We start from the raw sequence: 57,315 nt of genomic DNA, 5'->3' as shown, positions 1-57,315 counted from the left end.
TACTATATCAGTTTGGATAAGCCATTTTATTTTTAGACTGTTATAGTTACTTTCTTCCCACTTAATTTTATCTAATTCAACTAGAACTTCTTCTAAAGATTTAAAGTCTCCCAAACCCAGTAAGCAAGTAGCTTGCAAAAAAAGTTTTTTACATCTAAAAATGATATTATATTGATCAATAAACTTATTCAAATTGAGTTTGATTAGGGCAGTTTTATATTTTTCATCTTTAATTAAATCTTCAATTTCTTTAAAAAATAACTCTAAAATTTCTGGATCTTGCCCATAAAAAGCACTTAGTTCAGGATCTTTATTTATGTAATTACATAAATCATTCCAAAAAATAATTTGAATGCTGAACTTGCCTTCTTTTATCCTTTGGTCTGAAAGAACACTTACTGCATCAGTTAGAGTTTTATTTGCTTCTAAACTTGTAACGACAATAAGTGTTTTAATATCTTGTTGACCTTGATCAGCCTTTTGTACTTCTTTTACGATTGAATCACCGTGATTTTCATCAAAAGATAGTTTTTGAACATGCTTACATTGAATACCTATTCGATTATTTGGTTCTATTCTGTCATCTTCATATACTAAAATATCTAAACCATGCTGAGCTTGACCTCTTCTTCCATACATATGGGGCAAAGTACAGTTATATTGTTTACCTAATACATGAGCACACAATGACTCGAAATCTTGTTCGGTGTTAGGCTTCGCAATTTTTCTTGAGTAGCTCATTTTATGTCACTAATTATTTAATTTTTTGTAAAATACACTAATTGCAGAAAATGCAGAATAAAAAAATGCAAACCACTTTAAGACTAGAGGTTATATAAGAGGTTATAATTTTATTTTATATATATTAAAATTTATAAAACAATAATATATGTTAAAAATAAATCGCAATCATATGGCGATCTATTAAGTTAAAGAAATGTAAAAAAACCCGCTTTCGAGCGGGATTTTTTATGTCTGGAAATTTACTTCACCCAGCCCATCCGAATAAAAGGCTTAAACAGGAATTGATGAATACTGAAAATAAAGCTCATGATTTTATTCTCATATTTCCACCAGAGCGGTAAGCCAGCGAGATTTACAACAAGTGCAATTAGGAATGCACCTAGCATATCAATCGGAAAATGTACACCTACATAAATCCGTGACCATGCTACCAGCCATGCAGTCCAGAGTAGGATTCGACCCAAATCACGTTGTGCTGAGAAGTAATAGGCAAAGGCAATTCCACTAAAAATACTCATGTGATTGCTTGGGAATGAACCTGTAGGGGCATGCTCAATCAGGGTTCGACCAACCTCCATGACAAAAGGGCGGGGCGTGTTTAGAACTGCAGATAATACCTCGCTAATCGACAAGGTGATTGCGGTGAAAATCACAGCTTTAATAATCCCTGTTTTGATTTCACGACTGCCGCGCAGCCAGGCAACAGCAAAAATCAGCAGAAATAAATACACCAGATCATGCGCTATCAGACTGGCATAGTTAATCATCCAGATCGAGGCTTGGTCAGGTACATTGAGAAGATGAAACAGATACAGGTTTAGTTGATCGAGTAACATGAGGAGAGAGGGCTGACACAAATGTCCGTTACTCTAAACCGATCAAAGCTCAATTCATATCTGAGTTTGTATGAATTTGTAGCATCGATTTTTCACAGAATATTCAAGTGATAAAAAACCACCCAAAAGGGTGGTTTTTAAAAGCAGAGTGCTTTTATTAACACTTATTTAAACTGAATCGAACCATTGGCATTCACGGTCATTTTAGATTCACCCGCTGCCATTTCCTGATCTGGAATAGCTGCTTCTGCATAAGCCGCTTTGGCCATTGCCATACGTGGAACCGATGGGTAGCCTGAATTATTGGTGTTAATATTCATATTTACCAGTTGATATCCAGCCTTGTTCCAAGCCTGAGCCAGGCTTTGTGCACGTTGCTGGAAGTTTTTGGATGCTTCCAGCATCAGCTCATTTTCAATTTTCTTACGTTTTGCTTCAGATACTGTAAAGTTAATTGATTCAGTCTGGAAGTTTTGCTGCAATTCGGCAATTAGCTGTGAAGCCGCTTTGAAGTCAGTCGATTCAATACGCACCTGAGCACGAGCTCTCCACTCTCTGAGTTTGCGGTTATCATTGTCATAGACTGGATAAGTGTGTTGTGAGCCGGTTTCAATTTTCACACTCGGATATTTCTTTGCGGCATTGATGGCCTGGTTCATGAGTTGATTAATTTGCGCTGCAAGTTCAGCAGGCTGTTTATTGGATTTTTCTACATATAAATTGGCATGCATCAGGTCATTGGAAATATCGCGACTGGCCTCTGCTGAAATATTAATAATATTATAATTCAGTGGCTCATTTTGGTCTGCAAATGCAGTACTCGCCAAGGTGCCTGCAAGTATAAGGCTGGACAATGCTAGGAGGCGCATATTTTCTTCCTGTTTTTCTTAAAATTAGCCATCTTGGCTGATCCTCAGATATTAAATCTCAATTGTGCTCTTTTTGCGAAATATTTGTGGTAAGAGTGTTAAGTTTTTGATTATTTTTTCTGTAGTTTTAAAGTTTAATTATTTTAAAAATTATATATTTATTAATGCATTATTAAAATAATTGCAAACTTTTCTGAAAGGCTACAAAAAAGTATAAAAGAAGCTGCTTTTCTTTCCTTTGTCACACGTTAAGATGATAATTTAGAGCTTAGACAGGCATGATATTTTTTTTCGATAAATTTTCAGGTAAATTGAGTTGAAAGTTATTTATTTTCCTGAAAAATTCGGTATCATCCGCCTCCTAAGTTAGTTAACTAAGATTATAGCTAACTAAAATCTTATAAAGCACCGAGTCAAAGGACCAAACGTCACCAGACTTATTTCTTTCAACCCATATCAGAGATGGTAATTCGATATGAGCGTTACTTCTGTAAACCCTGCCACCAATTCCACAAACGAATACTACTTGACTCGCCAAAGTCAGATGGAATCGAATGTGCGTAGTTATCCACGTAAATTACCGTTAGCGATAGCGAAAGCACAAGGTTGCTGGGTTACCGATGTTGAAGGTACTGAGTACCTTGATTGTTTAGCTGGGGCAGGGACATTGGCTTTGGGCCATAATCATCCTGCGGTGATTCAAAGTATCCAGGATACGCTTGCAAGCGGTCTCCCACTGCATACCCTGGATCTAACCACTCCTTTAAAAGATGCTTTTACTGAAGCTCTTCTTTCCTACCTTCCAGGTGGTAAAGAAGAATATTGCTTACAGTTCTGTGGTCCATCTGGTGCAGATGCAACAGAAGCAGCGATTAAACTTGCCAAAACCTTTACAGGTCGTAGCTCAGTGATCAGCTTCTCTGGTGGCTATCACGGTATGACTCACGGTTCTCTTGCCATGACAGGTAACCTGTCGGCGAAGAATGCAGTAAATGGTTTAATGCCAGGCGTTCAGTTCATGCCTTACCCACACGAATACCGTTGCCCATTGGGTCTTGGCGGTGAAGCGGGTGTTGACGCTTTAACTTACTTCTTTGAAAACTTCATTGAAGATGTTGAAAGCGGTGTAACCAAGCCAGCAGCTGTGATTCTTGAAGCGATTCAAGGTGAAGGCGGTGTGGTAACAGCACCAGTAAAATGGTTACAGAAAATCCGTGAAGTGACTGAAAAACACAACATCGTATTGATTCTTGACGAAGTTCAAGCGGGCTTTGCACGTTCAGGCAAAATGTTTGCCTTTGAACACGCAGGTATTGAGCCTGATGTAGTGGTAATGTCTAAAGCGGTCGGTGGTAGCTTGCCACTTGCGGTACTGGGTATTAAACGTAAGTTCGACGCATGGCAACCTGCTGGCCATACCGGTACTTTCCGTGGTAACCAGCTAGCAATGGGTACAGGTCTTGCAACGATCAATACCATTAAAGAGCAAAATCTGGCGCAAAACGCACAAGAACGTGGTGATTTCCTGCAAGCTGAACTGAAAAAGCTAGCTGCTGAATTCCCATGTATCGGTAACGTGCGTGGTCGTGGCTTAATGATCGGTGTTGAAATCGTAGACGAACGTAAACCTGCTGATCATATGGGTTCGTTACCTGCCGATGGTCAATTGGCTGCAGCGATCCAGACTGCTTGTTTCAACAATAAATTATTGCTTGAGAAAGGTGGTCGTAACGGTACAGTGATCCGTTTACTTTGCCCGTTGATTATTACTCAGGCAGAGTGTGAAGAAGTTCTGGTTCGCTTCAAGAAAGCGGTTGCTGAAGCTTTAGTCGCAGTTCGAGGCGCGTAATTTATGGTAGATTTTGCAGAACATCGTAAAGCGTTACTCTGCAATGATGCTGCATCTATCGCTGACTATGAGTCAGCGATGGACCAAGCGACCGAAGCGGTTGCAGCATGGTTGCAAAATGACAAAATGTACACGGGTGGCAGCATCAAGGAATTGCGTAGCGCAATTTCTTTCAACCCTTCTAAAGATGGTTTGGGTCTTCAAAAATCTTTAGAGCGTATGGTTGAGCTATTCCTTAACAAAAGCTTGAAAGTACATCACCCGCATTCTCTAGCGCATTTGCACTGTCCAACCATGGTGGCAAGCCAGGTTGCGGAAGTGCTGATCAATGCGACTAACCAATCCATGGATTCATGGGATCAAAGCCCAGCGGGTTCTTTGATGGAAGTGCAGTTAATCGAATGGCTACGTCAAAAGGTTGGTTATGGTTTAGGTCAGGCGGGTGTATTCACTTCAGGTGGTACACAGTCGAACCTGATGGGTGTATTGCTGGCGCGTGATGCCTGCATCGCGAAAAACTGGAAAGACGAAAACGGTAATCCATGGTCGGTTCAGCGTGATGGTATTCCTGCGGACGCGATGCGTAACGTCAAAGTCATCTGTTCTGAAAATGCGCACTTCTCTGTGCAAAAGAACATGGCGATGATGGGTATGGGCTTCCAGTCAGTAGTCACTGTTCCTGTAAATGAAAATGCACAGATGGATGTTGATGCTCTGGAAAAAACCATGACGCATCTTCAGTCTGAAGGCAAAATCGTCGCATGTGTGGTAGCAACCGCAGGTACAACCGATGCGGGCGCGATTGATCCATTGAAAGCAATTCGTGAAATCACCAATAAATATGGCGCGTGGATGCATATCGATGCGGCATGGGGTGGCGCACTGATTCTATCCAATGACTATCGTTCTATGCTGGATGGGATTGAGTTATCTGATTCAATCACACTGGATTTCCACAAGCATTATTTTCAAACGATTTCATGTGGTGCATTCCTGCTAAAAGATGAAGCGAACTATCGTTTCATGCATTATGAAGCGGAGTATTTAAACTCTGCTTATGATGAAGAGCACGGCGTTCCGAACCTGGTATCGAAGTCACTGCAAACGACACGTCGTTTCGATGCGTTGAAGTTGTGGATGACGGTTGAAGCCTTGGGTGAAGAGCTTTACGGTTCAATGATTGATCATGGCGTGAAATTGACACGTGAAGTGGCAGACTACATCAAGGCAACGGATGGCCTGGAACTTCTGGTGGAGCCACAGTTTGCATCAGTATTGTTCCGTGTGGTACCAGCAAGTTATCCAGCTGAGTTTGTGGATGCCTTGAACCAGAACGTGGCAGATGAGCTGTTTGCGCGTGGTGAAGCGAACATTGGTGTAACTAAAGTCGGTCAGGTTCAATCTCTGAAAATGACGACTTTAAGTCCGGTGGCAACACTTGAAAACGTGAAGAACCTGCTGGCACTGGTGCTTGCAGAAGCGGATCGAATCAAGGATTCCATCGCTGACGGTACTTATACACCACCAATTGCATAAGTAATTGTGGTGTGAAAAAGGAGGCCTGTTGGTCTCCTTTTTTTATATTTCAACAAAGATTATTTGTTTCTAGATCAAATTTAAATAGTGGTTATTCATGCATCAAAATTGTGGTAAAAAAAGAAATTCTTTGTAAGAAACACAAAATTTTTTACATATTTGCTTGCTATAAAAATGTCAAAAAAATTCTTAAATAATTTATAATGCATTGAAAATAATAAATATTTTTAATTTATTTAGTGCTGTAACACTTATCATAAAATCTTCATAAATCTGTAACCCGTCTGTCATATTTAAAAATCAAAATACTTGTATCGAAACAAGTACAACACGACAAAAAAAGTGGCGTACTCCAAATTTAAATGATTGTGAGAGATACAGAATGCGCTTTACAAAAATTACACTTGCACTTGCAGTGATGGGGCTAGGCATGACTGCAGCGAATGCAGCACGCGACACAATTCAAATTGCAGGTTCTTCAACTGTACTTCCATATGCAAGTATTGTAGCTGAAGAATTTGGCAATACTTTCCCGCAGTTTAAAACTCCAGTTGTCGGCTCAGGCGGTTCGTCAGGTGGTTTAAAGCAGTTCTGTAATGGTGTTGGTGATAATACCATCGATATCGCAAACGCATCTCGCCAGATCAAAAGTTCCGAATTGGCAGAATGTAAAAAGAATGGCGTTAACCAAGTACTAGAAATCAAAATCGGTTATGACGGTATTGTCTTTGCATCGAATGCCAAAAAAGCAGCTTACAAACTTCGTCCACAACATGTTTTTGCAGCCTTGGCAGCACAGTTACCAGCCAATGGCAAAATGGTAGCTAACCCGTATACACGTTGGAACCAGATTGATAAGTCACTTCCTAATGAGCCGATCACACTGGTAATTCCTGCTTCGAATCATGGAACACGCGAAGTCTTCCAGGAGAAGATGGTGGATGCAGGTTGTGAAACATATGCTGCAATTAAGTCTTTAGATAAAGATGCCAAAAAGAAAGCCTGTACCACTTTCCGTAAAGATGGTCGTGTTATTGAAATTTCAGGTGACTACACCGAAACACTGGCACGTCTGAAAACCTCTCCAAGTGCAGTTGGTGTATTTGGTCTAGGTTTCTATGACCAGAACCGTGACAAGCTGCGTGTTGCAACAGTTAACAATGTTGCACCATCTGAGCAGACCATCCTGAATGGTTCTTATCCGGTATCTCGTCCATTGTTCTTCTATGTGAAAGGCGAACACCTGAAATCAATCAAAGGTTTGCCACAGTTCACTGAATACTTCCTGAGCAAGAAAGTATCTGGTAAAGGATCGAAACTGGAAAAAGCAGGTTTGATTTCAATGTCTGATAAGGAACGTGCAGCAGTACTTGCTAACTTTAAGGCAGCTAAAGTAGTTGTAGTGAAGTAAGCAAATATTGAAATAGCTGGTGGCTGGAAACGGTCACCGGCTTTTAGTCATAGATAGGTTTTTTAAAAATATGAAGATTGAAAAAACAGTGGAGCATACATGAATCTGCTACTCCTGGGTGTGTTACTGGCGATTATCGCCGTTGCCTATCAGATCGGATTAAGTCGAAGCCAGAAATTGGCAGGCCAAGGCAAAAACACAGCAATGCTGAATTCGCGTCCTGGCTATTATGGCGCCATGGTGGCTTTATGGTGTGGTATTCCTGCATTTTTAATCTTCATGATCTGGAATCTGGTTGAACCTGTGCTCCTGGAACAGCTGGTGCTGAAACACCTGCCACAACGGATGGTCGCAGGCATGGATTCTGCAGCTCTGAGTGTGATCGTGGATCGGGTGCAGGCACTGGCTTCCGGTTTTGGCGTTAGTGATACACCACAGGCTTATGAACTGGCTGCAGCAGAGCAGGTGGCACGTATCATGAGCATCAGCAGCTATGCCAAGCTGGTGGTAGTGATCTCTGTTGCTGTTGCCGGACTGGTTTGGGCCAAAAAACGTATCAGTAATCAGTTGCGTGCACGTCATCAGGTTGAAAAAGTTATCAATATCAGCTTGGCACTCTGTTCTGGTGTTGCCATCCTGACCACACTCGGCATTGTCATGTCGATGTTTGGCGAAGCAATGCGCTTCTTTAGCTTCGTCAGCCCAATTGATTTTTTCTTTGGCACACAATGGAACCCAGGTTTTAGCACTTCAGGCAATGCTGAAGGAAGTTATGGCCTGTTGCCTTTATTGTGGGGCACCTTGATGGTCAGTGGAATCGCCCTGTTGGTCGCAGTCCCATTGGGTCTGATGATTGCAATCTATCTGTCCGAATATGCCTCACCAAAATTCCGTTCATGGGCAAAACCGACTATTGAGGTTCTGGCTGGTATTCCAACCATCGTTTACGGTGTGTTTGCCTTGATGATTCTGGGCCCATTTATTAAAACGCTCGGTGCTATGGTCGGTGTTGATATTAATGCGACCAGTGCCTTAACTGCCGGCTTTGTTATGGGCATCATGATTATTCCATTTGTATCTTCTTTATCAGATGACATTATTACCCAGGTACCACGTGCCTTACGAGACGGTTCACTGGGTCTAGGCGCAACCAAATCTGAAACGATCCGCCAAGTGGTACTGCCAGCCGCTTTGCCGGGCATTATCGGTGCCTTCTTGCTGGCAGCATCCCGTGCGATTGGTGAGACCATGATTGTGGTACTGGCAGCAGGTAATAGCCCGCTGTTACATGCCAATCCACTGGAGGCGGTATCAACTGTAACCATTACCATTGTGAACCAGTTAACTGGCGATACTGACTTTGCCAGTCCACAAGCACTGGTTGCGTTTGCATTGGGTCTGACTCTTTTTGTTATTACCTTAGGTTTGAACATTGTCGCACTGTACATCGTGCGTAAATATCGTGAGCAATACGACTAATGAGTACTTCAAATACCACACCTTTAGATCAGCGTATTGATCCATCTGTTAATGCTGAGCTGCGTGAAGAGCGTAAAAAGACCATTCAAAGCTCTCTTGCACGGCGCCATCGCAAAGAAAAAACCTTTCGTATGCTTGGTTTTTCTGCGGTATTGGCGGGTCTGTTCTTTGTCGTATTGCTATTCGGTAGTATCTTGGCCAAAGGCTTGCCGGCATTCTGGCAAAGCAGTATGAGCCTGCCTATCCATTTCGATCCGGCAATTGTCAATATTGGTCCACAACCAAAACAGACTGCCGGAGAGTCTCCTGCACAGTTTGAACAGCGTATGATGGATTGGCAGATGCAAGCTGGCATGGTTGACTGGGATGCCCTGATCATTAATGGCATGATTGCCAAACACGGCAAGCTGGAAAACCAGCGTGATGAACTGGGTTATTTATATACCAGTTCAGAAGCCTATCGTCTGCGTGACATGGTGCTGAACAATCCAAGTCTGGTCGGAAAAACCCAGGAAGTTAAAATTTTGGCTGACGCCAATGTTGATGTATGGCTTGCAGGTAATATTGACCGTGACTTGCCAGATGAGCAGCAACAGCTAAGCCCGGAAGTCCGCCAGATTGCTGATGACATGAAAGCTTCAGGCGTGATCGAAAACAGCTTCAATACCAATATCTTTACTAATCCGGACTCCCGTAGTTCGCCTGCAACCTCTGGTTTGGCAGGTGCATTCATGGGCTCACTGTTCATGATGTTGATCGTGATCTTTATCTCGATTCCAATCGGTGTAGCTTCAGCAATCTATCTGGAAGAGTTTGCACCAAAAAACTGGATCACCGATGTCATTGAAGTCAACATCAATAACTTGGCAGCCGTTCCGTCTATTGTTTTCGGTCTACTTGGTGCAGCGATCTTCATCGGCTGGATGCATTTACCACTTTCAGCGCCATTAGTCGGTGGTCTGGTACTTAGTCTGATGACTTTGCCAACCGTGATTATTACTACACGAGCTTCTCTAAAAGCTGTGCCACCATCAATTCGTCAGGCAGCCTTAGGCTTAGGTGCATCACGTTTACAAACTGTATTCCATCATATTTTACCACTCGCACTACCAGGTATTTTGACCGGAGCGATTATTGGTGTCGCACAGGCACTTGGCGAAACCGCACCACTGTTATTGATCGGGATGAGCGCCTTTGTTGCTAGCGTACCGGCAACGCCACTAGATCAATCGACTGCTTTACCTGTACAGATTTTCCTGTGGCAGGGTAATGAATTGCGTAACTTCTTCGAAGGTCGTACTGCTGCCGCCATTATTGTTCTCCTTGTCATGATGATTGGCTTAAACAGCTTAGCCATCTGGTTACGCAAGAAGTTTGAAGTCCGTTGGTAAGGAGAAAATAATGAAAACAATGAATATTTCAAACTATTTAAAAAAGGATCTATCCATGAACCTCCAGCAAAATAAATTTATTGCAGATGCCGCTGCAACCAAGCCCCTGATTTCATATAATTCTCAGTTCGAGACCCAAGCTGAAAATAAGAAAAAAGACAAGACGGGTAATGTCAAGCTGAGTGCGCAGGATGTACATGTTTACTATGGTGAACTCGAAGCGATCAAAGGTATTGACCTGAACATTTATGAAAATGAAGTGATCGCCTTTATTGGTCCATCGGGTTGCGGTAAATCGACTTTCCTGCGCGCTCTTAACCGGATGAACGACACCATTGATGGTTGCCGTATGACAGGTAAAGTTTTGCTGGATCATCAGGATATTTATGATCCTAATCTGGATGTAGTATTGCTACGTGCGCAGGTTGGCATGGTATTCCAGAAACCAAACCCATTTCCAAAATCTATTTTTGACAATGTGGCCTATGGCCCGAAACTGCATGGTCTGGCTCGCGATAGATATGATCTGGAAGAAATTGTCGAGAATAGTCTGCGTAAGGCCGGATTGTGGAATGAAGTAAAGGACCGACTGAATCAGCCGGGAACAACTTTATCTGGTGGTCAGCAGCAACGTCTCTGCATCGCGCGAACCATTGCGGTAAGCCCGGATGTTATCCTGATGGATGAACCATGTTCAGCGCTGGATCCGATTGCGACAGCAAAAGTGGAAGAGCTGATTTCCGAACTTTCTACCCAATATACGATTGCTATTGTGACTCACTCAATGCAGCAGGCGGCACGAGTATCAGATCGAACTGCATACTTCCATTTAGGTGATTTAATTGAAGTGAATTCGACAGAAAAAGTCTTTAGCCAGCCGGATCATCAGTTGACAGAAGCATATATTACTGGTCGTTTTGGTTAATACACATTTAAAAAATAGTTTAAAACAGAATCTTAGGGTTCTGTTTTTTTTGTTATGCTGTATGTGATTTTTTAAAATTATAAAATTAAATTGAGATGCGTAATTATAATTTGACCAAAAAAGAAGGCAAGGTCGTTGCTGAAACACAGCAAGCGCTCTATCGAGCATTATTCGGCTCAGTGAATTTTCCAAGAAATCTAAGCATCTTTCTGGTTGGTATTAGTCTTTTTATGGCGACTTTGGTTCTGCATGAGGGGTGGTTTGCCACTTCACAAAGTCAAGGTATGAGCAATTATCATCGTTGGTTATATGATGTTTATGTGATGGTTTCCATATTCATTGTACCTCTAATCTATCTGCGTTTTAGGCAGCTCGAAGGCTCTGTCGCTTTCCGAAGAAAATGGAACGCATACATTCGAGCTTATGCGCAGTATCAGTTCAAATTAAAACAAGTGGTAGAAAGTGTAGATGATGACAGGTCTGGTCAGCAAAAGTTAAGTGACTCAATGACTCGGCATTTTTTGAAACATCCATGGTTTCAATATCTAATGATTGGTGTGGTGATTTATGGTTGTATTGCAATGTATATTTGGGTCACACCATTCACGAGTAGCCGAGGATCGAGCTTCTGGATTCTCGCATGGTGGCCGATTAATGCTGTTATTATCGGGATGCTTTACTATATACAGTTTCCGTTAATGCTACGGTGGTTATCAATTGCAAAAATACAAGAACAATATGGAATTTTGCAACTAAAAGCAGTGCGAGAGAATTCAGTCAATAATATGGTTGAAAAAATACCAAATTGACCTAATCTAAGGTTTATAGCCCGAATTAAACTGAGAATAGATTTTATATGTTATTTCATACTCCGAAACTACCGGCTGAAATCCGTATCAATCACCTGAATGCGCGTATTAATGAACAACGAAAAAAAATTGCGCAAACCACTGCCTCTAAACTGGAGCTGTTGCAGTTAAGTCAGCAACTGGCAAAAGAAGCACGTGCCCGTAAAAAAACTAATGAAAAAATCTACGTGCTCGATTTTAAAGGGGATACTGCTGCTTCTGCAGTTGAACAGCTACGTGAAGAAATTACGTTGATTCTGGCAACAGCAAAAGCTGGACGCGACCGTGTAATCGTACGCTTGGAAAGTCCAGGTGGTATGGTGCACGGCTATGGTCTGGCAGCTGCCCAACTGGTGCGATTACGTGAAGCAGGATTCCATTTGACGATTTGCGTCGATAAAGTCGCTGCTAGCGGTGGCTATATGATGGCATGTATTGCCAGCGAAATTATTTCTGCCCCGTTTGCGATTGTGGGTTCAATTGGTGTAGTTGCTCAAGTACCGAACTTTAACCGTCTGTTAAAAGACAACAAGATTGACTTTGAACTGTTTACGGCAGGTGAGTACAAACGTACCGTAACCATGTTCGGTGAAAATACTGAAGAAGGTAAAGCCAAGTTTGAAGAAGAAATTCAGCAAACGCATGCGCTGTTTAAGCATTTTGTGGAAAAGTATCGTCCGCAACTCAATGTTGAAAAAGTGGCAACAGGTGAGCACTGGTATGGTCAGGATGCGCTGGATCTGAATCTGGTAGATAAGCTGCAAACATCGGATGAGTACGTGCTGGGGTTATTGCCTCAGCATGATGTGTATACGATCAATACACGTAAGAAACTAACTTTAGGTGAAAAACTGGGGTTGCAGGCAGCACAAATTGCTGACTCTCTAATTCCTGCTGTAATGAACAAAGTAGTCGACACGCTGACGAAAGCCAATTCAAATCTGGTTCAGATGCGTGATCCGAAACTTTAATTTATTGCTCTGAAAATGATATGGAAAGCTCACTTCGGTGGGCTTTTTTATTTTTGAAATCAAATAATTATGATATAAGTGAAGTACTTTAATTGAGTCTAGGCTCATATGCTCACGTTCATTTTATTATTGGGATTCTTTAGCATCGTGTTTATTCCGATGTTATGTATGCTCTATGCTGAAGCCAAACTCATAAATAATGATGCGAAGAAGATTCTGTTTTGGCTGAGCTTTCTACCTGGTGCATGTATTTTTCTATTAAATGGTGTTTTAAAGCCAAATAATCCACCCGTTACTCCATCGAAAGAATGTGGGGTGGTGCAGTCTTATCAGGTATATAAAACTCGAGGTGGAACTCAGCATGAAAGCGTAATCATTCGCTTCAATGATGCCAAGTATAGTCGTTATTTATATTTCGATAAGGATTCTGAGAAAATGCCGAAAGGGCAAAGGGTCTGTTTTGAGTATTTAGATAAGTTTAAATACCCACACTTGTCAAAATCTAAGTTTGTTAAATGGATTGACCCTACTGAAATGCCGACCATCACTGAAGCTCATCAGATAAAATAAAGCATATTTTACTGTTGGAGCAGAAACATGGCTGTCGCTGAAGCATATCTTGTAACGCAAAACTGTTATTTTAATTACGAGTTTGAAGAATTGAATTTGGATGATTTTTCTGAGGAGTTATCTGTGTCACTGCGTGGCATGATGTTCCGCCATGAAATTCAATATCCTGATGCAATCTATTTCATTTATTACAGCGAGATATTGACGGGGAGTGAATTGCAAAAAATGAAAGATGATTGGAAGCGATATTGCCCACTTCCATAATTGAAAAACATGAAGGTAATTAAATCCATGATTCAAAACTTTAATTCATGATGATCTAAAAAGCTCATTTTAATGAGCTTTTTTTATTTTGTGAAATCAGCATCAGTGCACCCGTAAACATCGACCCAACTGTTGCTAAAAACATATCTTTATGTGCATCCCACATGTCGCCTTGCTGACCATTATAACTTTCTGCCTGGTCAGGGGATAAGCCAATCGCAATCAGCCATTCGATCCATTCATAAATCAGACTGGTTGCCATGACAAATTGAATGACTAACAAAAAAACTGTGAATGGTTTTTGCTGCGGCAGCCAGACCTGAAATAGCCGGTAAAATACTGGGTAAAGTAGAAGGCCAAAAGCTAGGTGCACAAAACGGTCAAACATGTTGCGTGACCAGCCCATGGCAGTATTCAGGTCAAAGCCAAAGAGTGTCTGAGTCCATTCATTATAAGGTACATAAGAATACAGATAATGTGCAGCAACCACATGAATCAGCAGAAAAGCCAGATAAAGGTTGAAACTGAAAAAGCTCAATCCGATTTTATACAGGCACAAGATCAACATAACGATCATAAAAACCGTACCTGTTTGATGGAGCAGATAAGATTCCATTTCTAAAGGATGAATACTGGCAAAGATAATCGCAATTGCCAAAATCCCTAAACTAACAAAATGTTTGCTGCTTAATCGATGATCCATCATCTATTTCTATATCATTTTTCTTAAAGTTAGACATGATTATAAATAAAAAAAGCGAAGCCGGAGCTTCGCTTTTGGTCTTAATTGTCTAAATTAGATTTTAGCGATTAAGTCTTTAATTTGTTTTGCTTGTTCAGATGCATTACCTGTATAGGTTGCAGGTGTCATTTCAGCCAAACGAGCACGATCTGCTGCAGGAACAGCTTCTAATTCGTTACCGTTTACGAAATCAACCATCATGTCACGAGTCATTGCCTGACCACGAGTCAATGCTTTTAATTTTTCGTATGGTTTTTCAACGTTATAACGACGCATAACCGTTTGAATTGGTTCAGCCAAGACTTCTTGAGCATTGTCTAAGTCTTCATCAATACGTGCAGCATTCAGTTCAAGTTTACCCACGCCTTTTAAGCAAGCTTCAAACGCGATCAAGCTTTGCGCAAAACCTACACCCATGTTACGAAGAACAGTTGAGTCAGTCAGGTCACGCTGCCAGCGAGAAATAGGCAGTTTTTCACCTAGATGCGCAAGAACTGCATTGGCAATACCTAAGTTACCTTCTGAGTTTTCAAAATCAATCGGGTTAACTTTATGTGGCATGGTTGAAGAACCAACTTCACCATCTTTCAGCTTTTGCTTGAAGAAACCAAGAGAGATGTAACCCCAAACGTCACGGTTAAAATCGATCAGGATAGTATTGAAACGACGAAGCGCATCAAACAGTTCCGCCATGTAGTCATGTGGCTCGATCTGAGTGGTGTACGGATTAAAAGTCAAACCTAAAGATTCAACAAATGCTTGTGAATGCGCAGGCCAGTTGATGTCTGGGTAAGCTGAAAGATGCGCATTGTAGTTACCCACTGCACCATTAATTTTGCCTAGTAGCTCAACTTGTTTGAACTGTTTGATTTGACGGGCAAGACGGTAAGCCACGTTCGCCATTTCTTTACCCAAAGTGGTTGGGCTCGCTGTTTGACCATGTGTACGAGACAACATTGGTTGGTCAGCATGTTTTTCAGCTAATGCAACAATTGAATCAATGATTTGTTGCATAGACTCAACCAGTACATCACGACCGCTTTTCAGCATTAATGCATGAGACAGGTTATTGATGTCTTCAGAAGTACATGCAAAGTGAATGAATTCGCCTGCATTTTTCAGTTCTTCAATGCCTGCAATTTTTTCTTTTAGGAAATACTCAACCGCTTTTACGTCATGGTTAGTCGTACGTTCAATCTCTTTAATACGGTTTGCATCTTCTTCAGAGAAATTTGCAACGATCGCATCAAGTGCTGCATTGGTTTCAGATGAGAAAGCTGGCACTTCAGTGATTTCAGGACGGTTGGCAAGCGCTTGTAACCAACGCACTTCAACAGTCACACGAGCATGGATTAAACCAAACTCAGAAAGAAAAGGGCGCAGCGCATCACATTTGCTAGCGTAGCGTCCATCTAATGGAGAAAGTGCAGTTAAAGCGTTCATATCGATTCCCTAAATTTTGGAATTAAACGAAAAACGAGATACGCGTACAGCATCAGTTAAACTGCCTGAAACTGTAAGCGCGCGAGATTTTGGATATCCTGTAGCAGCTTGCGCTTGCCAAAAACCATACCCCAGGAACTGCCGCCGAGTTGACGCCATAGATGCGCCATCTGCAGGCCAGTAAATAATGAAGCACGAATCCGGTTGGTGTGACCGGCATCTTTAAAGGCTTCAGCATTGCCACGCACCATAATGCGCGGATTAATCTGTCCGGCAGTATCCACATAGGTTTGTGCGAGATTGGCAATGATGCTGGGGTGCATATAGTTATTATCGAAAAAGGAAAGCTGTCTTAGAATTTTTTGCTGGGATTGTTCAATAATTTCAACAAATTTAGGATTGCTGTAGACCTTCTTTTCTAACTGAAGAAGTGCCATCGCATAGGACATTGGCAGCTTGGTAGAGGAGAGTTTTGGAAGTCTGGATTTTGGGCTGGTATCGAAGGGTTGAGTAATGGAACTTTCTAAGGTCTTTAATCCGAGAGAAATATCAGCCAGCTGATTAAACAAATCCAAGGTCTGGACATTGAGCGAGCCGCTTGGTCGGATATTTAAACTGGCTTTAATCAGCTGTTCAAAATAGAAATTACCACTTTCCCCAATGCTTTGCTGACTGGTTAAAGCAGTCATATGGGTCAGCTGGGTGGCCTGAAACACACCCGCTAACGCCAAAGCACGGTTTTGACGAACATTCAACGCTGTGGCCTGTTGAAAAGGTAATTTCGTCATGCCGACCTCATCCTTACATAAAATCAGGTTTAGGTGCATTGGTATGATGAATCACACCACCACCCAAACATACTTCACCTGAGTAGAACACCACGCTTTGACCTGAGGTCACAGCTCGTTGTGGCTGATCAAATTCTACCCGAACACCTTGGGGTGTTTCTGGATCCTTATAAATGGTACACGCTTGATCAGGCTGACGATAGCGGGTTTTTGCCGTACAGCGGAAACCTGATTCAGAGATCTCCTGCTCACCAGCTACCCAGTCAATCGCTTCACTCCAAAGCATGGTGCTTTGCATTAGTGGATGTTCATGGCCCTGACCAACCACGAGACGGTTACCCTCGATATCTTTGTGCAGTACAAACCAGGCACCTTCTTCAGCGCCTTTCATACCGCCAATGCCGATCCCGCCGCGTTGACCGAGCGTATAGTACATTAAGCCGTGATGTTCACCAACCTCTTTACCGTCTTCTAGCACGATTTTTCCGGGTTGTGCCGGCAAATATTGCTTTAAGAAGTCATTAAAGCGGCGTTCACCAATAAAACAGATGCCCGTCGAGTCTTTCTTCTTCGCTGTAGCAAGACCTAATTCTTCTGCAATTTTACGCACTTGCGGCTTTTCAATTTCACCCACTGGGAACAAAGTCTTGTTAATTTCACGACCATGAACGGCATGCAGGAAGTAAGTCTGGTCTTTATTGTTGTCTACGCCACGCAATAAAGGTGCATATTGATCACCTTTAGAATTGGTCATGGTTTCACCACGACGACAATAGTGACCCGTTGCAATAAAGTCGGCACCCAGGTTGATCGCATGATCCAGGAAGGCACGGAATTTAATTTCTTTATTACATAAGATATCCGGGTTTGGGGTACGGCCGGCCGCATATTCAGCCAGGAAATGCTCGAATACGCGATCCCAGTATTCCATTGCGAAGTTGGCAGTATGCAGTTTAATCCCGATCTTGTCACAAACGGCCTGAGCATCGGCAAGGTCATCCATTGCCGTGCAGTATTCTGTGCCGTCATCTTCTTCCCAGTTTTTCATGAAAAGACCTTCAACCTGATAACCTTGTTGAAGTAGGAGTGCTGCAGACACAGATGAATCTACACCACCAGACATTCCGACGATGACACGTTGTTGCATAGGATTAGGCATCCAAATTTGAAATTAAGGGAGAGTTTTGGTGCTCGTAAATGAGCGATAAAGGGTATTTTTGACCAGAAAGCGCATCCTGTACGGCTTTAATCACCAGCGGACTACGCGCACGAGCTGACTCTTGCAGTTCATCTAAAGTCATCCAGACTGCACCGACAATGTCCGTATCTAAAGTGACATGTGGGTCATAATCAACCGATTTGGCTAAAAAACAGAAGCGAAAATAAGTACGGTCTGGAAACATCGGCGGTGTATAGGTATACATGCCTAAAAGATGGGTCACTTCAACCGTATGTCCGGTTTCTTCCATGGTTTCACGAATTGCGGCCTCGACAATGGTTTCACCGCATTCTACATGACCTGCTGGCTGATTAAATACTGTGTGTGTCACACCTTCTGTATATTCTTCTACAAAAAGGAATTTTCCGTCTTTTTCGACAACGGTTGCGACAGTGACGTGAGCAGTCCAAGCAGTCATAGAAATAGCACCATGGAAAATGATGCACTATTGTATAAAATTTTGTGGTGTGTGGCTATGTTGAGAGGGGATTTCTTTAGCTACTAAAAAATTATTAGTTTTAAAGAAATAAGCAATTTTATGAAATATTGCCTCTATTTTAAGCGTAAAATACTGAAAATCACTAAAAAAAGCTCAATTCAACAGCATTAAGCTTTTATGTGTATAACAAAACTATGAATTATAAAAAATAATTTCTTATAACGTGCATCATGTTAATTGAGAAATATTAAGCATAAACTTTAAACAATATTCAGGTCTAAGCTTAAACCAAATACAATGCCTTGCTGGGTGTTATACGCATATGCTTCCCCCTCATGTAACATCATAATAGATTTCACGATTAATAGCCCCAAACCGCCCGTTTTTGCTTTGGAATGTCGACTACTATCAATTTGATAAAAACGTTCAAATAAATGCTTCAAATGATGCTCATTTATAAAAATATTTTTGGTTAATACTTCAATATGACAAACATTGTCTATTAACTTTGTTGAAATAACGATGTCTTGACCTTCAAGACCATAATCAATGGCATTGATGATCAGATTGGATAGCGCTCTTTTAAGTAAATCTGAATTCCCATATATTTGAATTTCTTGTTCTAATTCCAGACTAAAAACCATTTTTTTATCTTCAGCCAAGAATTCAAAGTAATTCACCAGTTCTAAAATCAGTGTAGATAAATTAATGATTTCTTTGGCGATAATATAATCACTGTGTTCAGAACGGGCGATGAACAGCATATTATCGCTCATTTTACTAAGGCGCTCATATTCTTCAAGATGAGAATATAAAAGCTGTTTCAGTTCTTGTTGCGAGCGAGATTGCATGAGCATGATCTGTGTATGACCCATTAAATTATTTAAGGGGGTTCTCAGTTCATGTGCAATATCTTCAGAAAATCGTGCCAATTGTTCATAGTTCAGTTGGATTTTTTCTAACATCGCATTCATTGCTGAACGGAGTTGCTCAACTTCAACTGTGGTACTTTGAGCTTCGATTCGTTGATGTGGCCGAGTACCCTGAATTTGACGGGTTTGCTCAATCAAATGATTTAAAGATTGCAATAAATATAAGCCGACCCAGCATCCAAGCAAGCTGGCGATAATAATGCCCAGCAGGCTATAGAGAATCAATTTCCATAAATATTGATCTAAAGTCGCTTGGGCTTCATCGAATTGTGTACCAGCAATGAGTTGATAATGTTGATGATTAAAAACAACCGTTTTATAGGCTAAACGAGTCGTAGCGAACTCATCTTGATTATCTAAAAAGGTAATTTCTTTTGATTCCGCCATAGTAGGAATATGGACGTTAAGCGGATTAATCTCAATTAAGGTCTGTTGTTGGTTTTTTAAGATTAAAAGATTATATTCTTTTCCTAGCATATTTTCATACAGACGAGGGTACTGAACTAGGATTTGAAAACTTTCTTTATCTTTAAGAAAAATTTCAATAAGCTCCACACGTGCCGTTAAATTCTGATCACGTTGCTTCGCTAACAACTGTTGCATGTTGTGATATGACAGTAAACCAATACCCAAAAATACAGCACAACAAATAATACTAAAGGAAATACTTAAGCGTGTGGTTAAACTCAAGTGTTGTAGCTGACTTTTCATGGATTGACACTTAAGCGATAACCCATACCTCGAACAGTATGAATTAATTTAGGCTGAAAATGGTCGTCAATTTTGGCGCGTAATCGACGAATAGCCACATCGACTACATTGGTGTCCGTATCAAAATTAATGTTCCATACTTCAGATGCAATTTGCGATCGGGTTAACAACTCCCCTTGATGCTGCATTAAGAATTGCAAGAGCGAAAACTCTTTAGCGCTTAACTCAATTTTTTGTTGGTTTCGATAAACTGTATGTGCCAGTCGATATAAAATCAAATCTGCCACTTGATAGTATTCAGATTCTGTTTTTACGCTACGTCTCAATAAGCTTTTGACTCGTGCTAACAGTTCAATATAGGAGAAGGGTTTTATTAAGTAATCATCTGCCCCTAACTCTAAGCCTTTAACTCGATCTAAAACATGATCTCTTGCAGTCAGCATGAGTACAGGGATCTGCGAGAAAGTTCTTAAGGTCTTTAATACTTGCCAACCGTCAATTTCAGGCAACATGACATCCAAAATGACTAAATCATAATTTTTTTCTTGTAAGGATGTAAGTGCTGTTAAGCCATCATGAGCAATACTGGGTAAATAACCAGATTCATTTAAGCCCTTTGCTAAAAATTCAGCAATTTTAGTTTCGTCTTCAACAATAATTTGTATTAGTTCAGACTTGATCGTACATTCTTCTTGAAAAAGAGAAAGTTACCCGTTTTGATAAAGGTGTCGAAATCTTAATCAAACAAAGGTAACTTTCTTATGTTGCATACTAACAATCAAATCATTAAACACAAAGTAGGTCTGCTCAATTTAGCTGAAGAGCTTCAGAATGTATCCAGAGCATGCAACGTGATGGGTGTTTCAAGAGATACATTTTACCGCTATCAAGAGTTAGTGAAGTCTGGTGATATTGACGCACTGATCAATAAATCCCGTCGAGTACCAAATTTAAAAAACCGTGTAGATGATGCTACTGAACAGGCTGTTATTGATTTCGCAATTCAATATCCCGCATATGGTCAGCACCGTACTAGTAATGAATTACGCAAGAAGGGTGTATTTGTTTCAGGGAGTGGGGTTCGCTCTATATGGCTTCGTCATGATTTAGAAAACTTTAAGAAGCGTTTAAAAGCACTTGAGGCTAAAGTGGCACAGGATGGTATTGAATTAAATGATCAGCAGATTGCGGCACTTGAACGTAAGCATGAGGATGACGTTGCTTGTGGTGAAATCGAAACAGCTCATCCAGGCTATTTAGGTGCGCAAGACACCTTTTATGTCGGGAATCTCAAAGGTGTTGGACGAATCTACCAACAAACATTCATCGACACTTATAGCAAGGTCGTTCATTGCAAGCTCTATACAACAAAAACACCGATTACAGCGGCTGATTTACTCAATGATCGTGTGTTGCCATTCTATCAATCTCAGGACTGACCAATGCTTCGCATCCTCACAGACAGAGGTACTGAGTATTGCGCTAAGGTAGAACAACATGACGATGAGTTGTATCTGGCAGTTAATGATATTGATCACACGAAGACAAAAGCAGCTTCCCCGCAAACAAATGGTATATGTGAGCGTTTCCATAAGACGATTTTGCAGGAGTTCTATCAAATTACGTTTAGGAAGAAGCTTTATAGCTCATTGGAAGAATTACAAGTTGATCTAGACGATTGGCTGAAATTCTATAATACTGAACGGACTCATCAAGGAAAAATGTGCTGTGGTCGTACACCACTTGAAACTTTACTTGATGGAAAACGGATTTGGGCTGAGAAAAATTTAGCTCAAATTTAACCTGACAGGCACAATAAAAAATGGGTAACTGTCAAATCAGGTTTGAGCTAGTACACTATGTTTGGATCTAAACTAATACTACAACATGTATAGTACTTATTTTCAAATCTAGGTAATTGTATAACATCAAAAGTGAATCCATTTAATATAATCGCTGTTATACGAAATAGAACTTTATTGATATCTCTTAAAAATATTTACCTAACCCTTCATAAAACAAGGGAAAATATTATTTATTCGTAAATCGAGGTAGAGAATACTTCTTAACTAATGAAATCGAATTAATTTAAACTATGGATCTTTACTTTATTATTCTACTATTTAAAGGAATCTCCTATGTCTGAACTGCACTTCTACATCACCTTACTGGGCGGTAAACATGAAAAAGCCAATGTAGAAGTACATGATGTAATTCCGGTCATCAGTTCAGATATTGAATCCGCGTATCCTTATTTAAAACAACAATGGTTTGGCTTGCAAAAAGGCCTGCATGTCGATGGCTGGATGAAAATCAATGGAGTGAGTTACCAAGGAGTGAATTATCAGGTCCAGATTAGTGATTTGCCTGTAAATAGCGGTTTAAAACTGTTTTTGATTAATCTGGGTGCTTATATTCCAGACCAGTTTGGGGAAGTCCATAAATATCTGGTTGTGGCTGCCAAAAACAAGACAGAAGCTAAAGCCCAAGGTAAAGTAGCAATTGAAAAAGGCTGGTATAAACCACATACCGATGCAGTGATTGATGTCGATGACTGTTTAGAGTTAAACCAGATTGATCAGAAATTTATACATTTGATCGAAGGGGGTTTTGAAGCAAACAGCTTTAAGAACGATTATCTGATTGTTCCGTAATTTAAAAAATGACTACTCGAAATGAAGTAGCCATTTTGATATTCATAAAATGATATTGCTATAAAACGTCTAGTATTTAATTTTTTTAAATGAAATATTAGGTGTTTAAAGAGAGTTAAATATCATCTTAAACTCACTACTTTAACCAGCGAGTTGATCATTATCCTCTAGTGCTGTAAACACCCATTCATCCCCGATAAATTTCCGGTCAGCTGCCTGTCCATATTGCAGGTCGAATACTTCATTTAAGGTTGGATCGCGTTGGAGGATGTGCTCTAATCCAACCAGTATATAATCCTCCTCAGCCAAGGGTTCTGCTGTCAAAAATTGCCAGTCACCATTGCGTTCATGCAATACGGTAACAATTGGCTGCTCCAATTCCAGCCATTGCCTAGTCGTATAAATGCCTAAATTTCGTGGTTCGCGGAATTTAAACTCGGCATTGCGATCCAGCAGGGGCTGATCAAATTCAAAAACTTCCTCGAAGCCATCTTCCCAAGGAAATTTATCATTCCGATCTGTCCAGACTAATTGTAAGGCTGGAAACGCTTCATCTTGGTAATAGCTTTGCGCAATCCCAAAATAGTCACCGATATTTCTGCGATCAACTTTTAGAAACTTACAGCGGCTTTCTTTAAAAAATACATTCGGATACGTGTTACTGAGCTGGATGCGTTGACCTTTTTGAACGGCCTCAGTCACATGATTCAGAATAGTCTGACTAAGTTTAGCAGTGAGTCCAAAACAGATAATTTCTGGATGCTGGAATCTTTCATACAAACCAATGCTATAGCTAAAAGGCGGGGAATAGTCAGTATGAGTGATCGAAATGATTTGTACGCCGTACTGTCGAATATTAATTCTGGTCTGATTTAATAGTCCATTGCGATCCGGGCAATGATGATCTTCTGTATGTTTCATGGTTTTTATTCTTTGAATTATTTTTTAAATGAACATACAGAAGATTTAAGCTTTCGACAAATGAAATTGTCTAAAGTTTATTTATAGTTGTCTGAAACCTTCATATAATTCTGTGCTGAATACGGCAAAAAAGCTTTTTCTTTGTCGGTAAGTGGACGCACTTTTTTCACAGGGCTTCCTACATACAAGTAACCACTTTCCAAAACTTTATTTGGCGGAACAAGTGAACCCGCACCAATCATCACATCATCTTCAACAATCACATCATCTAAAATAATCGTGCCAATACCGACCAAAACGCGATTGCCAATGGTGCAGCCATGTAATTTTACATGATGACCAATGGTGACATCTTCACCAATGATCAGTGGCGAACCTTCTGGTTTATCGGCTTTCTTATGACTGACATGCAACATGGCATGATCCTGCACATTGGAATTCTTGCCAATCCGGATATGATTAACATCACCACGAATTACGGCAAAAGGCCAAACCGAGACATTCTCAGCCAAAACCACATCGCCAACCACAATCCCCATAGGATCGATATAACAAGATTCATCAATCTGGGGGATCATATCTAAATAAGAACGTATGTTTTGACTCATAGTGATCTGTTCATTAAAAGTTTAAGCGTCATGTGCAAAGTATAAAATAAAAAGCACCCATCTGAATGAGTGCTTTGGTCTTAGTCTAAGGCTAAAACAGTCTGTTTAAACTTAGAATAAGTTACTGAAGAACTGTTTGATATGATCCAGCATACGCGCAAAGAAACCAGCTTCTTCTACAGCTTTTAGTGCAACAAGCGGTTTTTCAGCAATCACTTTACCATCAAGAGAAGCAACGTATTTACCCACCACTTGACCTTGTTTTAAAGGTGCAGTCAATTTAGGTTGAACTACGATTTGCGTTTTAATCTCATTCGCTTTGCCTTTTGGCATGGTCACATTGAAGTTTTCAGCAAGGCCGATTTGAACTTCATTTTCCTTACCAAACCACACCTTAGACTTGGCTAAGACTTGTCTGCCGGCCTGAACATTTTTAGTTTCGTAGTTTGCAAAACCCCATGCCAAAAGTTCACGTGTATGTGTTGCACGATCTTGCATAGATGGCGCACCGAAGATCACAGAGATCAAACGCATTGGACCACGTTTTGCAGAAGTCGTTAAGCAGTAACCCGCTTCATTGGTATGACCTGTTTTCAAACCATCCACACTTGGATCTGTATACAACAGGGCATTACGGTTACCTTGCTTGATTCCGTTAAAAGTAAATTCTTTTTCAGAATAAATCGGGTAGTACTTTGAACTGTCTTTAATAATGTGCTGTGCCAGCATGGCCATATCTTTGGCAGTCGAATAGTGACCTTCCGCAGGCATACCGGTTGAGTTCACAAAGCTGGTATTGGTCATGCCAATACGTTTTGCTTCCTGGTTCATCATATGTGCGAAGGTACCCTCATTACCTGCAATATGTTCAGCCATTGCCTTGGAAGCATCGTTACCCGACTGGATGATGATACCGCGCAACATTTCAAGTGCTGTCGCTGTGCCGTTTAGCGGAACATACATACATGATTCAGAGCTACTACCGCGACACCATGCCGATTCGTTCATACGAACCTGTTCATCTTCAGTCAGTTCGCCGCTTAATAACTTCTGTTCAATGATGTAGCTGGTCATCATTTTAGTCATTGAAGCAGGGGCTAGTTTTTCATTTTCATTTTTAGATGCGAGAATTTGCCCTGTTTCGTAGTCCATTAGCACATAAGATTTATTATTCAATTCTGGTGGTGCAGATAGGACAGTTGCTGCAAAGCTAAAACTAGGAATTAATAATAATGCAGCAAGAGCAGTTTTTTGGGTCATTTCTAGTAGGTTCCAATATCTTGATGTAAGCACGAAGAGCCTAGCATTTTAGGACAAAGCTAGGCGGACTTCTACGGTTTGCAGTGGCTTATTTCAAAAGTATTGTAAGCATGGCGGCAGAAAAAAATCAGGATTTGCTATAAGTGGTGAGTTCTGTACAAATCGCTTGATTTTTCTGCTGACCTGCTTTCTGCGCATCCTGTTGTGCTTCTTTCAGGATCGGCTGGAATTTTGTGTTTTTGCTAAGCTGATTCAAGGCTTCTACCGGGTTCTTTTGACCAGGCATATATTCACTGACCAGCTGACTATAACCCGCTTTAAATTTATTCTGGTCTTTCACCATACCTGGGCAAATTTCTGAAAGTACATAAATGGCCGCAAGCTCATGCTGAGTCACTTTTTGAATTGGAGTGACTTCAATATTGGTATCGGCTGCAAAACTTTGTGTAGTCAAAATGCTGAAAGTTGAAAGAGTAAAAATGCCAAAGGCTTTAATGAATAAATTTTTCATTGAAAATCAAAAGCTCAAATTAAAAATTAAGATGGGCTTAGATTAACTAATTTTGAAGGAATGAAAAGATTAAAAATGTAAGGAAGCCGTAAAATAATGGAGAAAATCGTTATATAAACAGGATGATGGCGCTGCATCATCCTGTCAGAAAGTCTGAGTTAGATTTGTTGGGTGATCAGGTCATTACACACTGCCTGATGTTCATCTTTAGCGGTTTGCTTTGCTTCCTGGCGTGCTTCTTGAAGTGCTGACTGATATTCCTTGTCCTGCTGGATCTTGTCATAAGTCATCGATTTATCAGAATAATCGGATAAGTATTGTTTAATCAGCTGTTGAGTGTTCTGCTCAAATTTGGCATTTTTACCCACAATCCCCGGACAAACTTCAGTGAGCACTTGAACTGAAGCCAGGTCTTCCTTAATAGTCAAATCAACCTCAGCAGATAAATTTTCAGCTGAAAAAGCAGGAGAGCTCAGGCCAGCAGTCAGAGCAAAAGCCAGTGCGGCTACAGCAACCGTATTTTTAATCATCATGAACCACATATATTAAAGATGGATGTTGAAAGATAAATATATATAATTCCGTGGCTAATACAAACAAATGTCCCAACCAGTCATTTTTTGGGACGAACGGGATTTTGCTGTGAATATATTGATATCAAATGATGATGGCGTATTTGCTCCGGGCATACAAGCACTAGCGCAGAGCTTAAAAGCCTTAGGCCGTGTAGTGGTTGTTGCACCTGAAAGCGAACGTAGCGGATTTTCCAGTGCATTGACCCTTGACCGTCCACTGCGACCGATTCAGATTGCTCCAGATGTTTGGGCAGTAAATGGTACTCCGGCAGACTGTGTTTATCTGGCCATGAATGGTTTGTTTGATGTCGAATTCGATCTTGTGGTGAGTGGCATTAATAGCGGTGCCAATCTGGGGGATGATGTATTGTATTCAGGCACAGTGGGGGCAGCATTTGAAGGTCGTCTAGCAAAACATCCTGCACTGGCTATTTCTTTGTGTGGGCAAAACGTGCGTGCTTATACCTCACCAGAAGATTATCGTGTTGCAGCGCAATGGGTTCATGACTTTATTGCAGCAGGTTTGCCAGCATTGCCTGAGCGTCAGATCTTTAATGTCAATATTCCGGATATCGCTGAGCTAAAAGGAACCAAAGTGACCTTCCAAGGTCGCCGTAGCCAGTCTAAACCCATTAGCAGTCATGTGGATCCGCGTGGCCGTCAGGTTTACTGGATTGGTCTATCTGGTGAAGCAGTTGCAATGCCAAAGCATCAAGGAACTGAAATTGAGTCAGACTTTTTTGCCATCGCCAATGGTTATGTCAGTGTGACGCCAATCCAGATGGATGCTACAAACTATGACGTACTTCACGAATTACAGGGTCAGATTTTAAATAAAATCTAACTAATGTTATAACTTTGTGAATAGATGGACATTGCAACCTTATTTGCTGTGTTTTTTTGCTAATCTAATCGAGTTTTTTAAACCGTATAGATGTTAGAGAGGAAGATAATGTTCCTGGTGTCACCGAAACGCTTTATTGCTTTGCCTACAGGCCTGATTAAAACGTTAGTACTCACAACAGCAGTGGTTTCAGCAGTTATCGTAACTGGGTGTGCAACCAAACCTTATATTAATAATTCCGCACGTTATGCTGCAGCACCTGATTTTTATACGGTTCGTTCAGGTGACACTTTAAGTGGCATTGCAGCACGCTATGGTCTAAGCTATATCAGTGTCGCGGAAATGAATGACATTCCTGAGCCATATCGTATTTATGTCGGTCAATCGATCCGTTTGAAAAATACCAAACGCAGTACGACTACTCAAGTCGTTGATACTTCAGTACCTATCCAGCGTAAAACTGTCGTGGCTCCAACGCCGGTAACTCCAGCGCAGACCAGTGTTAAAACGACACCATCATTAACACCAAAAGTCACTACACCTGCTCCTGTGACGACTGTACCATCATCCGGATTACGTTGGGTAAAACCATCGAATGGTGCAGTATTGCAGCAATACAATCTGGCTTCAAATATTAAGGGCATACGTTACGCAGGTAATGTTGGTGATCCGGTATTTGCCGCTGCTGATGGTCAAGTGGTGTATGCCGCTGACGGTCTAAAAGAATATGGCAATCTGGTACTGGTCAAACATATTAATGGCTACATCACTGCGTATGCACATAACAGTAAACTTAACGTGAAAAGTGGTCAAAATGTAACCGCAGGCCAGAAGATTGCAGAAATGGGTTCAAGTGGTACAACCCGTACCATGCTTGAATTCCAGGTACGTCTGGATGGAAAACCGGTGAATCCTGCATCCGTTTTACCGAATAGTTGAATAAAAAGGTGAAAATGCTAAATTTCACCGTATAATACAATGAGTTGCTTTTATCAAAGGATGAAGCACCTCATAAGTTTAGAGGGGAATTTATGTTAGATCAACTTCGAGCAATGGGCGTATTTGCTTGTGTTGTAGAGAAAAACTCGTTTAGCGGTGCTGCACGTGAACTGGGTATTACTACCAGTGCCGTAAGCCAGCAGATTCGATCGCTGGAGCAGGACATGGAAGTGATTCTCCTGAACCGTTCCACACGAAAATTGAGTTTGACTGAAGCAGGCCAGGCTTTTTTCTATAGCTGCCAGGAAATGTTATCCGCTGCTGAACGTGGCAAAGTCCGTATCAATGAGCTGCGTGATGATCTGGTTGGTGACCTGCGTATCGTCGCAACTGCAGAACTGTGTTCAATGCATGTGATTCCGGCATTGTCGCACTGGATGTCTGCGCACCGTGGTTTGACAGTGCAGTTTGAAACACAAGATCAACCGCTTGACCTGAAGGATAGTCGTGTTGATATTGAACTGCGCCTTGATCAAGTCATCGACGATAGCAATGTTGAAGTCGTTCCACTCATTCAGATTGAACAGATTTTGGTAACAGCTCCGAGTTACATCAATCAATCTGTTTTAATTACACAGCCGGATGATCTGAAGCAACATGACATTTTGTCACTCAGTCATTTGAACAATCATCAACAATTTTATTTCCAGCATGTCAATACAGCCCAAAAAGTTGAACTTGAACTGAGCTCACGACTAAACACCAATAACAGTATTGTGGCGAAGTCGATGTGTCTGCATGGCAATACCATTGCCCGCATGTCATATCTGGATGTACAAAAAGATTTAATAAACGGCTCTTTGATTGAAGTCCTGCCTGAGTGGAAATTACAACCATTTACGCTATATGCAGTCATGCCAAAACGTGAACAACAACCTATAAAAATTCTCCGTTGTCTTGATACCTTGAAACAATATTTTGGCCAGTTGTCTGGCGGACGTTTGTTGCAAATCGCATCATAAACCGCAAAGAATTAAAAAAGCCGCTTGATGCGGCTTTTTATGTTTCTGGCTTTTAAGAAATTAAGCCAGATATGCTTTAATCATTTTAACCAGACGTTCAATCAGTTGATCAGCCTGTTCCTGAGTAATGTTCAGGGTAGGCAGTAGACGTACCACATTGCCTGCAGTTACGTTGATAATGATTTTATATTCATCACGCGCGATATCTACCAGTTCGCCACATGCTTTTGGCAATTCAATACCGATCATCAGACCAAAACCACGAACAGTGATATGCTGATCACCAAGCTGGCTACGGATTTGCTCAACGATATAAGCACCTTTTTCAGCTGCATTCGCCACGATATTTTCTTTTTGTATAATATCAAGGATGGTATAAACAATGCGTGAACCTAATGCTGTACCGCTGTAAGTTGAACCATGGTTCCCGGCAGTTAAAACACCAACACCACGTCCTTGGGTCATCACCGCACCAATCGGAAAACCATTACCCAGACCTTTTGCAGTGGTCAGTACATCTGGAACGATATTGGTATGCTGATATGCAAAGTATTTACCGGTACGGCCATTACCTGTCTGAACTTCATCCAGCATCATCAGCCAGTTATGCTGGTTGCACAGTTGATGGATTTCTTCCAGGTAGCTGAAGCCTTGTGGTGCAGTATTGACACCGCCTTCACCTTGAATCGGTTCAACGAAAACAGCTACGATGTCAGGGTGATTAATTGCTGCCTCCTGAATCGTTTCGATATCACCAAATGGTACGCGGATAAAGCCTTCAACCAGCGGTCCAAAACCTTCCTGAACTTTTTTGTTACCTGTCGCCGAGAGGGTAGCCAAAGTACGACCGTGGAAAGAGTGGTCAGCCACAATGATTTTTGGTGTAGCGATGCCTTGCATATGGCCAAATTTACGTGCAATCTTGATTGCACCTTCATTGGATTCTGCACCGCTATTCGAGAAGAAAATTTCTTCCATGCCTGAAACTTCAGCCAGTTTTTGTGCAGCAGCAGTCTGCCATGGTACTTCAAACAGGTTGCTGGTGTGAATCAGGGTGGCGGCCTGTTCAGCAATTGCTTCAGCAAGTACCGGGTGGGCATGCCCCAGCCCACATACTGCAATACCGGTCAGAGCATCTAGATACTCAGTACCATCTTCAGTATAAAGATAAGCACCTTGTCCTCGGACAAAACTGATCGGCTGACGGCCAAATACCGGCATCAAGTGTGAAGGTTGACCAGTTTGCACAGGAGCAAGGGTAATGTTCTTCATGACTAACTCTTATCTGTTAGGTGGATTGAAAATTGAAGTCATAGATGCCATATATAGACATAACGACAGGACCTATATAAGCAAAATCTCAAACAGAATAAAAGCTGAATTGTAAATAAAACATGAAATATTGTTTTAGACATACTGTTTTAGTTCATTTTGAGTATAATGCGAAGCAGATTTATTGAGGATATATCAATGACTGAACAAGCACGCGATACAGAAGCGTTAATTCGTGACCAAATTGCCAAACACGCAGTACTTCTTTATATGAAAGGCACACCACAATTCCCACAATGTGGTTTCTCTGCTCGTGCGGTTGAAGCACTCAGTCAAATTGGTCGTCCATTTGCTTATGTGAATATTCTGGAAAACCCAGACATTCGCGCAACTCTTCCAGTTATTGCGAACTGGCCGACTTTCCCACAATTGTGGATCAATGGTGAATTGATCGGTGGTAGCGATATCATGCTCGATATGTTCCAGAAAGGTGAATTGAAGTCTTTAGTTGAACAATACAGCCCGGCACCTGAAGCTTAATAGTTTTATTAGACTTGCAGATGTTAAAAAGCGCTTCCAGAGAAGCGCTTTTTTATGACTGAAATTTAACACTTAAAGTGGAAAGGGGCAGGATTAGTTTTCTGCCTTATTCTCAGAGGTTTCAGATTTTTCCAGTTCTTTTGATTCAGCCGCAAGTGCTGCTGCAAGCGCATCTGGATCTGCCTGAATATCCTTTACTGGTGCTTTGTCTTTTTTCTTTTTCTTCTTTTTTTTCTTTTTCTTTGGCTCTTCTTCCTCAAGCTCGGCACCATCTTCAATAGCTTGCCAGTAATCCAGTTGCTCCATCACCGCAGCATAAATCGAATGCTTGCTATAGCGGCCTTTCTTGTCCAAGGTACCAACCGGACGTGCCATTAGAATTTCCAGTGCTTGATCAATAGTATCAATCGCATGGATATGGAACTGACCTGCTTCAACTGCTGTAATTACATCTTTACGCAGCATCAGATGCTGCATGTTTTGACGTGGAATAATCACACCTTGCTTGCCAGTCAAGCCTTGCAATTTGCAGGCATCGAAGAAACCTTCAATCTTGGCATTTACCCCACCAATTGGCTGTACCTGACCGAGCTGGTTCATGGAACCGGTAATCGCCCAAGACTGGTCAATTGGCAGCTGGCTAATGGCTGAGATCAATGCAGAAAGTTCAGCCACAGTAGCACTGTCACCATCCACCTGGCCGTAACTTTGTTCAAACGCCAGAGCTGCAGAGAAGTGCAGGGTTTGTTCACGACCGAAATGCGCTTTCAGGAAAGACGCCATTAGCAATACGCCTTTAGCATGTAGTGAACCACCGAGTTCCACGCTGCGTTCGATATCCAGAATGTCACCACCACCTTGATACACTGAGGCAGTCAGGCGTGATGGTAAACCAAATTCCACGTCCGCATAGTGAATAACGGACAGGGCATTGATCTGACCAAGACGATGGCCACGTGTTTCAATCAACTGGGTACCACGAGACAGATCTTGCCAATATAGCTCACGTAAATAGCCTAAGCGATATTTGCGATGATCCAGGGCAGTGTTGATGTGTTTTTCTGAAACCATTTTGTCATCAGCTTTAAAGGCATGATGATGCGCTTCACGAATCAAATCACCCAAAGTCAGCGCATGTAATGACAAGGAGCTTTGGTCTTCAGCCTGACGGCTTGAATCAGTCAATAAGGCAGCCAAGGCAGAACGGTCAAAAGGCAACAGTTTGTCTGCCTGAACGTAATCAGCAATGAGCTGCATATAGGCCTGCTCATTTTCGTCATTACGTTGTAATGTATCTGTAAAGTCAGCACGGATTTTAAAGATACTGCCCAGCTCAGGTTCGAGCTCCAGAATTTCATAATAGATTTCTGGTTCAGCTAGTAACACGATCTTGATATCAAGTGGAATCGCCGCTGGCTCAATCGAAATACTGCCCGTTAGCGTTAGCATATGTTCCAGAGAAGACAGTTTCAGCTGACCAGATTTCAATGCACGTTTTAGGCCTTGCCATGCATACGGTTGTTCTAAGAGTTGCTCGGCTTCAATCATCAGGAAGCCACCATTGGCACGATGCATTGAGCCCGGACGGATCAAGGTGAAGTCAGTGGTAATCGTACCGTTCTGGGTTAACTGTTCTACATGACCGAGCAGGTTGTAATGGGTTGGGAAATCTTCAAAGATTACCGGCGCACCGCTGTTTGGCTTATATGTCACAATGACATTGGCTTGATAACGGGACGGCACACGACTGAACAGGCCAGGAGTAAAGTCATCTTCTTCCTGTTCCAGCACAATCTCGACATTATTAATGATGTCTTCCGCATAGAATTTCAGATATTTATCCAGGCCTTCTACATCTTTAAATTTAGCCAGCATCTGTTCAACACGCGGTACAACCACCTGTTTGGCAATCTCACGGTTGAGTACCTGTACACGGTCACGAGCATCATCTTCCAGATCACCGAGGTGCAGGCCTAGGCGTTCCAGTTTTTTATCCATGTAACGCATGTTGGATGCAATTTCAGCACGATCTTTATTGCTCAGTGCATTCAGATCATCTTGTGTCATTTCCTGCAGCTTGTCATCTTTGAGATGAACCGGTACGAAGCAGTGCTCATCATTGCGAGAGATCAGCTTTAGATCGAATTCTTCACCTTCACGGGTCAGTTCAATCAGCGCTTGCTGCTGTTCATCACCAGTTTGCTGACGGATCATCTCAATACGGTTGTAATAGGTTTCCGCAGTAAAACGACGTTCCAGCTGTTTAAGAATGGTTTGCCAGCTTTGATGCAACATTGCCTGGAATTTAGGACCTTGACCTGCAAGAAACTGCAATGCAATCGGCTGGCGGGAATTCTGGAAATTATTAACATACACCCAGTCATTTGGTGTTGCTACTGTTTTGGCATGTTGCTGTAGCAGACGTTTGACCATGGTGCGCTTGCCAAGACCTGCGGTTCCGACAGCAAAAATATTATAGCCTGAATATGGCAGGGCAATCCCGGCTTCAACTGAGGCACGTGCACGATCCTGACCAAGAAAATTATTGAGTGGTTTAATACGCTTGGTCGACGCCGGAATTTTATCCAGTTTTGGAATATGTGTCAGTTGCGTGGGCTGCAAGCGGGTTTTTTCAAGAGTAGGTTGTATTTCGCTTTGTTCAAATGCTGTCTTTAATAGTTTAGCATGGTTTTGTTGTGCAGTTAGGGTAGTGTTAATCGTATTGGCGGTTATTGAAGAATGAATTTGATCGAGTCTCTGGGTCACTGTTGATGTCCAAAACGAAATAGTGCATTAATGATTTAAGGTATACAGAATTAGCCGGAAAATTCAAGCCAACATGTCGCTTTTGACGTAAAAAAATAAAATGATCTATGCAGAGAAAATGGTAAATCTTGTTGAAAGATCCTGTATTAAAGGATTGAATAGCAACTACTGGTTTTTTGCGGAAAATAATAAAGCAATGACAACACAAACGACGGGTTGGAAATCCGCCTTTACAGCCTTCTTGGACCGGCGTGCGCTGATCATGCTGTTTCTGGGTTTCTCAGCCGGTGTACCGATTCTCCTGATTTTTTCAAGTCTGTCTCTCTGGCTCGGTGAAGCGGGTATTAGTAAAAGTGCTGTAACTTTCTTTAGCTGGGCAGCCTTGGGTTATTCCTTTAAGTTTGTCTGGGCACCACTGATTGATGAACTACCAGTGCCATTCCTGACTAAGGCTTTAGGTCGACGTCGTGCCTGGTTGCTGATCGCCCAAATTCTGATTGTTTGCGCGATCTGTATTATGGCTTTTTCAGATCCGGCTTTAGGACAACTACATCTTCAGCAGATGGCGCTTGGTGCAGTCTTGCTTGGCTTTTCCGCAGCAACTCAGGATATTGTGATTGATGCCTACCGTATTGAACTGGCAGAAACTCAGATGCAGACCGTGCTGGCTGCAACTTATAACGCAGGCTACCGTATTGGTATGATTGTCGCTGGTGCGGGTGCATTGTTCCTTGCCGCTTACCTAGGTACCGCAAAAGGTAACTATATTTATGATGCCTGGAAGTGGACCTATCTGGCGATGGCAGCTGTGATGCTGGTGGGGATTATCACGACGCTGTCAATCCGTGAACCGCAGGTCGATCGTGTGCGTAAACACTATGTACGCAGTGATTATTTCCGCCTAGTCGGGGTGTTTTTTGTCGCGGTCATCAGCTTTGTAGTGAGCTATGTATATTCAGGTAACCTGGTGAGCATGTTGACTGAACAGTTTGCCATTCAGGATACCTTTGCATTATTTACTTTTGAATCTTTGCGTTTTATCGGATCTGGTGCAGTCGCATTTGGTGTGGGTGCCGCCTTGGTGAAACTGGGTGCGGTGAATCGGGAAATGGCCTATGAAACCTGGGTCAATCCGGTTGCGGATTTCTTCAAGCGCTATGGTCTAAAACTGGCTTTGGTCCTGTTATTGCTGATTGGTTTTTACCGTGTTTCAGACATTATTGCTGGTGTGATTTCCAATGTGTTCTATCAGGACATGAACTTTAGCAAGGAGCAGATTGCTGAAGCAGTGAAGGTCTATGGAGTGATGTTTTCCCTCTTAGGTGGTTTCCTGGGAGGATTATTGGCCCAGAAGATGAATATCATGAAGCTGATGTTTGTCGGTGCCATTCTGGCCTGTTCTACCAATCTGATCTTTATTGGTTTGGTTAAATCCGGGCAACAGCTAAATCCGGTAGATATTCAGGTTGGACAGCAACGCTATCAGGCAGACACGGATGAAGTTGGTTACTGGAAAGTGAAAGTACCAGTACAGGTACTGGCTGATGCCAAGCAGATTCAGGTTCAGGCGGCTTATGCCAATGCTAATACGACTGATAGTACAGTTAATCTGTCCATGCCATATTTGCTGCAGACATCAGGTAATGCACAGCTGCAGATTCTACCAATTACCAGCGACAATACCCTTCATGCTAATGAAGAAGGGAGTATTGTGGTTCGTGGTCAATATGTCGGTGAAGCTTTACAAGATAATCAAAAGATCATTTATGAACTGAATGATGAGCGTTTTGAAGCCAAGCTGGAAGAACAGGGGGTGTTTAGTACAGCTATTCCAGCAGAAAAACTGAAATCTGCGCCAGCGCATTTAATCAGTGTGGTATTGATGGGGGATGAGCGAGCTGTTCAGCAAGTGACACATGTCTATCAGACGAGCAATGATGCTAAAAATACCAAGATGCTTGATGTCGATATCCAGCCACTGGTTCCTGTGGATGTGAATCGTAATACTGATATTGAAGTGACAGGCAAGGTGATCAAGCCATATAGCGATGCCTGGCTGTATTTTGCGATTATCGTCGACAATCTAGCTGCCGGTCTAGCAGGTGCAGCATTTATTGCCTTCTTATCCAGCTTGACCAGCGTATCTTTCACTGCAGTCCAATATGCGATTTTTAGCTCACTTATGACACTAACCCCTAAGATTTTAGGGGGATATTCAGGTACTATAGTCACCAATATCGGTTATCCGAACTTCTTCCTGATGACCACATTGATTGGGATTCCGATTCTCATTCTAGTGGTCTGGGTTGGAAAATTACTCGGTGAACACCAACAACAATCTGGCAATAAGGATGAATAATATGCGCATGCTGCATACCATGTTACGTGTAGGCAATCTGGAACAGTCACTAAAGTTCTATACTGAAGTGCTTGGTATGACTTTACTTCGTAAGCGTGATTATGAAGAAGGTCGTTTCACTCTGGCATTTGTAGGTTATGGTGATGAAGAGAACCATACCGTGCTCGAGCTGACACATAACTGGGATACAGACAGTTATGAACTTGGCAATGCTTATGGCCATATTGCGATTGCAGTCGATGATGCCTATAAAGCCTGTGAAGAAATCAAGGCACGTGGTGGCAAGGTGGTTCGTGAAGCAGGTCCAATGAAAGGCGGTGTAACCGTTATTGCATTTGTTGAAGATCCAGATGGTTATAAAATTGAACTGATTCAGCAGGACCATAATGCACGTAATAACTAAGTGTGATATGTGAAATGTATTCATGTAGAGATGAAAAGATTACATCAATCTGAGTGCATAGCCTGGGCCCGGTATCTGTTAAGATAGCCGGGCATTTTTATATCAAACAATAAAATCTAAGGGATGAAGGGATATGCTTAAGTTATTGGCATTGGACCGTTTTACTATACTGCTTTTTATAATGGTGATACTTGCCAGTTTTGTTCCGGTATCAGGACAGGCGGCTGAAGTCTTTTCATCTATTACCACGGTTGCCATTGCTATCTTATTCTTTCTGCATGGTGCCAAGTTATCACGTGAGGCCGTAGTTGAAGGATTGATGCACTGGAAGCTGCATACCTTGGTGTTCGCATTTACTTTTGCACTGTTTCCTATAATTGGTCTGTTGGCCAAGCCGGTCCTGGTTCCGTTATTGGGTCAGGAACTGTACTGGGGCTTCCTGTTTATGTGCTTCCTGCCATCAACAGTACAGTCTTCGATTGCCTTTACTTCAGTGGCACAGGGTAATGTCGCCGGTGCAGTGTGTAGTGCCTCATTTTCCAATATTGTTGGTATGTTTATTACCCCGATATTAGTAGCCTTTTTTATTTTGGGTCAGTCACAACATGGTTTTGATCCAACCTCATCTATTATGCAGATCACTTTACTGCTACTGGTGCCATTTATCCTTGGGCAAATTCTGCGTCCTTGGGTATTTCCACAAATGAAGAAAATGCCAGAAATCGTTAAGATTTTTGATCAGGGTTCGATTCTCATGGTGGTTTACGGCGCATTCAGTAGTGCCGTTGTGGCAGGGCTGTGGCATCAGGTAAGCTTAACGACCTTATTACTGCTCATTATTGCCTGCTCAGTCTTACTGACTTTGGTGATGCTGCTGGCCCTGTTTGTGCCGCGCTGGATTGGTTTTGATAAAGCGGATCAGAAAACTATTTTTTTCTGTGGTTCCAAGAAAACTTTAGCCAGCGGCGTGCCGATGGCACAAATCCTGTTTATTGGTCAGCCAATTGGCATGATTGTATTGCCGATCATGATTTTCCATCAAATTCAGCTGATGGTTTGCGGCATTGTTGCCAATATGTGGTCCAAACAGGTTGAAGTTAAAACTGAAGAATAATTCGCTTATTAAATTTGTTTCACGTATAATATTGCCCAACTTGTTGTGCTTAGCTCTGACGGTATCCGTCTCGGTGGGCCAAAAGAATGGTCTGTTGTGGTGTTGATCTGCCTGAATTTGATTCTGGCCTTTCCTCAGTTTCTGAGAGTGATCAATTGCGATGACAGCAAAACCTTCTTGATCTTTATGGAGAATCGACCATGCGCGCCGATATTCACCCAAAATATGAAAAACTAGTTGCTACTTGTTCATGTGGTAACGTAATCGAAACTCGTTCAGCTGTTGGTAAAGAAACGCTTTACCTAGACGTATGTTCAGCTTGCCACCCATTCTACACAGGTAAGCAAAAGAACGTTGACACTGGCGGTCGTATCGACAAGTTCAAACAACGTTTTGCTGGTATGTCACGTTCTGTTAAACGTTAATACCCAAAATGAAAAAAAACGGGCAATTTGCCCGTTTTTTTGTGCCTGAAATTTATGAATTCACAATATTCAGACTTGGTACAGGCGCTTAGCGCTCCTGTACATCGATCAGATGATCCAGTTTTTTCTGGAAGTAATCTCCTTGAATGAAGCGTGCATCGACATTCCAGGCATTGGCAAAGGAAGTCATGTCATTCAATTCACGTAACAGGAGATAAACTGGTTTGATTTCCAGATAGCCAGTAATTTTTTCTTGCAATTCCTCGGTATTGGAATTCAATTGCGCAGTGAGCTGTGGATGGATCGTTAAGGCATTTACATCCATTTCACGGAGCAAGGTCTCACTATACATCGAATTGCCGAATTCACGAATCGCAATCTCTGCGCCATGGTCACGCAGAATACGGATATATTTCTGCGCATCCTCGCGGTTCAGAATCAGATCCTCTTCAGCAAATTGTAAAGTGAGAGGATGCTTTAATTTACTGCGAATAATCGTAATCAGCTTGGAGATAAACTCAGGAAAACTACGGTCTTTGAAGAGCACGGCACGATTCAGGTTTACGATCAAGCGGGCTTCAGGATATTGGGTGATAAAGTTATGCAGTTGCTTGCAAGACTCGACCAGAATCCAGCGATCTAGCTTGATTGAAAGTTCATCATCTTCACGCAGTTCCAGCAGCTTGGAAATATCCTGCCATTTATTTTCAAAAATAAAACCGCTGGTAACCTCATAGGTATACAGGTTGCTATCTTCCTTGTCATACAGCTGCTGATATTTCAGATGGATTTCGCCACGCTCCAGGCATTGACGCAGTGCATGCAGGATTGAACCTGGCATCGCTACAGGTGCTGCCGCCGTGGCTGGTGTTACAGGCGTTGGAACTGGTGCAGATACTGGACTAGAGGCTGACTGGGCTGCAGCTGGTTCGGCAATACTGAATTCCAGACTTGGAACAGTTTCTGCAGGTGCAAGCATATCCGATGGAATATCCAGCACAAATTCGGAAGACTGTTGTGCTTGAGGTAATGGTGTAGAGAAGGCACGAGCAATATACTGATCCAGCTGTGCCTCATCATGTAGTTCACCGTCAAGCTTGGTATAACCGATGCGTAAGTTCAGAGAGCAGGTCTGCTGATTGACTGTAATCAACTGCGGTTTGGTTAATGCAGCTAACCCAATCAGTTTAGATTCCAGAATTTCCTGAGAATCGGCCTGAATGATACCGACCAGGACATCATGTTCCAGTTTAAACAGCGATACACGAACCTGTTCTTTCAGGAAGTTCTTAACTTCATGGAAATAGCCTGTGTAGATCGCCCAATCTGCATTGAGAATTTGAGGCTCATAAGCAGAAAAAGAGAAGGTGATCAATGCATTGGCATTGGCAGGCTCGCGGTTCAGCTCGCGTTTTAGTAATTGTAACGTACTTGGCTTGACTGCTGCTTTTTCAGTTGTTGTAGCAGATTGAGTTTTCGCAGTATCAATCGTTAGCTGTAAAGCATCTTCTTCACTGGTAGAAGCCAGGAACTCAAGCTTGAGGGGGTTGACTGCAGCAATCTTTGGATTGGTTGAATGAATTTCAAAACCACCCAGCTCGAACTGACCTTGGGAAATTTTCTTAAAACGGGTCTTAAATTCGTTTAGATCTTGTGGCTGTAACAGATCGAGTAAAGGCAAACCGATAATGTCATCTTCAGAATTCAGGCCAAACAGTTTCAGGTAATCTTCATTGGCCTGAATGTGAATGCCTTCCTGAATGGTGGCTACCGCTTTGTTACTGTCTTCAACCAGTAATTGTGCCTGAGTTTGTGCTGTTTCTAATTCTTCTATTAAATGTTGCTGAGACTGGGTCAGGCGGCTGAAAGACAGGGCACGTACCAAACCGAGGTAAAAACGTTCTGGATATTCCAGATTCAAAATGTCATACACACCTTTCTGGATATAACCGGTATATTGATTAGCCTGATAGTCATCAGGTTTAAGCAGCAGAATCGGCAAGTTTGGCTGTTTCGACAGGCGTACCAGACTGAGTGCCTGTTCATATTTCAGGTCATACGCACGGCCAAAGATGATCAGGTCCCAGTTGAAATTCAACTGCTTTTCAAAGTTCTGCAGGTCATCCAGTAGAACTGCATCCACCTGATATTCATTGGCGGTCAACAGATCACGAATCTGGTTAAATCTAATTTGATTATCATCAATAATCAGTAAACGTGTTTCCGTACGTTTTAACTTTTTAGACAATAATGGATTTCTCACTTCAATGCTTCCCATAAGTCGTGATTATTGATTTCATTTATTTGCTTGTGAATAAAGCCTTTAATGATCTGTTCTTCCTGATCATTCAATAATTCATAGTCAAATCGAATAAAGCTTTGTGTGATCAGCTGTGCTTTGGTCAGATAGATTTTTAGTTCACGACCATCAACACGCAGGTGAATCGTCTGTTTTTCCCTAAACATCTGTACACCTGACACAATAATACTATTCGAAATCTGATCCAGTTGGGTTGTCTGTACCAGTAAAGCTGGCTGATAATTTTTCAGATGACGGTCGGTCCGTGCATAAACTGCACATGGGAACAGGTCTTGCGCCAGAATTTCCAAGCCTAGTTCCAGACTTTTTTCTGTTGACTGTTTGATCCAGCGGATCACACCACCACGCCATTGGCTTTGGGCATTTTCCTGAACCAGAATAAATTCGCCGGTTTTTAGATTCGATGGGGTAAAGCCGGTCCACTTAATCCGGTAACCATTGACGCTGATGTCCAGCACTTCGGCATGGTGAATCTGCTTGGCTTCACGATCTAAGGCTTTGATATGACTAAACGAACCTGGTACAGCATTTTCTGATGCGCTGACAAAGCTACTTTCACTCTGGAAATTGTAGCCGCCTTCAACATCTAGGGTTTCATGGAAGTTTTTGCCCTGAGACAGGTAGAAATGTGCAGCCGACAAACCAAAACAAATATTGATATGCGCTGAGTATTCATAACGCTCATGACGACGTTCCATGGTCGTGGTTAACAGGTTATAGATATGGAAATGTAGTGCTGGCGTGAGGAACAATTTTTCATTACGCGACAGATACTGGGCATTTTTGGTTTGTGTACCCGCCAAATGTTCCATCAGGTTCTGAGTGGCAATAAATATGCTCGGCTTGAAATGATCATTCAGACGCGAGTTATATACTGGTGGCAAGTCTTTGCTGCTGTCGACTGCATAGCGGGACAGGGTAGTTTCTTTAGGTAAAACCTGAACCAGTTTGGTCCAGTCAAAACTGCAAAGATACAGTCCTTGAATTTCTGCAGGTCGGATTTGATGAGTATTAAAGATTTCCAGCAGGATCAGCTGTGCATACGCATTCGAAATATTCTGTAGCTCATGCTGAGTACCCAGGACCTGATTGATATTGCTCTGATGGAAATTATTTTGCATTGCAATTTCAAGTAGCTGATGAGCTGCAAGCCATTGGCCCATCACTGGCTTGCCATACAGCATATGCTGTTGATACAGCAGCAGGCTGAGCTGTTGTAAGGCATAGTAAATCGAAACCATACGTGCTGTGGTCAGACTTTTCTTTTTTCCCAGTTTAAATAAGGAAAAACTGCTGTGATTCAGCTCATGATTACAGCGCTTGGCAATATCAATATAGGCCTTGGCAAAATGACTACGCAGCAGCATTGCCAGTTCAATAATCTGGTCATTACGGTCAGTAGTAATTAGGCCTTGATTGACGAAGTGTTTTTCCAGGCTGGTCAGTACATTTTCAAGAGTCGGATGCAGTACCTGAATCAGGTCAAAACGCAGGGTTTCAGAGCACTTCAGCTCAGAGATTTCCAGTAGGGCACTGAACAGTGACTTGGAGGATGTCCCCAGTTGCAGGATCGAAATTCCTGCAACCCATTCCTGCAAGGCTTTTACATTGGCTGGACAAAAGCTCAGTTGATCCAGTTTAAGTTCCGTCGGCGTTTGAAAAATATCTGAATTATGTTTACTCATTTATTATTTAACTCAAAATGTTGAAACCCCAAAAAGCGGTGTCTTATTTTTTTCGCCCGCAATTTCCCGAACAAGTTTAGGTACCAAATACCCGGGTAAGTTCGCTAAAACTTCTGTATAAATCTCGTTTATATGCTTAGGTGACAAATCAAAATGATGCGCCCCTTTTACTTTATCAAGTACATGTAAATAATACGGCATCACTCCAGCTTCAAACAAGCGATAACTTAAATCGACCAAAACTGGTGCAGTATCATTTACTCCTTTGAGTAACACTGCCTGATTAAGTACGGTAATCTGTTGCTGAACCAACTGATTCAGTTTGCTACAGGTGTAATCATCCAGCTCAGATGCATGATTTGAGTGTACCACCAGAATAATACGTAGCCTACTGTTTTTTAACATGCTTGTCAGCTCGTCATCGATTCGGCTTGGGATTACAATCGGAACTCGTGAATGTATTCTTAAGAATTTAAGTTGAGTTAAAGTTTCCAGACGTTCAATCCAGAGTTTTAATTTCCGGTTAGAAAGAGTGAGTGGATCACCACCACTCAGGATCACTTCATTAATATCCGGCTGGCTTTGCAGATAGCTTTTAATATTTTCCCAATCTTCATTCTTAGGTAAATTTTCTTGATAAGGAAAGTGACGTCTAAAGCAATATCGGCAATGTACGGCACAGGCTCCGGTCAGGGTCAGCAGAAAACGCGACTTATATTTATGCAGGACACCTGGCTGCTGGTTAGCCTGTTCTTCACCCAAAGGATCAGTAACAAAACCCGGATGCTCTTCCAGTTCCAGGTGATGTGGCAGGACTTGCAGTAACAGGGGGTCAAGTGGATTGCCAGCCTGCATTTTGCCAACAAAAGCACGTGGTACCCGTAACTTGAATTGTTCTGATGCCAGAATTGCGCCAGAAAGTAGCTGCTCAGGTGAGAGTTTCAGTTGTTGTAATAATTCCTGCGGATTTGTGATCAAGTCACTCAGTTGTGACTGCCAGTTTTGTTCCTGATAGAAAAAGTCTGTCATGTGGGAAGAATAAAGTAAAAGTGGAAGCGATGAAGCTGAAGCGATTAGTTTAACAGTTTATATATAGTATGAATGTGCCTGTATTGGATAAAGTTTGACGTATTAGTTGAGCAGATTATATAAAGCTTTGTCTTAATGATCAGCAGATGGTAGGGGCTGAATAATTTGTTCATTGATATGTCTGACTGTAACTTAGTCAGTGAAGGTCTGTTAAATAGGAATTTTTCGTTGCGGCATAGTGTATTGGTCATTTAGAATACGCAACATTAAATGAATGTGCATGTGGCAACTACATGTTCGTGTCAGACTTGCTAAATGACATTGCAACAGCCCATAGCATCAATAGATTAAAGTTAGTAAGTTTGGAGTGCGCCAGTCATGGCCTATTATTCTACGAATGATTTCAAGTCAGGCCTTAAGGTTATGCTTGATGGTAACCCATGTTCAATCATGGAAAACGAATACGTAAAACCAGGTAAAGGCCAAGCCTTCAACCGCGTAAAATTACGTAACCTTAAATCAGGTAAAGTGTTAGAGAAAACATTTAAGTCTGGTGACTCACTAGAAGCTGCTGACATCGTAGAAGTAGAAATGGAATACTTGTACAACGATGGCGAAATGTGGAACTTCATGGATCCAGTATCTTTTGAACAGATTGCAGCAGATAAAATCGCGATGGGCGATGCAGCAAAATGGTTAAAAGATGACTCTAATGAAAAATGTACCATCATGCTTTGGAATGGCGTTCCTTTAACAGTGAATGCACCAAACTTTGTGGTATTGCAAATCGTTGAGACTGATCCAGGTGTACGTGGTGATACTTCGGGCGGTGGCGGTAAGCCAGCGAAACTGGAAACAGGTGCGGTAGTACGTGTTCCATTATTTGTTCAGCAAGAAGATAAAGTTCGTGTTGATACACGTACAGGTGAATACCTAGAACGTGCATAATGGTCTGAAAATAGACTATTATCAAAGGGGATGATGAAAATCATCCCCTTTTTTATGCCAAAGTCTTAGAGGAATTCGAAAGGAACAAGCGTAAAGTCGCAAGGGAAAACAGCAGTACCTCGAATAAAAAAATCACGCTGATTTATATGCTTCACAATATGAGGGATGGAATGGAAACTTTACAACAGAAGTCAACCATGACTTCGAAAATCATCTGGCTCCTGGTAGCCATAGTCGGGGCAGTCTCCTTCGGGATACTTGCACTCAGTCGTGGTGAGCATGTGAATGCAGTCTGGCTGGTACTGGCCGCAGCCTGTGTGTACAGCATCGCTTACCGTTTCTACAGTTTATTTATTGCCAATAAAGTTTTTGAACTGAATGCACGCCGTTTAACACCTGCCCATCGTCTGAGTGATGGTCTGGATTATGTGCCGACCAATAAAAGCGTGTTATTCGGTCACCATTTTGCTGCGATTGCCGGTGCGGGCCCTTTAGTCGGTCCAATCCTTGCAGCACAGATGGGTTATTTGCCCGGGACTATTTGGTTATTAGTCGGTGTGGTACTTGCCGGTGCAGTTCAGGATTTTCTGGTACTGTTTATTTCAACTCGTCGTGACGGTCGTTCACTGGGTGAAATGGCAAAACAGGAACTAGGTACTTTTGCCGGTATTATTGTCATGCTCGGTGCCTTAGGCGTGATGATTATCATCTTGGCGGTATTGGCGCTCGTCGTTGTCAAAGCTTTAACCAACAGCCCATGGGGTGTATTCAGTATTGCTGCGACGATTCCGATTGCAATATTTATGGGTATTTACATGCGCTTTATCCGACCAGGACGAATCGCAGAAGTCTCCATTATTGGCTTCGTATTGATGATGCTCGGCATTATCTACGGTGAAACTATTGCTCAACATCCATACTGGGGTCCATTCTTTACCTTGTCAGGTACTGAACTGACTTGGGCATTGATTATCTACGGTTTTATTGCTTCTGTATTGCCGGTATGGCTGCTACTTGCACCGCGTGATTACTTATCTACCTTCCTGAAAATTGGCGTGATTGCGGGTCTGGCGATTGGTATTCTATTCGCGATGCCAGAAATGAAACTGCCAGCAATTACCAAATTTATTGATGGTACTGGTCCTGTATTTGCAGGTTCAATGTTCCCATTTCTGTTTATTACCATTGCCTGTGGTGCGATTTCCGGTTTCCATGCACTGGTTTCATCAGGAACCACACCGAAACTGGTTAACAATGAACGCGATATCCGCATGATCGGTTATGGTGGCATGTTAATGGAATCTTTTGTAGCGATCATGGCCCTGATCTGTGCTGCGATTCTGGATCCAGGCATTTACTTCGCGATTAACTCGCCAGTCGCATTACTTGGTACTACGGCAGAAAGTGCAGCAGAAGCAGTACGAACCCTTGGTTTCGTAGTAACCCCTGAAGCCTTGAATTTGCTGGCGCAGGAAGTCGGTGAAAACTCGATTCTGTCGCGTACTGGTGGTGCACCGACTTTCGCGATTGGTATGGCGCATATCATTACCGAAATCTTCAATAGCCGTGAAATGATGGCATTCTGGTATCACTTTGCGATTCTGTTTGAAGCATTATTCATCCTGACTGCTGTTGATGCCGGTACTCGTGCCTGTCGCTTTATGGTGCAGGATACCGTGGGTATCGTGATTCCTGCAGTAAAACAATCTCATAACTTCTTCGGAAACCTGTTGGGTACTGCGGTTGCAGTTGCAGGCTGGGGCTTCTTCGTTTATCAAGGCGTTGTCGATCCACTCGGTGGGATTAACAGCTTATGGCCACTGTTTGGTATCGGTAACCAGATTCTGGCTGCAATGGCACTCATTCTGGGTACTGTGATTCTGTTCAAAATGAAAAAACAGAAATACGTTTGGGTGACGATTATTCCAACTGTATTCCTGTTCATTACCTCAATGACTGCAGGCTGGCAAAAGATTTTCCATGAAAATCCGAAGATCGGTTTCCTTGCGCAAGCTGACCGTTTTAACACGGCAATTGCCAATAATGAAATTCTGGCACCAGCAAAAACCGTGGCTGAGATGCACACAGTAGCATTGTCGAATCAGATCAATGCGGGTCTATGTGCTTTCTTTATGATTGTTGCTTTCGTCATGCTGTTTGCTGCAATTGGTGTGATTCGCCGTGCTTTGGCAAATCCGGAACCAACTGTACATGAAGCTGAAGCGATTTATCGTGATCCTGCTGAGATCAAACCTACAGCACATCACTAAGGAGACTGGTATGAATCTGAAATTTGCCAAAGGCGGAAAAGCGGTGATCTACAAGATCATTAAAATGACCGTCATGTCGCAAAAGGATTTAATCCTGAATCCGAAAAACTGGTCACGTATCGCGACGCTGTGGCAACGTTTGCAGCAGAGTTTCCGTTTGATGGTTGGAGTACCGGATTATCAGACCTATCTGGAACATATGAAAAAACATCATCCAGATTTGGAAGCGATGGATGCCAAAACTTTCTATCGTCATTGTGTGGATGCACGTTATCCCTCTGCTGGCGGTGGCATGAAAAAATGTCCATGTTAATGAATCAATAAAAAGAGCGCCTTTCGGGGCGCTTTTTTTTACATTTTACAAAATCTAGAAAGATAAGATATTAGATGGTTATACAAGTCTATGCGCTGATTTATATTTATCATCAAGTTTAAACTTTATACAAATAGCTTAAAAATATACTTTTAAGATATGGCTTTTATACCTGTAAAAATGAGAATGATAAATTCGTTTCGTGACTTTGGAAATGTAGAGAAACCCAATTAGATAGTTTGAGGTAATTTATCTTTACTGAAGGATTGGAATATATTTTAAGCAGCTTCTAACTTTAAAGAAGTTAATAGGCAAGATTAAAATATTTAAATAAACCGTTTTTATTGGATATTTCTGATGATTAGGTAAGTGACTCAGTGTAAAGATATATTATTGGTCTTTAGTGTGGTTTAAATTCAGTGTATGTTAATCACAAGTATCTATTTTAATGAGAAAATTTGTGATGTGGGGCATAAAGCAAAAAGCAAATCATGATATAGCGCACATAAATACTCAGCTTGAACAGCAGATTGCCAGCTATGCTCCCAGTATTGAAAAATTCCTTAAAGAAATTAATGCAATTGTGCTGGATAAACAGGCACAAACCCGACTGGCATTGTGTTGCCTGATTGCTGGTGGACACGTTCTGTTTGAGGATTTACCGGGTTTAGGTAAAACCACATTGGCAAGCAGTCTGTCTCATCTTGCCGGCTTAAAGTTTCAACGGATTCAGTTTACCAATGACATGCTTGCCAGCGATGTAATTGGCATCAACATGTTTAATCAGAAAGAACATCAATTTGAGTTTAAGCAGGGTCCAATCTTTACCCAGATTCTTTTGGCGGATGAAATTAACCGTTGCAGCCCCAAAACCCAAAGTGCTTTGCTGGAAGCGATGGAAGAAGGTTATGCGACAGTCGATGGAGTACGTTATGCCTTGCCTAAACCATTTTGGGTGATTGCAACACAGAATCCATTATTCCAGAGCGGAACGTATGCTTTGCCAGAATCCCAGCTAGATCGGTTCTTGATGCGTTTATCTTTAGGTTATCCATCCCGACATGCAGAAAAACTGTTATTGCAGCAAGAATCCCGCTTTGCCCTAATTGCAACCTTGGCCTATGTGTTCCGTGAAGAGCAGATTTTAGAGCTGCAGCGACTGGTCAATCAGATCTATATCAGCGAACCTATACAGGAATATTTGCTGGATCTGGCTGAAGAAACCCGAAAAAACCGTTATGGATTATCAACACGTGGCTTATTGGCATTAAAACGGGCAGCTCAGGCACATGCTTTGATTGAGAATCGTGCTTTCGTTACACCAGATGATGTACAGGCTGTGTTTGTGGCAGTGGCTTCGCATCGTTTAGGGTTGAGTGAGGCAGAAACCTTAAATCTCATGCAGCAAGTGGCGATAAGCTAGGAGCCAGATCTTGGGAAAGTTTTGGCAGAACTGGTTAAGTAAACGTTTTCAGTTTGCACAGCAAAAACAGCTCTCACAACGTGATGTGCTAGTCTTTATCTATCAGCAGGGCTATCTGTATCTGGTACTTATTTTCATCACCTTTATTGCAGGTGTAAATTATGCCAATAACCTGATTCTAGGTTTTTGCTTTCTGATCAGTGCCGTACTGTGTATCAGTTTTTATCTGACTTTTAAGCAGCTGCATGGGTTAAGTATCGAACTGCTTACAGATGAAATCGGGCAGGTGGGACACGACCTGAATCTGCATTTCCATTTTCAGCAACCATTCGCACAATCACGATATCTGTATATTCAGGCAGGTGAACAGCTTTATAAGGTATTGGTCAATCAGACCAGGCAAAAATTTAGCCTTTCCTTTTATGCTGAACAGCGTGGAAAATTTGTCTATCCGGCCATTCAGATATATTCGGTCTATCCTTTTGGACTGGTAAGAGCTTGGACCTATCTTTATCACCAGCGCTTTGCATGGGTAGCACCGAAAGCCCAGTATTCGACTGCTGAAAATAAGCAGCATTTGCCAAGTTTTGAGCCAGAAATGGATGAGTTTCGAGAACTACGAAGTTATCAGACAGGGGAATCATTGCAGGCTGTTTCCTGGAAACAGGTAGCGCGTGGGCAGGGTTTATATATTAAGGTCTTTGAACAATATCAGAACCAGCACAGTATAGAGATTCATTATGCACATATGCCAAGCCCATCGCATGAAGAAAAGCTGGAATGGATGATGGGGCTGGTCGAACAATGTGAACAACAGCAATTGGCCTATAGCCTGCATTTGCCCCATGCAGAACTGGCTTCAGGTTATGGCGCTGAACAGATGCATCAGGCCAAACTCTTATTGGCACAGGCTTAAGAAGATAGACATGATGAATGCAAATATCCGCACAGCCATTTTGCTCAGTCTCAGTTTAATTCTGGCTGTACAGGTGAGTTATCTGCCTGCAGGACTCAGCATCATCTTTGCCCTGATGCTGGTATTGCTCTGGTTGAATCTGAGAAAGCAAAAGACTTTTCCTAAAAAATGGACCCTGTTGCTGACAGTCGTAGCACTTGCAGTTATTTATTTTACGCATCAAAGTTTTTTGGGTGTAGATGCAGGTGTTGCCGTGCTCTCCACTTTCTTATTTGCCAAGGCTTTTGAAACCCGTACTAAACGTGACCTGATTATTTTATTTAACTTTGCCCTGTTTGTGGCGGCGAGTACTTTCCTGTATAGCCAGTCTTTTATCATGGCTTTTGGGATTCTGCTGTGCTTACTAAGCTGTTTCATTGGCTTATATCGTATTCAGATAGGTGAATTTGAGCAGGATTTACAGGCTCAGGAGAACGCATTAAAACAAGATGCTAAACATGTCGGCAAATTTGTACTCTATGCACTGCCATTTTTTATTTTACTCTTTATCTTTTTTCCACGTTTGCCACCGATGTGGCATATCCCCATTCCTGAAAATAAAGGGGTCACCGGAATTAGTGACAGGATGTCTCCGGGGGATATTGCACAGTTATCTCAGTCGAGTGCATTAGCGTTCCGAATTATAGGCGATGTAAGCAAGCTACCTCCGCGTGCAGAATTATACTGGCGTGCCTTGGTATTAGATGAATATGATGGTCAAACCTGGACCAGTAGTGCAATCAATCAGCAGCCACAAATCCGCCAACAGAATGATTCTGCCTCATTGGCATCGGGCTGGGATTATCAGTATCTGGCTTCAGATCCATCCGTACTGTGGGTGATGGGATTGGAGAAATCAGTCCCTTTAGAGCCTCGTTATTATAACCGTTATGATTGGGGAATTGTGCCGCGCCGTTTAACTCAGCGCGTGGAACCTGTTCGGCTACGCTGGGTAGGAACAGAAGTAGAGCAGCCTAATTTAAATGCTAACTATCTGCAATATATGAATACCCGAACGCCTGCTCAATATGATTCTCAAACTCAGGCACTGGCAGCAAATTTAGTTAAACAGAGCGAGGGTAGTCAACAGCGCTATATCCAAAATGTATTGAACTGGTATCGAGAGAATAATTTTGTATATACCTTAACCCCAGGAACATTAGGCCAAAACCGGGTGGATGAATTTCTGTTTAATGCGCGCCGTGGTTTCTGTGAACATTATGCCTCCAGTTTTGTCATGCTAATGCGTTATGCAGGAATACCAGCACGTGTGGTCACGGGGTATCAAGGTGGTTCACTCGCACCTGATGGCAAGAGTTGGGAAGTGCGCCAGATGGATGCCCATGCCTGGACTGAAGTCTGGGTGAACCAGCAATGGCAGCGAATTGATCCTACTGCCATTATTGCTCCACAACGTATTGATAATGGTATGCAAAACTTGATGTCTGAAAATTCAGCAGTTTTAGGTGAGGGTAGAACATGGACAACACAGCAATATCAGTTTATGACCAAGTTGAGGGTCTGGAGTGACTATGCCAGTTATCAGTGGCAAAGTAAGGTGGTAGGTTATAATGCAGATTCACAACGCAGCTGGATGTCTAAACTTGGCTTGAACTCTGCTTATGCAGCTGTGTGGATACTTATAATAGGTATTTCATCTTTGATCGCATCTTATTTCTTATGGATTTACATTCAAAAGCGAAGACAGAATTCACCATTCGAGCTAGCCATAGAGCAGCTTAATCGTTCCCTGCTTATTCAGATGCGTAAGCAACCGGCTGAAACATTTAGACAGTGGATGCTTCGAATATCAGCTTCCTTAAGCTCAGATCAGGTTACGTCTTTTTATGAAGCTATACAAATCTATGAGAGAAATCAATTTTCAGCTTATAAGCCTGACCAAAAGGATATTAATAAATTCAGATACTTGCTTAAAAATTGTGCATCTACACTGAAAAATAAAGGAAAAAACTTGTCTTAGGATTCAAAAATTTATAATATGCGTAGCATTCTAGGTGTATAGCTCAGTTGGTTAGAGCGCTACGTTGACATCGTAGAGGTCTCCAGTTCGAGTCTGGATATACCTACCAAATTCTTAACCGCTCATGAGATCCCATATACTTTCATGAGCGGTTTTTTTATGAATTACAATAATTTACATTAATTTCTCATACCCTCATAACCACTCATATCCTGTCATATAACTAGCAATCTTGTATCCAGTTCTGTATCCCAATAATATTTCAAACATCAGGATACAAGGTGTAGAAATGAAAAGATGTAATATTAAAAGACGACCTTTAGCAGATACAGTTTTAGATGCTTTAGAACCAGAGTCGAAAGAATATAGGGAGAGAGATAGTAATAATTTATATTTTCGTGTTCAAACTAGTGGTAAAAAATCTTGGCAGTTAAGATACAAAAATAATGAAAATAAATGGACATGGTTAGGTCTTGGTTCTTACCCAGAAATATCTGCGGTTCGAGCTAGAGAAAAAGCCATGGAAATTAGTTTAAGAAAATCCAATGGGGGAGAGGTAAAAACAAAAAAAACTCTTCTTAAAGAAAAGATAGAGATTGAGGAGTTAAAATTTAAGTATTTAATGCAGGATTGGATCGAAACCAGAAAAAAAAGATGGAATGAAGTAACTTTTAAAAAAGCGGTTAAATCTATAGAAAAGCATATTATCCCAAATTTTGGTGAAAGAAATTTTAAAGAGATTACCCCAAAAGACTGGCTTGATTTTTTTAAGGGGCTTCAGCAGAAGTTCGAAATTTACAATCAAGTTGAGAAATTAACTTCATATTGCCGTGGTGCATATGATTTGGCTAAATTCCAGAATAAAGTAACCTCAAATCCTTTAGAAGGAATAAATGAGTATTTAGATCCATATGAGAAAGGGAACATGAATTTTGTTGAATATGATGAACTCCCTGAATTAATTACTAAAATAAGACAGTACCCCGTTAGAGAATTAGCAATAGGTTTAGAGTTACTAATACTAATGTTTCCTAGACCATCTGAACTTAGATTTGCAACTTGGGATCAATTTGATTTTGATAAGTCAGTATGGATTAGACCAGCATCTATAATGAAAAAAAATATCCCTCATGCAATTCCTCTGTCAAAACAAAGTATTTGCTTATTAAAAGAACTTAAAGAAAATTCAGGTGTAGCTAACTTGTTATTTCCAAGCCGTAAATCACTTTCCATACCGATTTCTGATAATACATTCAACATGGCACTTAAAAGAATAGGATATGAAGGAAAGCAAGATCCACATGGCTTCCGTCATATAGCTAGCACAAGATTAAACAAAAAATTTAGTGATAGAGAACAAGTTATAGAATCTGCTCTTTCCCATTTAAAAAAAGGAGTTAAAGGAATATATGATAAAGGCGCTCACTATGAAGAACGTATTGAAATAATGCAATGGTGGGCTGATGAACTAGATATGATTTGTAATGTAAAAGGCTAACAAAATTTGACTAACTAATTTTATAAATAGAAGATAGGAGGATATAAAATCTTTTTTAAATAGATGGTTAAAAATGATCCAACCTAATTGGGATGTATTCTCATCGAAGTTTTCTAATGATAAAGAAGTTACATTCGAGTGGTTCGCCTACTTACTTTTTTGTCGTGAGTTTAATCTTCCAAAAGGTTGGTTTGGTTACAAGAATCAGTCAGGTATTGAAAAGAACCCAATTGCACATAATGGTGAGGTTATTGGATTCCAAGCAAAATTTTACTCAACGTCACTTTCAGATCATAAAAAAGATTTTATTGAAATGTTGGTAAGATCAAAAAGAGATTATGAAGATATATCCAAAATTTTGATTTATACCAATCAACTGTGGGGACAGGGTCAGATAGAAGTTGATGGTTCAAAAAAAATGACAATGCCTAAAGCCTTATCTGAGATAACAAACAAATCTACTGAGCTAGGTATAACTCTAATTTGGAGAGAAGCATCATTTTTTGAATCAGAGTTTGTAACACTTGAACATGATGATTTATCTAGATACTTCTTCACAGAAGAGTCATCTCAAGGTTGGCAACGTTTTGATGATTGGTCAAATACAAAAGCAAGTATAGAAGAACCTTACTTTGTTGATAATGATATAAAGGTTATTACTCCACAAAACAGGAATAATAGTGAACTTAATGTGGTGGATGGTATTAATGCGATTCGAGATAAACTTTCGATTGCTAGTACTTCTGTAAGACTAGTAGGTTTATCTGGTGTAGGGAAAACACGTTTTGCACAAGCACTATTCGATGATCGCATTGGTGAAAAGAATCTAGATGTTAAAGATGTTTGGTACTGTGATATTGGGGATTCACCAAATCCACTCCCTGAACATTTTATTGAAGAATTAAAATTAAAAAATAAGCCATTTATTCTAATTGTAGATAATTGTGGACAAGATACTCATGCAAATTTAACCAAAAAAATTCAGAGTACTGAAATTTCACTTTTAACAATTGAATATGATGTAAAAGATGATCTACCTGAAAGGACTGATGTCTATAAGCTTCAACCAAATAGTACAGATATTATTCAAAAAGTAATTGAACGACATTATCCTGATGTTAATGATATAAACCGACGTAAAATTGCAGATTTCTCAGGTGGGAATTATCGATTGGCCTTAGCCATAGCTTCAAATATTGAAAAAACTGTTAACCTAGCATTACTTACTGATAGTGAATTATTTGAACGACTATTTTGGCAAAAAGGTCGACAAAATGAGGAGCTATTTAAAATTGCGAAAAATTTTGCTCTAGTCTATTCCTTTAATATAGAAGACAGCGGTGAAGAAAATTCTGAATTGGATTTTTTATCTAACTTTGCAAGAGTAGACTCTGATACTGCAATCGAAGCAATAGAGATGTTAAAAAGCAAAGATATAGTTCAACAACGTGGCGTATGGCGAGCTATTCTACCTCATGCACTGGCAAATCATTTAGCTAAAGAGCTAATTTCTACAAAGTTAGTTAATCAACTAGATAAACTAACTAAGTCGATGCCTGAACGTTTACAGCAATCTTTTATTAAGCGTCTGAGTTATTTTCATGATCTTCCAAAAATTAAGGATTTAGTCACTTTATGGTTCTCTAATAAAGGCTTTCTTGGAGAAAAAATTTTAACAGGAAATTATGACGCTCAAGACTTAGTAAAAATAAGACTACTATCGCAAATAGATGAAGACCAACTTCTTAACTTATTTGAAAAAAAACATCATTTAGATCCAAATTTTTTAACGCGTGAAAACCCATCTTTTGTGGAGATATCTCGTTTAATTAGGGCATTAGCGTACCAAGAGCATAACTTTGAAAAAGCGTTTCATTTGCTTGCTTATTTTGCTAAGGATGAAAAAGAGAATGAAAAAAATAATTCTATTATGGATTTATTGACCTCCTTATTTAGACTGTACACTTCTGAGACATTAGCCAATTTTGAACAAAAAAAAGCAGTTCTTACTAAATTGCATGCTAATGAAAAATATTTACCAATTTTATTAGCTTGTCTATCTAAAGCCTTAAACTTCCACGAATATGGTTATCTTATTCGTGGATCTAATGAAAGTGGAAAATCCTCTGATTATGGCTATCAGCCAAAAACTTATGGCGAAATTTGGTCATGGGTTGAGTTTTTACTTGGAATCTTGAATGAGTTGGATCAGCAAGGAATTGTGCAAGCCAGAAAAATATTTGTAGATAACCTTAAAGAAATCATATGGACATGTGGAAAAGTTGATTCCGTAAAAGAATATTTAGAAAATTTTAGTAAAAGAAGTTACTTTTCAGAAGCACACACTCAAATTTTAAATATTATTAAATTTAATGAAGATGAATTGAAATCAAATGCTCCAGAATTATTGTTAGAATTGGTAACTCTAGAACAGTTATTGAGACCTACAAAGCATAATTTAACTGAATTAATAAAATCATATATTTTAGTATCTGATCATGATTTATATAAAATGACTAAAAAAAATGATGATAAATATGCAATACAAGTACCAGATTTTGATAACTATGAAGATCTAATAAATCATATTGGTAATGAGTTAATGAATGTAGATAAACTCATAGAAAATCTTGATCTATTAATTAAAGCAAATACTGGATGGATGCAAAACAATTATCTAATAAAATTAGGAGAAACTAGCTCAAAAACATTTGTTGATATTAATCAATGTATTAAATATTTGAGTGATATTAATCTTGATAAATCAATGCGTTCTTCTGAGTTCTTATTAGGTTTGTTAGTCGGTATTAAGAATAATTCATTAGATGATTTTTATATCTTTATCGAATTTTTGAGGCAGAATGATAGTTTTAAACATACAATTTGTTTATTGTTGATTCAAGCATGTCAAAATGATGATGACTTCCAATATTTTAGTCAGTTAATTATTGACAAAAAAATTGATGTTATAAATTTCCCAAGATTATCAGCACTCAAGTATCATAATAAAATTACTAATGATCAATTTGAGATTTTAATTGATGCATTAATTTATGTAGAAGCTATAGATCAAGTTAGATATGTGCTGTTAGATGAGTGTTTTTTTCAAAAAAAAATACCTAGTAAATATGAGAGTATTCTTTTAAGAGAACTTAGAACAATACTTAAAAATGGTAACTTGTATGACCATAGTGAAGAAGCGTTAGAATACTTATTTACTTTGGATGAACCGCATAGAATTAAAGTTCTTGAAGCAGTAAAAAGCTTGTTTGATGATGAGAAATATATTTCTATAAATCGAAACTCAAAAAACTTTAAATTGTTAAAAGTTTGTGTTGAAAAGAGTACAGATCTATTTCTTCCTCTATTCTTAGACGATCAAGAATTTTTAGATAAATTTTGGAGTAATGATCTAAGAAAGATACTCGTTTATGCAAATCATCAATGTGTTTTAAATTGGATCGATCATGATCATGATCATGATAAATTAAATTTTTGGATAGAAAATTCTAATTTATTTATTATTCAAGATAATGGTCAAATATTGTGGTTAGATATACTATTGAATTTACTTGACTTCAGTGATAATGCTCAAGATACTTTAGATACAATTATCGAAGTAAATATTTTCACTTTACGTTCGGCTTCTGGAAGTTGGTCAGAGGAAATGAAACGAAGATTGCCGTCTATTACCGCCTTAAAAGATAAACTCAAGACATCTCATCCATCTCTCTTACCATTCATTGACACAAAAGAAGAAGAATGGTTAAAACGTATAGAAGTTCAGTCAGAAAAAGATGATCAAGATAATAAATTAAGAAATGAGCGTTTTGAGTGGTAAAAAAGAAAGGCTACATTCTAAATGAATGTAGCCTTAAAAGGTTTTTAAGAACTGTTCCTTGTTCAATTTTAACGCCTTTATTGGCTGCTCAATTTTTTCATGCTGACTTAAGCCATATTCCACTTCTAATAGCTGACCATTGACCCAGCTTTAACTCGTCTAATATGGAAGAACGAGACACTTATATTTTTCATGTCCGTGTGAACATTAGCCAGATTAGAAAGAACCTGGCAACTTCATATAAGCAATTTTCTTCAGTGACCAAACTTCAGAATACTTATACCTTATCAATCATGGTCTAGTTTGTAAGCATCCGGCTAACACAGCCTTACCAAGCGATCCTATAAGCCTTAATTTAGTTCCCACCTAAAAACAAGTGGGGACTTAATCCATGAACATGGATATATATTCAGCAACACCTCCTGTTGCTAAAAAACGCCGAAAATACAGCAAAGAATTCAAACTCAGTATTGTCAATGCCTGCAAAAATCCTAATACCTCGATCGCTTCGGTCGCACTGCAACATAGTATTAATGCCAACCTTGTCAGTCGTTGGATCAGGATCTTCAGCCATCATGAGGGTGCCGTGCAGGATCCTACTCATGTGAATCCAGCATTTATTGCTTTGCCTTACACTGCTGCAATCAGCCAACCTATTGATGAGAGGATCACGTTGTGTATCACCGTGCCTCATACGAATAATGATATTCAGCTAAAATGGCAGACATCAGAAATACCTGCCTTGGCAGAATTACTCAAGGCACTTGCAACATGATCCGCATTGATGAAATCTGGTTGTCTACTCAGCCCATGGACATGCGTGCAGGTATGGATACGACCATGGCTCAGGTGGTGAGAGCCTTTGGCTACAT

The 57,315-nt window shown here is 40.9% G+C and carries 48 protein-coding genes, 1 tRNA gene and 1 pseudogene; 30 read left to right on the top strand and 20 right to left on the bottom strand.

Features of this window, described 5'->3' with window-relative positions:
- From C3420_RS09300 to C3420_RS09290, 3 genes are all read right to left on the bottom strand, one after another.
- The coding region (locus C3420_RS09300; protein WP_146048152.1) for a restriction endonuclease at nucleotides 1-741 on the bottom strand (741 nt) is incomplete at its 3' end.
- A gap of 242 nt (nucleotides 742-983) precedes the next feature.
- Complete coding sequence (locus C3420_RS09295) at nucleotides 984-1,580, bottom strand: phosphatase PAP2 family protein (RefSeq protein WP_103801020.1); 597 nt, start codon at nucleotides 1,578-1,580, stop codon at nucleotides 984-986.
- A gap of 164 nt (nucleotides 1,581-1,744) precedes the next feature.
- A complete protein-coding gene (locus tag C3420_RS09290; RefSeq protein ID WP_103801021.1) occupies nucleotides 1,745-2,449 on the bottom strand; it encodes an SIMPL domain-containing protein in 705 nt (234 codons plus the stop codon).
- 475 nt (nucleotides 2,450-2,924) lie between these two features.
- Between C3420_RS09290 and C3420_RS09285 the strand changes: the two genes are divergently transcribed.
- From C3420_RS09285 to C3420_RS09240, 10 genes are all read left to right on the top strand, one after another.
- The gene (locus C3420_RS09285) at nucleotides 2,925-4,298 is read left to right on the top strand and encodes a diaminobutyrate--2-oxoglutarate transaminase (protein ID WP_004810505.1); all 1,374 of its coding nucleotides are present in this window, start codon (nucleotides 2,925-2,927) and stop codon (nucleotides 4,296-4,298) included.
- 3 nt (nucleotides 4,299-4,301) lie between these two features.
- On the top strand, nucleotides 4,302-5,834 hold the full coding sequence (locus C3420_RS09280; RefSeq protein ID WP_103801022.1) for a pyridoxal phosphate-dependent decarboxylase family protein: 1,533 nt from the start codon (nucleotides 4,302-4,304) through the stop codon (nucleotides 5,832-5,834).
- Nucleotides 5,835-6,216: 382 nt separating this feature from the next.
- Nucleotides 6,217-7,245: a substrate-binding domain-containing protein gene (locus tag C3420_RS09275; RefSeq protein ID WP_004810501.1), complete on the top strand. Its 1,029-nt coding sequence runs from the start codon at nucleotides 6,217-6,219 to the stop codon at nucleotides 7,243-7,245.
- A 99-nt stretch (nucleotides 7,246-7,344) separates the two neighbouring features.
- A complete protein-coding gene (gene pstC, locus C3420_RS09270; protein ID WP_004810498.1) occupies nucleotides 7,345-8,724 on the top strand; it encodes a phosphate ABC transporter permease subunit PstC in 1,380 nt (459 codons plus the stop codon).
- Nucleotides 8,724-10,115 (top strand): phosphate ABC transporter permease PstA, encoded by a 1,392-nt coding sequence (gene pstA / locus C3420_RS09265; protein ID WP_103800375.1) that lies wholly within the window; start codon nucleotides 8,724-8,726, stop codon nucleotides 10,113-10,115. Before pstC ends, pstA begins: the two co-directional genes overlap by 1 nt.
- Nucleotides 10,116-10,125: 10 nt before the next feature.
- On the top strand, nucleotides 10,126-11,040 hold the full coding sequence (pstB, locus tag C3420_RS09260; RefSeq protein WP_004810494.1) for a phosphate ABC transporter ATP-binding protein PstB: 915 nt from the start codon (nucleotides 10,126-10,128) through the stop codon (nucleotides 11,038-11,040).
- 95 nt (nucleotides 11,041-11,135) lie between these two features.
- Entirely contained in the window at nucleotides 11,136-11,849 is a 714-nt protein-coding gene (locus C3420_RS09255; protein ID WP_103800376.1) for a hypothetical protein, read from the top strand.
- 47 nt (nucleotides 11,850-11,896) lie between these two features.
- Complete coding sequence (gene sohB, locus C3420_RS09250) at nucleotides 11,897-12,859, top strand: protease SohB (RefSeq protein WP_103800377.1); 963 nt, start codon at nucleotides 11,897-11,899, stop codon at nucleotides 12,857-12,859.
- Between the two features lie 108 nt (nucleotides 12,860-12,967).
- Nucleotides 12,968-13,429: a hypothetical protein gene (locus tag C3420_RS09245; RefSeq protein WP_103800378.1), complete on the top strand. Its 462-nt coding sequence runs from the start codon at nucleotides 12,968-12,970 to the stop codon at nucleotides 13,427-13,429.
- 27 nt (nucleotides 13,430-13,456) lie between these two features.
- Entirely contained in the window at nucleotides 13,457-13,693 is a 237-nt protein-coding gene (locus C3420_RS09240; protein ID WP_103800379.1) for a hypothetical protein, read from the top strand.
- A gap of 64 nt (nucleotides 13,694-13,757) precedes the next feature.
- On the opposite strand, the gene C3420_RS09235 is transcribed toward C3420_RS09240, so the two are convergent.
- The 7 genes from C3420_RS09235 to C3420_RS09205 form a co-directional block, all read right to left on the bottom strand.
- Complete coding sequence (locus C3420_RS09235; RefSeq protein ID WP_103800380.1) at nucleotides 13,758-14,399, bottom strand: DUF2238 domain-containing protein; 642 nt, start codon at nucleotides 14,397-14,399, stop codon at nucleotides 13,758-13,760.
- Nucleotides 14,400-14,489: 90 nt separating this feature from the next.
- Nucleotides 14,490-15,878: an adenylosuccinate lyase gene (purB, locus tag C3420_RS09230; RefSeq protein ID WP_103800381.1), complete on the bottom strand. Its 1,389-nt coding sequence runs from the start codon at nucleotides 15,876-15,878 to the stop codon at nucleotides 14,490-14,492.
- Between the two features lie 56 nt (nucleotides 15,879-15,934).
- Nucleotides 15,935-16,666 (bottom strand): high frequency lysogenization protein HflD, encoded by a 732-nt coding sequence (gene hflD / locus C3420_RS09225; protein WP_048881586.1) that lies wholly within the window; start codon nucleotides 16,664-16,666, stop codon nucleotides 15,935-15,937.
- 13 nt (nucleotides 16,667-16,679) lie between these two features.
- Nucleotides 16,680-17,813, bottom strand: coding sequence for a tRNA 2-thiouridine(34) synthase MnmA (gene mnmA, locus C3420_RS09220; protein WP_103800382.1), 1,134 nt, complete (start codon nucleotides 17,811-17,813; stop codon nucleotides 16,680-16,682).
- Nucleotides 17,814-17,817: 4 nt separating this feature from the next.
- A complete protein-coding gene (locus tag C3420_RS09215; RefSeq protein WP_103800383.1) occupies nucleotides 17,818-18,303 on the bottom strand; it encodes an NUDIX hydrolase in 486 nt (161 codons plus the stop codon).
- A 281-nt stretch (nucleotides 18,304-18,584) separates the two neighbouring features.
- Nucleotides 18,585-19,967, bottom strand: a complete 1,383-nt coding sequence (locus C3420_RS09210) for a heavy metal sensor histidine kinase (protein ID WP_103800384.1) — start codon at nucleotides 19,965-19,967, stop codon at nucleotides 18,585-18,587.
- Nucleotides 19,964-20,632 carry a heavy metal response regulator transcription factor gene (locus C3420_RS09205; protein WP_146048151.1) on the bottom strand — a complete coding sequence of 223 codons (669 nt, stop codon included), beginning with the start codon at nucleotides 20,630-20,632 and terminating at the stop codon, nucleotides 19,964-19,966. The genes C3420_RS09210 and C3420_RS09205 overlap by 4 nt, the downstream gene beginning before the upstream one ends.
- A 96-nt stretch (nucleotides 20,633-20,728) precedes the next feature.
- On the opposite strand from C3420_RS09205, the pseudogene C3420_RS09200 reads away from it, so the two are divergent.
- A pseudogene (locus C3420_RS09200) lies at nucleotides 20,729-21,769 on the top strand (IS481 family transposase).
- A gap of 336 nt (nucleotides 21,770-22,105) precedes the next feature.
- On the top strand, nucleotides 22,106-22,621 hold the full coding sequence (locus tag C3420_RS09195; protein ID WP_103800386.1) for a DUF1543 domain-containing protein: 516 nt from the start codon (nucleotides 22,106-22,108) through the stop codon (nucleotides 22,619-22,621).
- Nucleotides 22,622-22,762: 141 nt separating this feature from the next.
- On the opposite strand, the gene C3420_RS09190 is transcribed toward C3420_RS09195, so the two are convergent.
- The 5 genes from C3420_RS09190 to C3420_RS09170 all read right to left on the bottom strand — a co-directional run bounded on the left by C3420_RS09190 (nucleotide 22,763) and on the right by C3420_RS09170 (nucleotide 26,454).
- Nucleotides 22,763-23,542, bottom strand: coding sequence for a DUF4262 domain-containing protein (locus C3420_RS09190; RefSeq protein ID WP_103800387.1), 780 nt, complete (start codon nucleotides 23,540-23,542; stop codon nucleotides 22,763-22,765).
- A gap of 77 nt (nucleotides 23,543-23,619) precedes the next feature.
- Complete coding sequence (locus C3420_RS09185; RefSeq protein WP_103800388.1) at nucleotides 23,620-24,150, bottom strand: gamma carbonic anhydrase family protein; 531 nt, start codon at nucleotides 24,148-24,150, stop codon at nucleotides 23,620-23,622.
- A gap of 111 nt (nucleotides 24,151-24,261) precedes the next feature.
- Nucleotides 24,262-25,410 carry a D-alanyl-D-alanine carboxypeptidase PBP5/6 gene (gene dacC / locus C3420_RS09180; RefSeq protein ID WP_004810469.1) on the bottom strand — a complete coding sequence of 383 codons (1,149 nt, stop codon included), beginning with the start codon at nucleotides 25,408-25,410 and terminating at the stop codon, nucleotides 24,262-24,264.
- Nucleotides 25,411-25,537: 127 nt separating this feature from the next.
- Nucleotides 25,538-25,921 carry an MCR_0457 family protein gene (locus tag C3420_RS09175; protein ID WP_103800389.1) on the bottom strand — a complete coding sequence of 128 codons (384 nt, stop codon included), beginning with the start codon at nucleotides 25,919-25,921 and terminating at the stop codon, nucleotides 25,538-25,540.
- Between the two features lie 158 nt (nucleotides 25,922-26,079).
- Nucleotides 26,080-26,454: an MCR_0457 family protein gene (locus C3420_RS09170; RefSeq protein ID WP_004894072.1), complete on the bottom strand. Its 375-nt coding sequence runs from the start codon at nucleotides 26,452-26,454 to the stop codon at nucleotides 26,080-26,082.
- Nucleotides 26,455-26,563: 109 nt separating this feature from the next.
- On the opposite strand from C3420_RS09170, the gene surE reads away from it, so the two are divergent.
- The 3 genes from surE (at nucleotide 26,564) to C3420_RS09155 (ending at nucleotide 29,301) form a co-directional block, all read left to right on the top strand.
- Nucleotides 26,564-27,340, top strand: a complete 777-nt coding sequence (gene surE, locus C3420_RS09165; RefSeq protein ID WP_008306600.1) for a 5'/3'-nucleotidase SurE — start codon at nucleotides 26,564-26,566, stop codon at nucleotides 27,338-27,340.
- 108 nt (nucleotides 27,341-27,448) lie between these two features.
- Nucleotides 27,449-28,279 (top strand): peptidoglycan DD-metalloendopeptidase family protein, encoded by an 831-nt coding sequence (locus tag C3420_RS09160; protein WP_071320511.1) that lies wholly within the window; start codon nucleotides 27,449-27,451, stop codon nucleotides 28,277-28,279.
- Nucleotides 28,280-28,371: 92 nt separating this feature from the next.
- The gene (locus C3420_RS09155; protein WP_048882105.1) at nucleotides 28,372-29,301 is read left to right on the top strand and encodes a LysR family transcriptional regulator; all 930 of its coding nucleotides are present in this window, start codon (nucleotides 28,372-28,374) and stop codon (nucleotides 29,299-29,301) included.
- A gap of 60 nt (nucleotides 29,302-29,361) precedes the next feature.
- Here C3420_RS09155 and C3420_RS09150 read toward each other — a convergent pair whose 3' ends face one another.
- Entirely contained in the window at nucleotides 29,362-30,573 is a 1,212-nt protein-coding gene (locus C3420_RS09150) for an aspartate aminotransferase family protein (protein ID WP_103800390.1), read from the bottom strand.
- 198 nt (nucleotides 30,574-30,771) lie between these two features.
- Between C3420_RS09150 and grxD the strand changes: the two genes are divergently transcribed.
- Nucleotides 30,772-31,113, top strand: coding sequence for a Grx4 family monothiol glutaredoxin (gene grxD, locus C3420_RS09145; RefSeq protein ID WP_004810457.1), 342 nt, complete (start codon nucleotides 30,772-30,774; stop codon nucleotides 31,111-31,113).
- Between the two features lie 93 nt (nucleotides 31,114-31,206).
- Here grxD and C3420_RS09140 read toward each other — a convergent pair whose 3' ends face one another.
- On the bottom strand, nucleotides 31,207-33,879 hold the full coding sequence (locus C3420_RS09140; protein ID WP_103800391.1) for a Lon protease family protein: 2,673 nt from the start codon (nucleotides 33,877-33,879) through the stop codon (nucleotides 31,207-31,209).
- Between the two features lie 196 nt (nucleotides 33,880-34,075).
- Here C3420_RS09140 and C3420_RS09135 point away from each other — a divergent pair, with 196 nt between their 5' ends.
- From C3420_RS09135 to rpmE, 4 genes are all read left to right on the top strand, one after another.
- On the top strand, nucleotides 34,076-36,238 hold the full coding sequence (locus C3420_RS09135; RefSeq protein ID WP_171294460.1) for an AmpG family muropeptide MFS transporter: 2,163 nt from the start codon (nucleotides 34,076-34,078) through the stop codon (nucleotides 36,236-36,238).
- Nucleotide 36,239: 1 nt separating this feature from the next.
- A complete protein-coding gene (gene gloA / locus C3420_RS09130) occupies nucleotides 36,240-36,641 on the top strand; it encodes a lactoylglutathione lyase (RefSeq protein ID WP_004810451.1) in 402 nt (133 codons plus the stop codon).
- A gap of 133 nt (nucleotides 36,642-36,774) precedes the next feature.
- Entirely contained in the window at nucleotides 36,775-37,755 is a 981-nt protein-coding gene (locus tag C3420_RS09125) for a bile acid:sodium symporter family protein (RefSeq protein WP_103800393.1), read from the top strand.
- A gap of 200 nt (nucleotides 37,756-37,955) precedes the next feature.
- A complete protein-coding gene (rpmE, locus tag C3420_RS09120; protein WP_004782616.1) occupies nucleotides 37,956-38,180 on the top strand; it encodes a 50S ribosomal protein L31 in 225 nt (74 codons plus the stop codon).
- A gap of 88 nt (nucleotides 38,181-38,268) precedes the next feature.
- Here the strand turns inward: rpmE and C3420_RS09115 are convergent, their stop codons facing one another.
- From C3420_RS09115 to epmB, 3 genes are read right to left on the bottom strand one after another with little or no spacing between them, the layout of a single operon-like run.
- The gene (locus tag C3420_RS09115) at nucleotides 38,269-40,458 is read right to left on the bottom strand and encodes an EAL domain-containing protein (RefSeq protein WP_103800394.1); all 2,190 of its coding nucleotides are present in this window, start codon (nucleotides 40,456-40,458) and stop codon (nucleotides 38,269-38,271) included.
- A complete protein-coding gene (locus C3420_RS09110; RefSeq protein ID WP_103800395.1) occupies nucleotides 40,440-42,185 on the bottom strand; it encodes a GTPase in 1,746 nt (581 codons plus the stop codon). The genes C3420_RS09115 and C3420_RS09110 overlap by 19 nt, the downstream gene beginning before the upstream one ends.
- A gap of 12 nt (nucleotides 42,186-42,197) precedes the next feature.
- Complete coding sequence (gene epmB, locus C3420_RS09105) at nucleotides 42,198-43,214, bottom strand: EF-P beta-lysylation protein EpmB (RefSeq protein ID WP_004810440.1); 1,017 nt, start codon at nucleotides 43,212-43,214, stop codon at nucleotides 42,198-42,200.
- 378 nt (nucleotides 43,215-43,592) lie between these two features.
- On the opposite strand from epmB, the gene efp reads away from it, so the two are divergent.
- The 10 genes from efp (at nucleotide 43,593) to C3420_RS09055 (ending at nucleotide 57,218) form a co-directional block, all read left to right on the top strand.
- Entirely contained in the window at nucleotides 43,593-44,162 is a 570-nt protein-coding gene (efp, locus tag C3420_RS09100) for an elongation factor P (protein ID WP_004810438.1), read from the top strand.
- A gap of 170 nt (nucleotides 44,163-44,332) precedes the next feature.
- Nucleotides 44,333-46,432, top strand: a complete 2,100-nt coding sequence (locus tag C3420_RS09095) for a carbon starvation CstA family protein (protein WP_076753336.1) — start codon at nucleotides 44,333-44,335, stop codon at nucleotides 46,430-46,432.
- 10 nt (nucleotides 46,433-46,442) lie between these two features.
- A complete protein-coding gene (locus tag C3420_RS09090; protein WP_004810433.1) occupies nucleotides 46,443-46,745 on the top strand; it encodes a YbdD/YjiX family protein in 303 nt (100 codons plus the stop codon).
- A gap of 463 nt (nucleotides 46,746-47,208) precedes the next feature.
- Nucleotides 47,209-48,168: an AAA family ATPase gene (locus C3420_RS09085; RefSeq protein ID WP_103800396.1), complete on the top strand. Its 960-nt coding sequence runs from the start codon at nucleotides 47,209-47,211 to the stop codon at nucleotides 48,166-48,168.
- A 10-nt stretch (nucleotides 48,169-48,178) separates the two neighbouring features.
- Nucleotides 48,179-49,084, top strand: a complete 906-nt coding sequence (locus C3420_RS09080) for a DUF58 domain-containing protein (RefSeq protein ID WP_103800397.1) — start codon at nucleotides 48,179-48,181, stop codon at nucleotides 49,082-49,084.
- 10 nt (nucleotides 49,085-49,094) lie between these two features.
- Nucleotides 49,095-51,104: a transglutaminaseTgpA domain-containing protein gene (locus tag C3420_RS09075; protein ID WP_103800398.1), complete on the top strand. Its 2,010-nt coding sequence runs from the start codon at nucleotides 49,095-49,097 to the stop codon at nucleotides 51,102-51,104.
- A gap of 32 nt (nucleotides 51,105-51,136) precedes the next feature.
- Nucleotides 51,137-51,213 (top strand) — tRNA-Val (locus C3420_RS09070).
- Nucleotides 51,214-51,393: 180 nt separating this feature from the next.
- A complete protein-coding gene (locus tag C3420_RS09065) occupies nucleotides 51,394-52,602 on the top strand; it encodes a tyrosine-type recombinase/integrase (RefSeq protein WP_103800399.1) in 1,209 nt (402 codons plus the stop codon).
- Nucleotides 52,603-52,675: 73 nt separating this feature from the next.
- Entirely contained in the window at nucleotides 52,676-56,443 is a 3,768-nt protein-coding gene (locus C3420_RS09060) for a hypothetical protein (RefSeq protein WP_103857231.1), read from the top strand.
- Between the two features lie 391 nt (nucleotides 56,444-56,834).
- Nucleotides 56,835-57,218, top strand: coding sequence for a transposase (locus C3420_RS09055; protein WP_001055585.1), 384 nt, complete (start codon nucleotides 56,835-56,837; stop codon nucleotides 57,216-57,218).
- Nucleotides 57,219-57,315: the final 97 nt, after the last annotated feature.

The sequence above is a fragment of the Acinetobacter sp. ACNIH3 genome (genome assembly GCF_002918965.1).
GTDB classification, from domain to species: domain Bacteria; phylum Pseudomonadota; class Gammaproteobacteria; order Pseudomonadales; family Moraxellaceae; genus Acinetobacter; species Acinetobacter schindleri.
The sequence above is the reverse complement of the archived record's forward strand: the minus strand, read 5'-3'. Positions and strand labels throughout refer to the sequence as shown.

Bases quoted from the DNA above. Each gene is read 5' to 3' on its own strand.
- rpmE (WP_004782616.1), top strand. From the start codon at position 37,956: ATGCGCGCCGATATTCACCCAAAATATGAAAAACTAGTTGCTACTTGT.
- C3420_RS09295 (WP_103801020.1), bottom strand. From the start codon at position 1,580: ATGTTACTCGATCAACTAAACCTGTATCTGTTTCATCTTCTCAATGTA.
- sohB (WP_103800377.1), top strand. From the start codon at position 11,897: ATGTTATTTCATACTCCGAAACTACCGGCTGAAATCCGTATCAATCAC.
- epmB (WP_004810440.1), bottom strand. From the start codon at position 43,214: ATGACAGACTTTTTCTATCAGGAACAAAACTGGCAGTCACAACTGAGT.
- C3420_RS09155 (WP_048882105.1), top strand. From the start codon at position 28,372: ATGTTAGATCAACTTCGAGCAATGGGCGTATTTGCTTGTGTTGTAGAG.
- mnmA (WP_103800382.1), bottom strand. From the start codon at position 17,813: ATGCAACAACGTGTCATCGTCGGAATGTCTGGTGGTGTAGATTCATCT.
- pstA (WP_103800375.1), top strand. From the start codon at position 8,724: ATGAGTACTTCAAATACCACACCTTTAGATCAGCGTATTGATCCATCT.
- pstC (WP_004810498.1), top strand. From the start codon at position 7,345: ATGAATCTGCTACTCCTGGGTGTGTTACTGGCGATTATCGCCGTTGCC.
- purB (WP_103800381.1), bottom strand. From the start codon at position 15,878: ATGAACGCTTTAACTGCACTTTCTCCATTAGATGGACGCTACGCTAGC.
- C3420_RS09075 (WP_103800398.1), top strand. From the start codon at position 49,095: ATGATGAATGCAAATATCCGCACAGCCATTTTGCTCAGTCTCAGTTTA.
- C3420_RS09215 (WP_103800383.1), bottom strand. From the start codon at position 18,303: ATGACTGCTTGGACTGCTCACGTCACTGTCGCAACCGTTGTCGAAAAA.
- C3420_RS09285 (WP_004810505.1), top strand. From the start codon at position 2,925: ATGAGCGTTACTTCTGTAAACCCTGCCACCAATTCCACAAACGAATAC.
- C3420_RS09245 (WP_103800378.1), top strand. From the start codon at position 12,968: ATGCTCACGTTCATTTTATTATTGGGATTCTTTAGCATCGTGTTTATT.
- hflD (WP_048881586.1), bottom strand. From the start codon at position 16,666: ATGACGAAATTACCTTTTCAACAGGCCACAGCGTTGAATGTTCGTCAA.
- C3420_RS09135 (WP_171294460.1), top strand. From the start codon at position 34,076: ATGACAACACAAACGACGGGTTGGAAATCCGCCTTTACAGCCTTCTTG.
- C3420_RS09280 (WP_103801022.1), top strand. From the start codon at position 4,302: ATGGTAGATTTTGCAGAACATCGTAAAGCGTTACTCTGCAATGATGCT.
- C3420_RS09095 (WP_076753336.1), top strand. From the start codon at position 44,333: ATGGAAACTTTACAACAGAAGTCAACCATGACTTCGAAAATCATCTGG.
- C3420_RS09275 (WP_004810501.1), top strand. From the start codon at position 6,217: ATGCGCTTTACAAAAATTACACTTGCACTTGCAGTGATGGGGCTAGGC.
- C3420_RS09110 (WP_103800395.1), bottom strand. From the start codon at position 42,185: ATGAGTAAACATAATTCAGATATTTTTCAAACGCCGACGGAACTTAAA.
- C3420_RS09175 (WP_103800389.1), bottom strand. From the start codon at position 25,921: ATGAAAAATTTATTCATTAAAGCCTTTGGCATTTTTACTCTTTCAACT.
- C3420_RS09185 (WP_103800388.1), bottom strand. From the start codon at position 24,150: ATGAGTCAAAACATACGTTCTTATTTAGATATGATCCCCCAGATTGAT.
- C3420_RS09235 (WP_103800380.1), bottom strand. From the start codon at position 14,399: ATGATGGATCATCGATTAAGCAGCAAACATTTTGTTAGTTTAGGGATT.
- C3420_RS09290 (WP_103801021.1), bottom strand. From the start codon at position 2,449: ATGCGCCTCCTAGCATTGTCCAGCCTTATACTTGCAGGCACCTTGGCG.
- dacC (WP_004810469.1), bottom strand. From the start codon at position 25,410: ATGACCCAAAAAACTGCTCTTGCTGCATTATTATTAATTCCTAGTTTT.
- C3420_RS09055 (WP_001055585.1), top strand. From the start codon at position 56,835: ATGAACATGGATATATATTCAGCAACACCTCCTGTTGCTAAAAAACGC.
- C3420_RS09060 (WP_103857231.1), top strand. From the start codon at position 52,676: ATGATCCAACCTAATTGGGATGTATTCTCATCGAAGTTTTCTAATGAT.
- C3420_RS09190 (WP_103800387.1), bottom strand. From the start codon at position 23,542: ATGAAACATACAGAAGATCATCATTGCCCGGATCGCAATGGACTATTA.
- pstB (WP_004810494.1), top strand. From the start codon at position 10,126: ATGAAAACAATGAATATTTCAAACTATTTAAAAAAGGATCTATCCATG.
- C3420_RS09115 (WP_103800394.1), bottom strand. From the start codon at position 40,458: ATGGGAAGCATTGAAGTGAGAAATCCATTATTGTCTAAAAAGTTAAAA.
- C3420_RS09195 (WP_103800386.1), top strand. From the start codon at position 22,106: ATGTCTGAACTGCACTTCTACATCACCTTACTGGGCGGTAAACATGAA.
- C3420_RS09255 (WP_103800376.1), top strand. From the start codon at position 11,136: ATGCGTAATTATAATTTGACCAAAAAAGAAGGCAAGGTCGTTGCTGAA.
- C3420_RS09090 (WP_004810433.1), top strand. From the start codon at position 46,443: ATGAATCTGAAATTTGCCAAAGGCGGAAAAGCGGTGATCTACAAGATC.
- grxD (WP_004810457.1), top strand. From the start codon at position 30,772: ATGACTGAACAAGCACGCGATACAGAAGCGTTAATTCGTGACCAAATT.
- C3420_RS09170 (WP_004894072.1), bottom strand. From the start codon at position 26,454: ATGATGATTAAAAATACGGTTGCTGTAGCCGCACTGGCTTTTGCTCTG.
- C3420_RS09125 (WP_103800393.1), top strand. From the start codon at position 36,775: ATGCTTAAGTTATTGGCATTGGACCGTTTTACTATACTGCTTTTTATA.
- C3420_RS09085 (WP_103800396.1), top strand. From the start codon at position 47,209: ATGTGGGGCATAAAGCAAAAAGCAAATCATGATATAGCGCACATAAAT.
- C3420_RS09160 (WP_071320511.1), top strand. From the start codon at position 27,449: ATGTTCCTGGTGTCACCGAAACGCTTTATTGCTTTGCCTACAGGCCTG.
- C3420_RS09240 (WP_103800379.1), top strand. From the start codon at position 13,457: ATGGCTGTCGCTGAAGCATATCTTGTAACGCAAAACTGTTATTTTAAT.
- C3420_RS09150 (WP_103800390.1), bottom strand. From the start codon at position 30,573: ATGAAGAACATTACCCTTGCTCCTGTGCAAACTGGTCAACCTTCACAC.
- C3420_RS09210 (WP_103800384.1), bottom strand. From the start codon at position 19,967: ATGAAAAGTCAGCTACAACACTTGAGTTTAACCACACGCTTAAGTATT.
- gloA (WP_004810451.1), top strand. From the start codon at position 36,240: ATGCGCATGCTGCATACCATGTTACGTGTAGGCAATCTGGAACAGTCA.
- efp (WP_004810438.1), top strand. From the start codon at position 43,593: ATGGCCTATTATTCTACGAATGATTTCAAGTCAGGCCTTAAGGTTATG.
- C3420_RS09065 (WP_103800399.1), top strand. From the start codon at position 51,394: ATGAAAAGATGTAATATTAAAAGACGACCTTTAGCAGATACAGTTTTA.